At 59.3% G+C, this 42,976-nt stretch carries 32 protein-coding genes and 2 tRNA genes; 13 read left to right on the top strand and 21 right to left on the bottom strand.

The genetic code is table 11. The features are described from left to right. The first annotated feature begins 1 nt into the window (after position 1). The 4 genes from D8U71_RS17750 to D8U71_RS17735 all read left to right on the top strand — a co-directional run bounded on the left by D8U71_RS17750 (position 2) and on the right by D8U71_RS17735 (position 3,108). Positions 2 to 80 (top strand) — tRNA-Leu (locus tag D8U71_RS17750). A 180-nt stretch (positions 81 to 260) separates the two neighbouring features. After that, positions 261 to 347, top strand: a tRNA-Leu gene (locus D8U71_RS17745). Between the two features lie 185 nt (positions 348 to 532). Beyond that, positions 533 to 1,543: an extracellular solute-binding protein gene (locus D8U71_RS17740; RefSeq protein WP_016771941.1), complete on the top strand. Its 1,011-nt coding sequence runs from the start codon at positions 533 to 535 to the stop codon at positions 1,541 to 1,543. Then, a complete protein-coding gene (locus D8U71_RS17735) occupies positions 1,543 to 3,108 on the top strand; it encodes an iron ABC transporter permease (protein ID WP_130888319.1) in 1,566 nt (521 codons plus the stop codon). Before D8U71_RS17740 ends, D8U71_RS17735 begins: the two co-directional genes overlap by 1 nt. Before the next feature lie 90 nt (positions 3,109 to 3,198). On the opposite strand, the gene D8U71_RS17730 is transcribed toward D8U71_RS17735, so the two are convergent. The 12 genes from D8U71_RS17730 to D8U71_RS17675 form a co-directional block, all read right to left on the bottom strand. Further along, a complete protein-coding gene (locus tag D8U71_RS17730) occupies positions 3,199 to 5,133 on the bottom strand; it encodes a methyl-accepting chemotaxis protein (RefSeq protein WP_110602740.1) in 1,935 nt (644 codons plus the stop codon). A 139-nt stretch (positions 5,134 to 5,272) separates the two neighbouring features. Beyond that, on the bottom strand, positions 5,273 to 6,562 hold the full coding sequence (locus D8U71_RS17725; protein ID WP_016771943.1) for an adenylosuccinate synthase: 1,290 nt from the start codon (positions 6,560 to 6,562) through the stop codon (positions 5,273 to 5,275). Positions 6,563 to 6,616: 54 nt separating this feature from the next. Continuing rightward, on the bottom strand, positions 6,617 to 7,804 hold the full coding sequence (locus tag D8U71_RS17720) for an ATP phosphoribosyltransferase regulatory subunit (protein WP_016771944.1): 1,188 nt from the start codon (positions 7,802 to 7,804) through the stop codon (positions 6,617 to 6,619). Between the two features lie 313 nt (positions 7,805 to 8,117). Then, positions 8,118 to 8,987, bottom strand: a complete 870-nt coding sequence (gene hflC, locus D8U71_RS17715; RefSeq protein ID WP_016771945.1) for a protease modulator HflC — start codon at positions 8,985 to 8,987, stop codon at positions 8,118 to 8,120. Further along, the gene (gene hflK / locus D8U71_RS17710; protein ID WP_024011368.1) at positions 8,987 to 10,153 is read right to left on the bottom strand and encodes an FtsH protease activity modulator HflK; all 1,167 of its coding nucleotides are present in this window, start codon (positions 10,151 to 10,153) and stop codon (positions 8,987 to 8,989) included. Before hflK ends, hflC begins: the two co-directional genes overlap by 1 nt. Positions 10,154 to 10,249: 96 nt before the next feature. Further along, on the bottom strand, positions 10,250 to 11,551 hold the full coding sequence (gene hflX / locus D8U71_RS17705) for a ribosome rescue GTPase HflX (protein WP_016771946.1): 1,302 nt from the start codon (positions 11,549 to 11,551) through the stop codon (positions 10,250 to 10,252). Positions 11,552 to 11,563: 12 nt separating this feature from the next. After that, a complete protein-coding gene (gene hfq, locus D8U71_RS17700) occupies positions 11,564 to 11,830 on the bottom strand; it encodes an RNA chaperone Hfq (RefSeq protein WP_016771947.1) in 267 nt (88 codons plus the stop codon). A 95-nt stretch (positions 11,831 to 11,925) separates the two neighbouring features. Next, entirely contained in the window at positions 11,926 to 12,897 is a 972-nt protein-coding gene (gene miaA, locus D8U71_RS17695) for a tRNA (adenosine(37)-N6)-dimethylallyltransferase MiaA (protein ID WP_122601477.1), read from the bottom strand. Beyond that, positions 12,897 to 14,804, bottom strand: coding sequence for a DNA mismatch repair endonuclease MutL (gene mutL / locus D8U71_RS17690; RefSeq protein WP_130888318.1), 1,908 nt, complete (start codon positions 14,802 to 14,804; stop codon positions 12,897 to 12,899). Before mutL ends, miaA begins: the two co-directional genes overlap by 1 nt. Next, the gene (locus D8U71_RS17685) at positions 14,801 to 16,231 is read right to left on the bottom strand and encodes an N-acetylmuramoyl-L-alanine amidase (RefSeq protein ID WP_024011366.1); all 1,431 of its coding nucleotides are present in this window, start codon (positions 16,229 to 16,231) and stop codon (positions 14,801 to 14,803) included. The genes mutL and D8U71_RS17685 overlap by 4 nt, the downstream gene beginning before the upstream one ends. Beyond that, complete coding sequence (gene tsaE, locus D8U71_RS17680) at positions 16,232 to 16,702, bottom strand: tRNA (adenosine(37)-N6)-threonylcarbamoyltransferase complex ATPase subunit type 1 TsaE (protein ID WP_130888317.1); 471 nt, start codon at positions 16,700 to 16,702, stop codon at positions 16,232 to 16,234. It abuts the gene before it with no gap. After that, positions 16,690 to 18,189, bottom strand: coding sequence for an NAD(P)H-hydrate dehydratase (locus tag D8U71_RS17675; RefSeq protein ID WP_130888316.1), 1,500 nt, complete (start codon positions 18,187 to 18,189; stop codon positions 16,690 to 16,692). The genes tsaE and D8U71_RS17675 overlap by 13 nt, the downstream gene beginning before the upstream one ends. Before the next feature lie 63 nt (positions 18,190 to 18,252). Here D8U71_RS17675 and queG point away from each other — a divergent pair, with 63 nt between their 5' ends. Continuing rightward, the gene (queG, locus tag D8U71_RS17670) at positions 18,253 to 19,347 is read left to right on the top strand and encodes a tRNA epoxyqueuosine(34) reductase QueG (protein WP_130888315.1); all 1,095 of its coding nucleotides are present in this window, start codon (positions 18,253 to 18,255) and stop codon (positions 19,345 to 19,347) included. A 76-nt stretch (positions 19,348 to 19,423) separates the two neighbouring features. On the opposite strand, the gene D8U71_RS17665 is transcribed toward queG, so the two are convergent. The 6 genes from D8U71_RS17665 to orn all read right to left on the bottom strand — a co-directional run bounded on the left by D8U71_RS17665 (position 19,424) and on the right by orn (position 30,729). Then, positions 19,424 to 24,154, bottom strand: a complete 4,731-nt coding sequence (locus tag D8U71_RS17665; protein ID WP_130888314.1) for an RHS repeat-associated core domain-containing protein — start codon at positions 24,152 to 24,154, stop codon at positions 19,424 to 19,426. Positions 24,155 to 24,234: 80 nt separating this feature from the next. Continuing rightward, positions 24,235 to 25,221 (bottom strand): hypothetical protein, encoded by a 987-nt coding sequence (locus D8U71_RS17660; protein ID WP_024011363.1) that lies wholly within the window; start codon positions 25,219 to 25,221, stop codon positions 24,235 to 24,237. A 339-nt stretch (positions 25,222 to 25,560) separates the two neighbouring features. Beyond that, the gene (locus D8U71_RS17655) at positions 25,561 to 28,083 is read right to left on the bottom strand and encodes a hypothetical protein (RefSeq protein ID WP_130888313.1); all 2,523 of its coding nucleotides are present in this window, start codon (positions 28,081 to 28,083) and stop codon (positions 25,561 to 25,563) included. Positions 28,084 to 28,259: 176 nt separating this feature from the next. After that, on the bottom strand, positions 28,260 to 29,294 hold the full coding sequence (locus tag D8U71_RS17650) for a hypothetical protein (protein ID WP_125917498.1): 1,035 nt from the start codon (positions 29,292 to 29,294) through the stop codon (positions 28,260 to 28,262). A 175-nt stretch (positions 29,295 to 29,469) separates the two neighbouring features. After that, positions 29,470 to 30,084 (bottom strand): trimeric intracellular cation channel family protein, encoded by a 615-nt coding sequence (locus D8U71_RS17645; protein WP_177421648.1) that lies wholly within the window; start codon positions 30,082 to 30,084, stop codon positions 29,470 to 29,472. Positions 30,085 to 30,186: 102 nt separating this feature from the next. Then, entirely contained in the window at positions 30,187 to 30,729 is a 543-nt protein-coding gene (orn, locus tag D8U71_RS17640) for an oligoribonuclease (protein ID WP_110644898.1), read from the bottom strand. A 107-nt stretch (positions 30,730 to 30,836) separates the two neighbouring features. On the opposite strand from orn, the gene rsgA reads away from it, so the two are divergent. The 3 genes from rsgA to D8U71_RS17625 all read left to right on the top strand — a co-directional run bounded on the left by rsgA (position 30,837) and on the right by D8U71_RS17625 (position 33,626). Continuing rightward, positions 30,837 to 31,868 carry a small ribosomal subunit biogenesis GTPase RsgA gene (rsgA, locus tag D8U71_RS17635; protein ID WP_024011360.1) on the top strand — a complete coding sequence of 344 codons (1,032 nt, stop codon included), beginning with the start codon at positions 30,837 to 30,839 and terminating at the stop codon, positions 31,866 to 31,868. 313 nt (positions 31,869 to 32,181) lie between these two features. Beyond that, on the top strand, positions 32,182 to 33,141 hold the full coding sequence (locus D8U71_RS17630) for a caspase family protein (protein WP_130888312.1): 960 nt from the start codon (positions 32,182 to 32,184) through the stop codon (positions 33,139 to 33,141). Further along, on the top strand, positions 33,141 to 33,626 hold the full coding sequence (locus D8U71_RS17625; protein ID WP_130888311.1) for a toll/interleukin-1 receptor domain-containing protein: 486 nt from the start codon (positions 33,141 to 33,143) through the stop codon (positions 33,624 to 33,626). The genes D8U71_RS17630 and D8U71_RS17625 overlap by 1 nt, the downstream gene beginning before the upstream one ends. Positions 33,627 to 33,891: 265 nt before the next feature. Here D8U71_RS17625 and motB read toward each other — a convergent pair whose 3' ends face one another. Both motB and motA read right to left on the bottom strand, forming a co-directional pair. After that, positions 33,892 to 34,932: a flagellar motor protein MotB gene (gene motB / locus D8U71_RS17620; protein WP_130888310.1), complete on the bottom strand. Its 1,041-nt coding sequence runs from the start codon at positions 34,930 to 34,932 to the stop codon at positions 33,892 to 33,894. Positions 34,933 to 34,935: 3 nt separating this feature from the next. Continuing rightward, positions 34,936 to 35,787 carry a flagellar motor stator protein MotA gene (motA, locus tag D8U71_RS17615; protein ID WP_016771962.1) on the bottom strand — a complete coding sequence of 284 codons (852 nt, stop codon included), beginning with the start codon at positions 35,785 to 35,787 and terminating at the stop codon, positions 34,936 to 34,938. A gap of 166 nt (positions 35,788 to 35,953) precedes the next feature. Between motA and D8U71_RS17610 the strand changes: the two genes are divergently transcribed. The 4 genes from D8U71_RS17610 to D8U71_RS17595 all read left to right on the top strand — a co-directional run bounded on the left by D8U71_RS17610 (position 35,954) and on the right by D8U71_RS17595 (position 41,044). Next, the gene (locus tag D8U71_RS17610; RefSeq protein WP_130888309.1) at positions 35,954 to 37,492 is read left to right on the top strand and encodes an HDOD domain-containing protein; all 1,539 of its coding nucleotides are present in this window, start codon (positions 35,954 to 35,956) and stop codon (positions 37,490 to 37,492) included. Between the two features lie 42 nt (positions 37,493 to 37,534). Beyond that, positions 37,535 to 38,350, top strand: a complete 816-nt coding sequence (rhdA, locus tag D8U71_RS17605; RefSeq protein ID WP_076565369.1) for a thiosulfate sulfurtransferase — start codon at positions 37,535 to 37,537, stop codon at positions 38,348 to 38,350. A gap of 18 nt (positions 38,351 to 38,368) precedes the next feature. Continuing rightward, entirely contained in the window at positions 38,369 to 39,229 is an 861-nt protein-coding gene (gene asd / locus D8U71_RS17600) for an archaetidylserine decarboxylase (protein WP_130888308.1), read from the top strand. A gap of 66 nt (positions 39,230 to 39,295) precedes the next feature. Further along, entirely contained in the window at positions 39,296 to 41,044 is a 1,749-nt protein-coding gene (locus D8U71_RS17595; protein WP_130888307.1) for a molecular chaperone, read from the top strand. A gap of 104 nt (positions 41,045 to 41,148) precedes the next feature. Here D8U71_RS17595 and serB read toward each other — a convergent pair whose 3' ends face one another. Then, on the bottom strand, positions 41,149 to 42,363 hold the full coding sequence (gene serB, locus D8U71_RS17585; protein ID WP_125926283.1) for a phosphoserine phosphatase SerB: 1,215 nt from the start codon (positions 42,361 to 42,363) through the stop codon (positions 41,149 to 41,151). 134 nt (positions 42,364 to 42,497) lie between these two features. On the opposite strand from serB, the gene D8U71_RS17580 reads away from it, so the two are divergent. Next, positions 42,498 to 42,976 (top strand): AhpA/YtjB family protein (locus D8U71_RS17580; protein ID WP_241664238.1); only part of this gene is annotated, 479 nt, incomplete at its 3' end.

The following is a 42,976-nucleotide window of genomic DNA, read 5'->3' as shown; positions in this document are numbered from 1 at the left end:
TGGTGAAATTGGTAGACACGCCAGCTTCAGGTGCTGGTGACCTTACGGTCGTGGAAGTTCGAGTCTTCTCCTGGGCACCAATTTCGAGTTTGAGACTAGATCAGTTTCAACACTCACACAAAACCCGCGAAAGCGGGTTTTTTTCATTTGCGGGAAAGCTTTTGCTCACACTGATTTATTAAAACCAAATCAGGGGTTTACAGATCAAAAAGGCCTCCGTATAGTGCGCCACATCAACAGCGGCAACGCTTGCGATGATTGCCCAGATGGTGAAATTGGTAGACACGCCAGCTTCAGGTGCTGGTGACCTTACGGTCGTGGAAGTTCGAGTCTTCTTCTGGGCACCAATTCAAATTCAAGGTTCAGGCCTTGGATTTCACAAAAACCCGCGAAAGCGGGTTTTTGCGTTTCTGCCTTCCTGAATTTCGCCATCCCTACAGGATCGCCAGTCGCCCCACAAGGCGCACTTGAGAAACAATATCGTTTATCATTGTTGCAAGTTTTTGCAATGCGACAGTGAGGAACCCTGCGAATGACGTTTCGAAATACCCTGCGCCGAGGCCTGACCTTCACCCTCCTCGGCCTGGCGCTCGCCACTCCCCTCACCCAGGCTGCCGATGCGGTTTCCCTGACTCTCTACAACGGCCAGCACAAGGAAGTCGGCGACGCGATTGCCAAGGCTTTCGAAGCCAAGACCGGCATCCACGTCAACGTGCGCAAAGGCAGCAGCAACCAGCTCGCGAGCCAGATCATCGAAGAAGGCGACCGCTCGCCCGCCGATGTGATCTACACCGAAGAGTCGCCGCCGCTGAACAACCTCGGCGAACAGGGTCTGCTGGCCAAGGCCGATGACGCCACCCTAGCGGTTTTGCCGGAAAAATACGTCGCCGCCAACGGTACCTGGATCGGCGTTACCGCGCGCGTGCGCGTGGTCGCGTTCAATCCGAAACTGATCGATGAAAAAGACCTGCCGAAATCGGTGATGGAATTCTCCGAGCCGCAGTGGCAGGGCAAGGTCGGCTTCGTGCCGACCAGCGGCGCCTTCCAGGAGCAGGCCGTAGCGATCATCAAGCTGCACGGTCGTGACGCCGCCGAAGAATGGCTGACCGGCCTGCGCGCGTTCGGCAAGACCTACAGCAACAACATGGTCGCACTCAAAGCTGTGGAAAACGGCGAAGTCGCTACCGTACTGGTGAACAACTACTACTGGTTCGCCCTGCAACGCGAGAAAGGCAAGCTCGACTCCAAGCTGCATTATTTCACCGGCGGCGACGCTGGCGGCTTGATCACCGTGTCCAGCGCTGCCGTGCTGAAATCCAGCAAACATCCAAAAGAAGCCCAGCAATTCCTCGCCTTCATGGCCAGCGAAGAAGGTCAGCGCGTGATCACTCAGACCACCGCCGAATACCCGCTGCACAAAGGCATGGAGTCGGATCGCGGCCTCAAGCCGTTCAGCGAACTGGAAGCGCCGAACGTCACTCCGGCGGATCTGGGCAATGCTGAAGAAGCGCTGGAGCTGGAACGCGAAGTTGGCCTGAACTGATGGCAGCATCGTTATCGGCCCCCGCCGCGCGCGGGGGTTACGTGCCACGACGCAAACGGCCGTCAATCTGGCTGGTGCTGCCGGTATTGCTACTGGTGGTCATGAGCCTGCTGCCACTGGCCTATGTCGGACTGAAAGCCTGGCAGGCCGGCTGGGCCGAGGCGCTGCATTTGCTGTGGCGCCCGTATGTGTTCGGCCTGTTGCGCAACACCTTGGCACTGATGGTCGGCGTGACGGTTACCTGCGCCGTGATAGGTCTGTCGCTGGCGTGGCTGCTGGAGCGCAGCAATCTGCCGGGGCGGCGCCTGTGGGGCGTGATCCTGTGCCTGCCGTTTGCGGTGCCGGCGTTTGTCAGCAGCTTCACCTGGGTCTCGCTCAGCGCGCAATTCGAAGGCCTCGGCGGGGCGATTCTGGTGATGAGCCTGTCGAAGTATCCGCTGATCTTCCTGCCAGTTGCGGCGACCCTGCGCAATCTCGATCCCTCCCTCGAAGAATCCGCCCGCACGCTGGGACAGAATCGCTGGGGCGTGTTTTTCCGCGTCACCCTGCCGCTGCTGTGGCCATCGCTGCTGGCCGGTTCGCTGTTGATCGCCCTGCACATGCTGGTGGAATTCGGCGCGCTGTCGATCATCGGCCTGCAAACCTTCACCACGGCGATCTACCAGCAATTCGAACTGGAATTCAGTAACGCTAACGCAGCGATGCTTTCGGCGGTGTTGCTGGCGCTGTGCCTGCTGCTGTTGTGGCTGGAGCTGCGCGTGCGTGGCAAGGGCCGGCATGTGCGCACCGGCCAGGGCGCGGCGCGGCAAGCTGAACAGGTAAAGCTTGGACCGTGGGCGGCGCTTGGTCAGTTGTATTGCCTGTTGCTGGCGATTATCGGCAGCGGCATTCCGTTGGGGATGTTGGCGTATTGGCTGGCGGTCGGCTCATCGGCGGCGTTCCCGGTAGCGGCGATCACCGAGGCGCTGTTGTCATCGCTGGCATTGTCATTGGGCGGCGCGGCGCTGTGCCTGTTATTGGCAGTACCGGTCGGACTGCTGGTGGTGCGCTATAAAGGCCAATTGGCAATCTGGGCCGAACGCCTGCCTTATCTGCTGCACGCGCTGCCGGGGCTGGTGATTGCGTTGACGCTGGTGTATTTCGCCCTGCATTACGTGCCAGTGCTGTATCAAACGTCGGGCTTGCTGCTGATCGCCTATGCGCTGCTCTTCCTGCCATTGGCGCAGGCGCCGATCCGTACTGCGCTGAACAAGGCTGCACCGCAGCTGGAAGAAGCGGCGCGGACATTAGGCGCATCGTCGTTCACCGCGTTTTGCCGGGTGACCTTGCCGATCATTTTCCCGGCACTGGGCGCAGCGTTTGCGCTGGTGTTTCTTGATGCGATGAAGGAATTGACGGCAACGTTGCTGCTCAGCCCTACCGGACTCAATACATTGGCGACCGAAGTCTGGGCGCATACAGCGAATGTCGAGTTTGCCGCGGCGGCGCCTTATGCGGCGTTGTTGATTGTGGTCTCGGGGTTGCCGGTTTATCTGCTGACAACACGGATGTATCTGAGCCGCTGATACCGTATTCGCGAGCAGGCTCGCTCTCACAATGGGTTGAGTTTCCCTGTGGGAGCGAGCCTGCTCGCGAAGAGGCCAGCCCGGATACCACTAAGCGCGGAACTGCCCCAGGCTGGCTTTCAATTGCGCCGCCAGACCATCCAGCACCTTGCCACTGGCCGTGGTTTCCACCACTGCCTGCGCCGCTTTCTCGGCCTGCGCATGAATCGTTTCGACGCGCCCACGCACTGCCTGTGCACCCTGCGCCTGATGCGCTGCTGCTTGCGTCGCCAGACCGATCGCCGCGTGCACCTGCTCAACCGAAGCCTGCACCGACTGCTGCAACCGCGCACTGTCGCGCAAGACCAGCAAACCTTCGCTGGCCTGCCGTCCGGCCTGACCAATCGCCTCGACTGCCTCACGTGCGCCCTGTTGCAGAGCAACGATGTGCGCTTGAATATCACCCGTCGAGCTCTGCGTTTTGCTCGCCAGTGCACGCACTTCATCCGCGACCACGGCAAACCCACGCCCGGTTTCACCGGCGCGCGCCGCCTCGATCGCAGCGTTCAATGCCAGCAGGTTGGTCTGTTCGGCGATGCCGTGAATCACCGTCAACACCACCTCGATCTGCTCGCTCTGCTGCGCCAGTCGCTCGATAACCTTCGCCCCGGTATCGACCTGCCCGGCCAGCGCTTCGATCAGGCTGCCAACTTTCGCCGAAGTCCGGGTGTTCTCATCGGTGGCCTGACGAATATCGACAACCTGCTTCAGCGCCGCCTGCATTGCCTGACTTTCCGACTGCGCCTCGTCTGCCATTTGCGACAGCGCGCGAAGGCTTTCTGCAACTTCATCGCGCTGCATTCCGGCAGCCGCATCGGCGCCAGCGTTGCGCAAAGTCATCGCGCCGATTTCCACGCCAGTGCGCTGAGCGACATCGCCCGCCTCGCGTACGATCGGCTGCAATTTATCCACAAAGCGATTGACCGCCGAAGCCATGTCGCCGATTTCATCCTTGCTGTTGATCTGCACACGCTTGGTCAGATCGCCCTCGCCCGCTGCCAGATCGTCCATCGCCGCATTGAGCATTTTCAGACGATTGACCACACGATGACCGAGCACCACGGCCAGCAACAGCAGGACGCCGCAACCGACCAGTGCCAGGCCAAGGCCGATACGCCAGCGCAGTGTCGCGGCAGCGTCTTGAACGGTTTGCGCAGTGTTGGCTTTCATTTCGCCAGCGGTGCCCTGCGCCGATTGCAGGCGCGCCTGCATCGCTTTGGCACTGTCCGCCGCCGCGCCTTTGAGGCTGTCGCCGACCAATTGATCGCTGCTGGCAATCAGCGCCAGGAAGCGCTTGTCGAGCTCGGCCAGATCGGTTTCCACCGAGGCCGTGGACACGCCCATCAGCACTTTGCCGATTTCCACGCCATTGGGATTGATCGAGGCTTCGAGGTAGTAAACCGAAGGATCGTTTTTCGCCGCATCCAGCACCTTATCCAGCGCACGCTCGCCCTGACCTTTTTCGAGCAAGGCCTTGTTGATCGGGTTTTCACGGTTGAGATAACGGGTCAGATGCTGGCCAGTGGCGTCGTCATACACCACGAACAGCACGTTGGGATTGCGCTGGGCGCGACGAGCGAACTCCGACAGCGTCGGCACGTCGCTGTCCCACATCGCACGCGGCGCTACGGATGCAAGCAACTGCGCCATGTCGTTGGCCGAATCCTTCAGATCCTTTTCCAGCGTCGCCCGCAGTTGCGCCTGCTCTTCCTTTAAGCGCGCGGACAGGCCAGCCGTGAGGCGCTGACGAGTACTGGCTGACAGCGCATCAAGACTCGAAGTGACTTCACGCCCGGCCTGTTCCAGCTCACCGGAGAGCTTCTGGCTGTCGGCGCCCAGGCGCACGGCCAGATCGGCTTCGAGCGCCGTGACCGTGCTCCGCGTCAGGGCAACCGCCACCAACACCTGCACCAAAAGGGCGATACCAAGGGTAACGAACACCGGCCGCAACAAACGGCTTTGTAACAGTGAGAGAACGGCTGACACTTTAAATCCCTCTACTTCTGACGCCATTAATTTGATGGCACTCTTGTAGACAGATTCACAGCAAAGGTCATGCCGTCCAACAGGCATAAACGACAAAGGCCCCGATTAAGGGGCCTTTGTTTTTTACATCAACGACTTATCAAGCGAACGGATGACGCAGAACGATGGTTTCGTTGCGGTCCGGGCCCGTCGAAATAATGTCGATCGGCGCGCCGATCAACTCTTCAACGCGTTTGATGTAGGCACGAGCATTGGCCGGCAGCTCTTCCAGGGTCTTGGCACCCACGGTCGATTCGCTCCAGCCCGGCACTTCTTCGTACACCGGCTGCAGGCCGACGTAGCTGTCAGCATCGGTCGGCGCAACGGCATTGCCCTGCGCGTCTTTGTAGCCGACGCAGATGTTGATGGTTTCCAGGCCGTCGAGTACGTCCAGCTTGGTCAGGCAGATGCCCGAGATGCTGTTCACATCGATAGCGCGACGCAGGATGACGGCGTCGAACCAGCCGCAACGACGGGCGCGGCCAGTGGTGGCGCCGAACTCGTGACCTTGCTTGGCCAGGTGCGCACCAACTTCGTCGAACAGCTCGGTCGGGAACGGGCCGGAACCGACGCGAGTGGTGTAAGCCTTGGTGATGCCCAGGATGTAGTCGAGGAACATCGGACCCACGCCCGAACCAGTCGCCACGCCGCCAGCGGTGGTGTTGGAGCTGGTCACGTACGGGTAGGTGCCGTGGTCGATGTCGAGCAAAGAACCTTGCGCGCCTTCAAACATGATGTCCTTGCCGGCACGACGCAGGTCGTGCAGCTCAGCGGTCACGTCGAGCATCAGCGGCTTGAGCAGCTCAGCGTATTCCTTGCACTCGGCCAGGGTCTTTTCGAACTCGATGGCTGGCTCTTTGTAGTAACCGACCAGCATGAAGTTGTGGTAGTCCACCAGTTCACGCAGCTTGTCTTCGAAGCGCGGCATGTTCAGCAGGTCGCCGACACGCAGGCCACGACGGGCAACCTTGTCTTCGTAAGCCGGGCCGATGCCGCGACCGGTAGTACCGATCTTCAGCTCGCCACGGGCCTTTTCACGGGCCTGGTCCAGCGCGACGTGGAAGGACAGGATCAGCGGGCAGGACGGGCTGATACGCAGGCGCTCGCGCACCGGTACGCCTTTCTCTTCCAGCTTGGTGATCTCGCGCAGCAGAGCGTCAGGTGCAACCACCACGCCGTTGCCGATCAGGCATTGCACGCCTTCGCGCAGCACGCCCGACGGAATCAGGTGCAAGACGGTTTTCTCGCCGTCGATCACCAGCGTGTGACCCGCGTTGTGGCCACCCTGGTAGCGCACTACGGCGGCAGCATGTTCGGTCAGCAGATCAACGATCTTGCCTTTGCCCTCATCACCCCACTGGGTGCCCAGGACTACGACATTCTTACCCATAACACTTGTCCTCATTCGCGCAAACTTGGTGCCGGCGATGGCCGGCAGGAAAACTCAAGAAGCCAGTGGCGATACTTGCCAAAGCCCGTTCTGCTGAATCAATTGCCGGTCGCAGTCCGCATCACGGGCGGCGGCCAAAGGTTGTCCAGGCAAGGCCTGAACGACACGCTGACCCTCACTGCGCAACTGGCAAACCTGCTGCCAGAGTGCCGCATCCGTACTGTCAGGCATCCAGATACCGCCAGACGGTAGCTCGATCTCAGCACGCCCCAGGGTCACCAGGGTTTTCAAATCGGTAGAGAAACCAGTCGCCGGACGGGCGCGACCGAAGTCGGCACCGATGTCATCGTAACGACCGCCCTGAGCGATGGACTGGCCAACGCCCGGCACGAACACCGCGAACACCACACCGGTGTGGTAGTGGTAGCCGCGCAACTCGCCGAGGTCGAAATACAGCGGCAGCTGCGGGAAGCGCACGGAAAGACGCTCGGCGATCGCCAGCAGATCTTCCAGCGCCGCCAGCACCGGCGCCGGCGCATTGGCCAGACGCTCGCGGGCAGCGCTCAACACTTCACGGCCGCCACACAGATCAACCAGTGCGCGCAGCATGCCCGACAGATCAGCCGGCAGGCCTTCGGTCAGGGTAATCACTTCATCGATGGCCTTGCGCTGCAGGGCATCGAACAACTGCTGCTCGACTTCACCGGACAGACCAGCGGCACGCGCCAGACCACGGTAGATGCCGACATGGCCGAGGTCCATGTGCACGTCCGGCACATCGGCCAGTTGCAGCATGGCCAGCATCAGGCTGATGACTTCGACGTCGCTGCTCGGGCTGGCGTCGCCGTACAGCTCGGCGCCCAGCTGGATCGGGCTGCGCGAGGACGACAATGCACGCGGCTGGGCATGCAGGACGCTGCCGGCGTAGCACAGACGGCTCGGGCCTTCGCGACGCAGGGTGTGCGCATCGATGCGCGCCACTTGCGGCGTGATGTCGGCACGGAAACCCATCTGCCGGCCCGATTGCGGGTCGATGACCTTGAAGGTACGCAGATCCAGGTCCTGGCCCGCGCCGGTCAGCAGGGATTCCAGGTACTCGATATGGGGAGTCACGACGAACTCGTAACCCCAGCTCTGGAACAGATCCAACACCTGACGACGCGCAACTTCAATGCGCGCCGCCTCCGGTGGCAGTACTTCTTCGATGCCATCTGGCAGCAGCCAGCGGTCTACCGTTGCCATTACGCCATTCCCCTTTGATCCGGGCGGCCAGCACGAGGGCGAGCCTTGAGTGAAGCAGAAAATGATCGGGGCGTTCAAAACGCACGCGCATGAACGACGCAGCGAAAGGCCGGCTGGCGGCTTCGCCCATCACTTTCCTCGAAAAACGCTCGGGCTATTCAAACCCGACGTCTGCAACAAAAATAGCAATCAAACGTGCAGACGCAAAAAAGCCGGGAATTTCCCGGCTGCCGCATCATACACACGTTTTCCGAAAGGATCACCCCGCCCGAGGTTTTAGCCGCCGGGCGGACTGATTCAGGTCAACGTCGTATCAAGGTTTGGCTTTTTCCAGATAACGGAAGAAGTCGCTGCTTGGGTCGAGGACCAGGACGTCGGATTTGTTCGCGAAGCTTTCACGGTAGGCACGCAGGCTACGGTAGAAACCGTAGAACTCCTGATCCTGGCCGTAGGCCTTGGAGTAGATCGCAGCAGCCTGGGCGTCACCGTCACCGCGAACCTCTTCGGATTCACGATAGGCTTCGGCCAGCAGCACGCGGCGTTGACGATCAGCGTCGGCACGGATGCCTTCGGCCAGCTCGTTACCCTTGGCGCGGTGCTCGCGAGCTTCACGCTCACGCTCGGTGCTCATACGTTCGAACACACTGCGGTTCACTTCCTTCGGCAGATCGATGGCCTTGACCCGGACATCGACGACTTCGATACCCAGCTCTTTTTCCGCCATCTTGTTCAGCGACGCAGTGATGTCAGCCATCAGCGCATCACGCTCACCCGACACCACTTCGTGCAGGGTGCGCTTGCCGAACTGGTCACGCAGGCCCGATTCGAGACGACGGGACAAACGCTCGTCGGCGATCTGCTTCAGACCCGAAGTCGCGGTGTAGAAGCGCTCGGCATCTTTCACCCGCCACTTGGCGTAGGCATCGACCATCACGGCTTTCTTTTCCAGAGTCAGGAAGCGCTGCGTCGGTGCATCCAGCGTCAGCAGACGCGCGTCGAATTTGCGCACCTGGTTGACGTAAGGCACCTTCACATGCAGACCCGGCTGGACATCGGCCTGAACCACACGACCGAATTGCAGCAGCACCGCGCGCTCGGTCTGAGCGACGATGTAGAAGCAATTCCAGCCCACCAGTACCACAACGACGCCAACGATCAGGGCGATCAGCGATTTATTGCTCATCAGCGGGTCTCCCTTGTACGCGTCTGCGGCACGTCGGTGACATGCGGCGTGACGTCCGTGTTGTTGCTGGCGGCCGAACCGGTCACCGGTGCATTACCCGAACTGTTCTGGATCATCTTGTCCAACGGCAGGTAGAGCAGATTGCTCTGGCCGTTCTTGTTGCCGGTCACAAGGACCTTGCTGGTGTTGCTGAAGACTTCCTGCATGGTGTCCAGGTACAGACGCTCGCGGGTGACTTCAGGTGCCTTGCGATACTCGGCGACCAGTTTGGTGAAGCGATCGGCCTCACCCTTGGCGCGCGAGATGGTCTCGTCGCGATAACCGTTGGCATCTTCGATGATGCGCTGGGCCTGACCACGGGCTTCCGGCACCACGCCGTTGGCGTAGGTTTCGGCCTGGTTGCGCGAACGCTGCTCGTCTTCACGGGCGCGGATCACGTCATCGAAGGCTTCCTGCACTTCACGCGGTGCCGCTGCGCTCTGTACGTTCACCTGGGTGACGGTGATACCGGTGCGATAGGTATCGAGGAAGCGTTGCAGACGCTCCTTGATTTCGCTGGCCATCAATTCACGACCTTCGGTCAGCACCTGATCCATGGCGGTGGAACCGACCACGTGACGCAGCGCACTTTCAGTCGCGTGCTGCAGGCTGATTTCCGGCTGATCGACGTTCAGCACGAAATCCTGCAGGTTGCTGATCTTGTACTGCACGGTCAGCGGCACTTCGACGATGTTCTCGTCTTCAGTCAACATCTGGCCCTGCTTGGTGTACGCACGCTCACGCGTCACGTTCTCCATGTACTTCTTGTCGATCGGCGGGAAGTAGATGTTCAGGCCCGGGCCGACAGTCTCGTAGTACTTGCCGAAGCGCAGCACCACGGCTTGCTCCTGCTCGTCCACCACGTAGACCGCGCTGTACAGCCAGACAGCCGCGAGCACGACCAGGCCGATGCCGAGCAGACCGCCGAAGCCGCCACTGCTGCGCCCCGACCCGCCGCCGTCATCACCGCGTTTCTTACCACCACCGAACAACCCGTTCAGGCTTTCCTGCAGCTTTCGGAAGGCCTCGTCGAGATCCGGTGGCCCCTTGCGGTCGCCGTTATTGCGGCGCTTGCCACCCCAGGGATCCTGATTATTCGAGTTGCCACCCGGCTCATTCCAAGCCATAGCGCTCTCCATCTGATAAAGCAAAGACGCACCCACGGCGCGCCGACCAATGCTACAGAATGCCTGCCGTTGCGGCACAACCGCTTTGTCAGGCTTTTATTGCAAAGTGTGTTGCTCGATGAATTCCATCGGCTGCAATCCTTCGCGGCTTACCAATCGATTCAACTCGATCCGGGGCAAACGAACGGCCAGCAGGCTGACACCTTCTTCATCGTATTCTTCTTTCTGCACCGCCCCGAGTTCGAAGAACTGCGCACGCAGCCGAGCGAAGCGTTGCGGCAAGCGCAAGGTACCGACGAACAGATCACTGCCGAGCAGCTCGGCGATGGCCTGTTCAAGCAATTCCAGACCGCTGCCATCGCGCGCCGAGAGCCAGACCCGTTGCGGCTTGCCATCGGCATCACGCTGGATCTGCGGCTCGACGCCTTCAAGCAAATCGAGTTTGTTATAGACCTCGAGGATCGGCAAGTCCTGTGCACCAATCTCGCCCAGCACCACCATCACCTGCTCGATCTGCAACATGCGATCCGGTTCGGCCGCATCGATCACGTGCAACAGCAGGTCGGAATTGCTCGACTCTTCGAGCGTAGACCGAAATGCCTCGACCAGCTTGTGTGGCAGGTGACGAATGAAGCCCACGGTATCGGCGAGGACGATCGGACCGAGGTCGTCAAGCTCCAGCCGGCGCAGGGTCGGGTCGAGCGTGGCGAACAGTTGATCGGCCGCATACACCTCGGACTTCGTCACGTTGTTGAAGAGTGTCGATTTGCCCGCGTTGGTGTAGCCCACCAGCGAAACGGTAGGAATGTCCGCACGGGAACGGCCACGGCGCGACTGCTCGCGCTGACTGCGCACCTTCTCCAGCCGCCCCTTGATCTGACGCAGGCGAACCCGCAGCAGACGGCGGTCGGTTTCCAGCTGGGTTTCGCCCGGACCGCGCATACCGATACCGCCACCCTGACGTTCAAGGTGAGTCCAGCCGCGAACCAGCCGCGTGCTCATGTGGTCAAGCTGGGCCAGTTCGACCTGCAGCTTGCCCTCATGGGTGCGTGCGCGTTGGGCAAAAATATCGAGAATCAGCCCGGTGCGGTCGATCACGCGACACTCGAAAACACGTTCGAGGTTGCGTTCCTGACTGGGCGTGAGGATGTGATTGAAAATCACCAGATCGGCTTCTTCAGCCTTGACCAGGTCGCGCAGTTCCTCGACCTTGCCGCTGCCGATCAGATATTTGGCGGTTGGCCGATGACGCGGCACGTTAAAAAACGCGACGGTCTCGGCGCCAGCCGAATTTGCCAACTCCTGAAACTCCTGCGGATCTTCGCGCGCCTCAGGGTCCTGTCCATCCAAGTGAACGAGGATGACTCGTTCACCACCACCGTGGCGCTCAAAGAACAAAGGAGACTCCTATCAGGCGTTACCCGGCGCTGCATCGGCATCGCCCTGTTCGTTTTCGGTTGCGCTAGGCAGACGAATTGGACGAACCGGCACGACGGTCGAGATAGCGTGTTTGTAGACCATCTGGCTTACGGTGTTTTTCAGCAGGATCACGAACTGGTCGAACGACTCGATCGTCCCCTGCAGCTTGATACCGTTGACCAGGTAAATGGAAACCCCGACTTTCTCTTTACGTAAAGTGTTCAGGTAAGGGTCTTGTAGCGAATGCCCTTTTGACATGTGCCGCACTCCTTTAAGGATTCAATAATAAAAACAGGTAAATTCAGATGGCTTCGGCCGTCACACCCCCAAGGATAGACGGCAATTGCAAGGACTCAGCTCAATATGGAGATGGTCCCAAGGTATTTCAAGGCGCGTGGCAGATTGTCGCAATCAAGACTGTCCAGCCAGTGCAAATCGTCCCAGCTGCGCAGCCAGGTAAACTGGCGTTTGGCCAATTGGCGCGTGGCGATGATGCCCCGCTCCTGCATCTGGGCCAATGTCAGCTTGCCGTCCAGGTAATCCCAGACTTGGCGGTAGCCTACCGCACGTATAGACGGCAACCCCGAATGCAGGTCACTTCTTTTACGCAGGGCTACGACCTCGTCGATGAATCCCTGTTCCAACATATTTGTGAATCTTTGTTCAATTCGCTGGTGCAGAACCTGACGATTCGCCGGAGCAATGGCCAGGTTCGCGACAGTATAGGGCAATTGTTGGCGTCCCGAAGCGGCTGCTTCAGTACTTTGCGCAGATTGTTGCTCGCGCAGGGCGGTCATGCTCTGCCCGCTGACTCGATACACTTCCAGTGCCCGACTCAAGCGCTGCGGATCATTGGGATGAATGCGCGCCGCCGACACCGGATCGATTTGCGCCAGTTGATCGTGCAGGGCTTGCCAGCCGAGGCGTGCAGCTTCTTCCTCGATCTGCGCACGGACCTCGGGATCGGCCGCCGGCATGTCCGCCAGACCTTCGACCAGAGCCTTGTAATAGAGCATGGTGCCGCCGACCAGCAGCGGGATCTTTCCTCGCCCAGTGATCTCGGCCATGGCCTGCAACGCGTCGCGACGAAAATCGGCAGCGGAATACGCTTCAGCAGGATCGAGAATGTCGATCAGCCGGTGCGGATATTCGGCGAGCAGTTCTTTCGAAGGTTTGGCCGTGCCGATGTCCATGCCGCGGTAGACCAGCGCCGAATCGACACTGATCAATTCGCACGGCAGCACCTTGGTCAGCTCGATGGCCAGATCGGTCTTGCCCGCAGCGGTCGGGCCCATCAGGAAAATCGCTGGAGGAAGCTGGCTCATCAACGACCGCGCAGGAACAGTTTGTCCAGATCGTCCAGACCCAGCTGGGTCCAGGTCGGTCGGCCATGGTTGCATTGACCGCTGCGCTCAGTGTTTTCCATATCACGCAGCAGGCCGTTCATTTCCGGCAGGGCCAGACGCCGGTTGGCGCGGATCGCGCCGTGGCAGGCCATGGTGCCGAGCAATTCGTTGAGGTGCGCCTGGATACGGTCGCTGGTGCCGTACTCCATCAAATCCGAAAGCACGTCGCCGACCAGTCGATTGGCTTCGGCCTGCTTGAGCAATGCGGGAATCTGCCGGATCGCCAGGGTTTCCGGCCCCAGGCGCTGCAATTCAAAACCAAGGCGCTGAAACCAAGCGGCGTGTTCTTCAGCACAATCGGCCTCGCGCTGACTCACGGCCAGCGACTCCGGCACCAGCAACGGCTGGCTACTGAGACCTTCGCTGGCCATGGCGATCTTCAGGCGCTCGTACATGATTCGCTCGTGGGCGGCATGCATGTCCACCAGCACCAGGCCATGGGCGTTCTCGGACAAAATATAGATGCCCTTGAGCTGCGCCAGTGCATAGCCGAGCGGCGGGATATCTTCCTGACCGGTTGGCAGCGCGCTGGCATTGGCTTCAGGCAGCGGCGCGAAAAACTCTTTGTAAGCGGCTTGAGCCTCGGCAGCGGGCAGCGCCGATTGCGGACGCGGCGTGTATTGATACTGATAAGCGCCGCCAGCGCTGGCCCCGGATGACGTGTTGAACGCCGGTTGCGCCTGCGGCTGCTCCAGCAGCGCATTGGCGGCCAGACGCATCTCGCCCTGTGGGCCGAATTCGCCCGCCTCGATCCCGCTCGGCCGAACGATCGCCGTGGTCACCGAACCGGCAAGCTGATCTTCCGGCCGTACATCGCCCAATGCACGATGCAAGGTGCCATAAAGGAAGTCATGCACCATGCGCCCGTCACGGAAGCGCACTTCGTGTTTGGTCGGGTGCACGTTGACGTCGACCGCCGCTGGATCGACTTCGAAAAACAGCGCAAACGTCGGGTGACGGCCATTGAACAGCACGTCGCGATAAGCCTGACGTACCGCATGGGCCACCAGTTTGTCGCGCACTGCTCGGCCGTTTACGAAGAAATACTGCAAGTCAGCCTGGCTACGGTTGAACGTCGGCAAACCGACCCAGCCCCACAGGTGCAAGCCATTGCGTTCGATCTCGATCGGCAGCGCCTGCTCAAGGAAACCCGAACCGCAAATCGCCGCCACACGCCGGGCGCGGGCTGCATCATCGTGGGCCTCGTGCAGGCTGAGGATGGTCTTCCCGTTGTGGCGCAGATGAAAAGCCACGTCGAAGCGCGCCAGCGCCAGACGCTTGATCACTTCTTGCAAGTGATCGAATTCGGTTTTTTCGGTCTTGAGAAATTTGCGCCGGGCCGGGGTGTTGAAGAACAGGTCGCGGACTTCCACCGAAGTGCCGACCGGATGCGCCGCCGGCTGCACGCGCGGCGCCATGTCCCGGCCTTCGGTCTCGACCTGCCAGGCCTGATCGGCATCGCGGGTGCGCGAGGTCAGGGTCAGACGCGCCACGGAGCTGATCGACGCCAGCGCCTCGCCACGGAAACCCAGGCTCATCACCTGCTCGAGGTCTTCGAGGTTGCGAATCTTGCTGGTGGCGTGACGGGCCAAGGCCAGCGGCAGGTCATCGGCAGAAATACCGCTGCCGTCATCGCGCACGCGCAGCAGCTTGACGCCGCCCTGCTCGACATCGACATCGATACGCTTGGCGCCGGAGTCGAGGCTGTTTTCCAGCAACTCCTTGATCACCGAAGCCGGGCGCTCAACCACCTCACCGGCGGCAATCTGGTTCGCCAGCCGCGGGCTGAGCAGCTCGATGCGCGCCGTGTTCATTACCTGGTTCATTCTTTGGACGCCAGTTCGGTGCCTGGAATGGTCAGGTGCTGACCGACTTTCAACTCGTCACTTTTCAGGTTGTTTGCAGCACGCAAGGTGGCCGGCGAGACCTGATAGCGCACGCCGATCATCGCCAGGGTTTCCCCCGGGCCGACACGGTGGTCGCGCGGGCCTTGGGCGATCTTGCCGGAATCACGCAGCCAGGCAATGTAAGTGCCCGGTGGCGGATTCTGCTGGAAGAACTGGCGCACGCCGCTGCTGATCGAACGGGCCAGCGCTTGCTGGTGGCTCGATGCGGACAGTTTGTTCGCTTCGTTGGCATTGGAGATGAAGCCGGTTTCGACTAGGATCGACGGGATGTCCGGCGATTTCAGCACCATGAACCCGGCTTGTTCCACACGTTGTTTGTGCAGCGGCGTAACGCGACCGATGTTGGTCAGCACCTTTTGCCCGACGTTGAGGCTGGAAGTCAGCGACGCAGTCATCGACAGGTCGAGCAACACGCCCGCCAGCATACGATCCTTGTCGTCGAGGCTGACGTTGCCGGCACCGCCAATCAGGTCGGAACGGTTTTCACTGTCGGCCAGCCAACGGGCAGTCTCGGACGTAGCGCCACGATCAGAGAGGGCGAACACCGACGCACCGAACGCGGCTGCGGACGGCGCGGCGTCGGCGTGGATCGAGACGAACAGGTCGGCGCCCTTCTTGCGGGCGATTTCGGTACGCCCGCGCAATGGAATGAAGTAGTCGCCGGTACGGGTCAGCTCGGCGCGGAAGCCTTTCATGCCGTTGACCTGACGCTGCAACTCGCGAGCGATCTGCAGTACCACGTCTTTCTCACGCTGGCCGCGCGAACCGGACGCGCCCGGGTCTTCGCCACCGTGACCGGCGTCGATCACCACGATAATGTCGCGCTTGCCGGCCGGGGCTGGCGGCAGCTTGATCGCCGGTTCGGTCGGGGTCACCGGCACTGCCGGCACGGTCGCCACCGATGGCGTCGGCGCCGGCGGCGGCGCGGCATCGGCCGGGTTGTCGAACAGATCGACCACCAGACGGTTGCCATACTGCGCGTTCGGCGCCAGCGAGAAGCTTTTCGGGGTGACGGCTTTTTTCAGGTCGATGACCACGCGCAGGTCGGTCGGGGTGCGCTGGGCCGAGCGCATCGCAGTGATCGGCGTGTTCGCGGTCTGCACGTTCAACGGCGCGCCGAGGGTGGCGCCGTTTATGTCGATTACCAGCCGGTCCGGGGCTGTCAGGGTGAAAACGCTGTGCTGCACCGGGCCGCTGAGGTCAAAGACCAGTCGCGTGTTGTCCGGCGCCCGCCACAGGCGCACGCTGTTGACCTTTGAATCGGCCACAGCGTTGACGGTTACTGCCATCAACATCAGTCCAGCGGCAGCCACCAACGCGCGAAAGCGCATACCAAACCCCATCATTTAATTGGATTCCAATGCCAAAGCGGCACACCAGGCCTCGCCACGCGAGCCCTGGGCTAAAATTTTCAGCGAACGCCCGCTGTCTTGCGGGCTAATGGTAATGGTCAGGTCGGGCTTTGGCAAAAAGCCTGCACCTTTATCGGGCCACTCGATCAGGCACAGGGCATCGTCTTCGAAGTAGTCACGGATGCCGAGAAACTCCAGCTCCTCGGGATCGACCAGGCGATAGAGGTCGAAGTGGAAGGCACGAATGTCACCGATCTCGTAGGGCTCGACCAAAGTGAAGGTCGGACTTTTTACCGAGCCAACATGCCCCAAACCGCGAATGATGCCCCGCGACAGGGTGGTTTTGCCCATACCCAGATTGCCTTCGAGAAAAATCAGGCCATGGCCCTGGGTGACGCGGGCGATCCGTGCGCCAAAGTCGCTCATCGCCTGTTCATCGGCCAGGTACAGGGTTACTTCAGACACGGTGCTTGCTCCTCCAACAACTGACGAATGGCTGGAATCAGATCACTGGCCGCCAGCCCACGGCCGAATTTGCCTTGTTGCATACCCGCGTTGGCGTGCAGCCAGACGGCCAGGCATGCCGCATCGAACGCGTCCATGCCTTGGGCCAGCAATGCGCCGGTGAGACCGGCCAGCACATCACCCAACCCGCCCGTGGCCATCGCCGGATGGCCCTGATGACAGAGGGCCAGACGTCCGTCTGGATGGGCGATCAGACTGCCGGCACCTTTCAGAACCACTACCGCTGAATACTTTTTGCTCAACGCCAGAGCAGCGGCCGGGCGATCGGCCTGCACCTCGGCGGTACTGATGTCAAGCAAGCGCGCCGCTTCACCCGGATGCGGGGTGATCACGCAATCCTTGGGCAACTGGACAAAATCGCTGGCCAGCAGGTTCAACGCGTCAGCGTCCCACACCTGCGGCGATGGTGCATTGGCGGCAGCCGACAGCAGGGCACGGCCCCAACTGGCCTGACCGAGTCCCGGCCCGATCACCAATACCGAAACCTTTTCCAGCAGACCCATCAGTTGATTGGCTGACGAGGTGCCGAGCGCCATCGCCTCCGGCACCCGAGTCAGCGCCGCCGGCACATGCTCTGGGCGAGTCGCCAGCGAAACCATGCCCGCGCCGCCGCGCAAGGCCATTTCCGTGCTGAGCAGAATCGCTCCGCCGAACCCGTGATCGCCGCCGATCAGCAACACATGACCAAAGCGCCCCTTGTGCGAGGTCGGCGCACGCGGCGCAAGTGCTGGGAGATTAGCGGCGCTCAGGCGATGAGCGCAGACGGGAATGTCACTGAAAATTTCGTCGGTGGCTTGCAAGTCGTTGAAGACCAGTTCGCCGATTTGATCCGCCGCGTCGCCAGTCAACAGCCCGATCTTCATAGCAATGAATGTCACCGTTAGATCGGCGTGGACCGCGACGCCCAGTTCACGTCCGGTATCGGCACATAGCCCTGACGGAATATCGACCGCCGCTACCGGCAAACCGCAGGCGTTGATCGCCTTGATCGCCGATGCATACGGCTCGCGCACTTCGCCGCTCAGACCTGTGCCGAGCAAGGCATCGAGGACGACACCGCGCAGCTCGCTCTGCGCCTGCCAGCATTGCACCACAACACCGTCAGCTACGGATTCGGCATGGGCCAGTGCGGCATCGCCCTGCAAACGCTGCGGATCGCCGACGGCGAGAACGCGCACCGTCCAACCGGCCCGCAGCGCCAGCCCGGCCACCAGATAACCGTCGCCAGCGTTGTTGCCGTGCCCGGCAAGCACCGTCAGTTCGTTCGCTGCCGGCCACTTGCGCACCAGTGCGCGCCACGTCGCGCGGGCGGCGCGCTGCATCAATTCGAAGCCCGGCGTGCCGGCGGCGATCAGCCGCGCGTCGAGTTCGCGCACCTGCGCGGCGCGGTACAGCGCGTCGGGGAATTCATCTTTCGTCTGCGGCATGCGTCTTCGGGCTCCGATGTCTGGCAGAATTATACGCACCTCAGCTCCGGTTTCTCTCGCCTCATGTCCGCCATCACCACAGACCTGCCCGCCCTCGCCCAATCGATCAAGGATTGGGGCCGCGAGCTGGGCTTCCAGCAAGTCGGCATCAGCGGTCTGGACCTGGCCGAGCACGAGCAGCATCTACAGCGCTGGCTTGAGGCCGGCTATCACGGCGAAATGGACTACATGGGCGCCCATGGCAGCAAACGCTCGCACCCCGACGAGCTGGTGCCGGGCACGTTGCGCGTGGTTTCCCTGCGCATGGACTACCTGCCAGGCGATACCGAAATGGCCAAACGCCTGGCTGAACCGGAAAAGGCTTACGTGTCGCGTTATGCCTTGGGCCGCGATTACCACAAATTGATCCGTAAACGTGTTCAACAATTGGCCGACAGGATCCAGGCAGAGATCGGCCCGTTCGGTTTTCGTGCCTTTGTCGACAGTGCGCCAGTGCTGGAAAAAGCCATCGCCGAACAGGCCGGGCTGGGCTGGATCGGCAAAAACACCCTTGTACTGAATCGCAAGGCCGGCAGTTATTTCTTCCTCAGTGAGTTGTTCGTCGACCTGCCGTTGCCGGTGGATGAACCGCATAGCAGCGAACATTGCGGCCGTTGCACTGCGTGTCTGGATATCTGCCCGACCAACGCCTTCGTCGGCCCCTATGTGCTGGACGCGCGGCGCTGCATTTCCTATCTGACCATCGAGCTGAAAACCGCAATTCCCGAAGAGTTGCGGCCGTTGATTGGCAATCGCGTGTTTGGCTGCGACGATTGCCAGATCGTCTGCCCGTGGAACCGTTTCGCCCGGCCGACCGGGGAAAACGATTTCAAGCCACGGCACAATCTGGATAACGCACAGTTGGCCGAGTTGTTTTTGTGGGATGAAGAGAAGTTTCTAAGCAGCACCGAAGGTTCGCCATTGCGGCGCGCCGGGTATGAGCGCTGGTTGCGCAATCTGGCGGTTGGACTGGGAAATGCGCCTTCAACGATTCCGGTGCTGGAAGCGTTGAAGGCGCGACGGGATTATCCGTCAGAGTTGGTCAGGGAACATGTCGAGTGGGCACTGGAACGGCACGCCCGTCGCGCGTTCGCAAAACCGGCAAGCGCAATGTTCTAATCGTAGCCGGACCTTGAGTGCTCCTGCTTTCGCTATGTATCGTTTCATTGCGTGCTCCAAGCTTATTGTTTGTCCTTTACCTATGACCACCCAGCTGGTCGATGACCGCGATCCGCTCCTTAGCGTTTTCGGTCATATATATTCGGTCTCCTTTCGACAGATAGAGATGCATCGACTTTGATGCTGATCCGGATGGGCCATACATGGGCGTGTATTCGGCATGAATCAGCGCTGCAGAAGACGTTGGGGAGTTACCCGCCTCAATGTGCTGCATGAAGGTTTCGGCCTTTTCAAGCAAGCCCGTAAGCCCCCTTTTCTCAAGCATGTTATTTTTGGGATTGACCCTGACGAGTGACCATGGTTTTTCGGCCTCTTCCTGAACGGCCGCGCTGGCCTTCGCCTTAGCCTTGGCCGCCGCCTTGTTTCCCTTGCCCTTGATCATACCTCGGGCCATCTCTCGACCGGCTGCTTTGGAGCCTTTACTACTCAGGCCTTGCTTGAAGGCGCCAGCCAGTTTCCTGCCAGCATTGATGCCCGCTTTGGCACCAGCTGCCAGCCCTGCCCCCACCGAAGCCAGCCCGAGACCAAAACTGATCCAGCCCAATATCTCGCCCGCCTGAGAACCCGGTGCGAGTTCATTGACCACCTCGCTGGCAATACCCGCCAGGCCTGAAGCAACCGCCAGCCCCAGTGCCGTCACTGCCCATGGCGTCGCCGCACCCATCGTTACCACGCTGGCAACAATGCCGAGAATACTGAGGCCGATGCCCAGGATCGATTGCCAGGAGACATGCCCGGTAGGGTCAACCCGATTGACCGGGTCGCCCAGGCAATAACTGTAGGCATTTAGTCCGCCCGCACCGAACGGACTCATGCTATCGGGGCAAAGAAAGCGCATCAGTGTCGGGCTATAGGCCCTATAACCATTGCCCAGCAGATACAACCCGGTAACCGGATCCAGTTGCTCGCCGTTGAACCCCGCCAGGCTGAACAATCCGCCGTCGGCAGGACGGTGCCCATAAGGACTGTAGGCGCAATCGGTGAGGTGCTCCTTACCCAGTGTTGCCAGCACGCTTTGCTGTTGATCGGTGCCAAACAGTTGCGAGCCGGCGTTCAAACCGAGTTGCTGTTGCCCCACAAGCGCGCCACCGTGACGCACGATACTGGATGAGTTTTCACCACTCACCTCATTGGCGACCCGGCCTGCGTAGTAGTAACGCTGCGTAGTAACCTCGTCGGGTTGCGACAGCTCAACCAGATCGTCGAAACCGTCGTAATGGTAGCCACGAATGACTGAACCGCCTGCGCCGGACAGTTGTTCGAGACGTCCGAACGCGTCATAGGCCAGCGTTCGCGCCTGGTCGTCCTTGATCATCCTGCCGTTGGCGTCGTATTCCAGCGTCACTGCCGGTGGGTAGTCGACATGGGAATGTTTGACTGCGCTGAGCTGTACCGGATCGGGATTGTCATAACTGAAGGTGGTCAGATTCACGCCCAGCGGGAACTTCGTCTGCACGGTCAGAATGTTGTCCAGCGCATCGAAGGTGAACGTCTGCTGGATAATTTCCTTGCCATACGGGTCACGGGGCTTTTGGGTGCCAGCACAGTCGTACTGGATCAAGCGCCCGCGCACGTCGTAGGTGAACTGTTCATCACGTAAGAGTTGAGTGCCACGTCTGGACACTTTCTGCGCCAGTTTGCCAGCCAGCGTGTAAGTCGATTCGAGGGTCTGGTCAGGCTGACCCTGAATCTCGAATGTACGCCGGGCTTCACGACCGATATCGTCATAGGCGAACCGGGTGATCATCTGACGCTTGATCGAGGTGTCTTCGGTTTTCGTCCACTCCAGCATCCCCGTCTGGGCGTTGTAGTGGAACGCGGTTGTCAGCAAGCCTTGCGAGGCGGATAGAAGGCGGCCGAACTCATCGTATTCAGATCTGTTGTCGGTACCGAGCACATCAACGTGGCTGATCGGTCGCCCCTGCAGGGACCAGGTACTGGACGTTGCTTTCGTGACAGCGCCGAAGCTCGTCGTTTCGGATTTCAGGCGCCCGGAAGGGTGATAGGCAAAGCTGCGGCTCCTGCCGCTTTCGGTACAGGTCAAGGGTTTGCCACTGACGGGGTCATAGGTCATGGTTGTGACCAGGTCCTCTGCCTTGCGCTCGGTCAGCAAACCGCCCAGTTCCCGCAAATAAGTGAATTCGGTTTTTTTGCCATCAGCGCTCTTGTACCACTGTGGCTGAGTGAAGCCCGCTTCATAACCAGCCTCGGACTTTCGCCCGCCCACAGTACTCTGGATCAACCGCCCCAAACCGTCATACGTTTGCTGGCCCAGCACTTTGTCACCGACCCTGATGTCGATCGCCAGCCCTTCATCACTATGCTCGGCGTACTCGGTCACGACCTTACTGCCGTCGGGCAGGACATTGCGGGTCATTCGGTCAAAAACGTCGTACTCATATCGGCTGGTGTTGCCGACAGGGTCTGTCTGGCTGGCTGTGCGCCCATAACCGTCATAGGTGTAAACGGTTTTGCCCAGACTCTTGTTCTTCACATTGAAGCTTTCGACACTCAGCGGTTTTCCGAAATCATTGACGACGGTGATCGTCTTGCCCATGCCCTGGAGCCAATTGGTTTGCCGGCGAAGCACCGGATCCGCCTCGCTGTGTTCGATACGCCCATCATCGTGCAGCGTCTTGCTGACCTGGCCCCAGGAATCGAATTCGTAGCGGGTACTGAACGGATAAGGCTTGCCATCACGCCAATCAGTCAGCGTCACTTTCACCTTGTGACCGACCGAATCATGCAGGGCAGAATAAAGCGTGCGTGTCTGAATGAGACCGTCCTTGTCGGGATGGTCGCAGTCCTTTTCCTGAACGGTGATCACCCGTTCCAGTCCGTCATAGGCGACTTTTTGCTCGCCGCCAGCAGGATCCGTGGTCACCATCGTCGCCGGCTGCTGTTTGCTGGCGGCCAGATAGGCCCACCGGGTAGCGGCCGCATAGGGGGTGCCGGCAGCAACCGTTTTGCCCACGGCCCGGCCGATTGCATCGTATTCATATTCGATGTGCTCGCCATCGACACCGACTTCAGAGACCTGTAATCCGGTCAGCGTCGAAAGCACCTTCTCACTGGTCTGCAGCACGCCGTCGAATCCGCGCGTGCTGGACCTGACTCGCAGCCTGTCACCCTCAAGCTCATAGGAAAATTCGATAGCAGTTTTTTTTTCATTCAGGGTGACACTTTGCTCTTTTGTGGCTCCATGCTTGAGTGGATCCTCGGGCGTATTCAGATAGCTGCGTGCGGTTTTCGAACGCAACACCTCTACACCCTCCACCACTTCGAAAAAACGCTCCTCGACCGGTAACACAGAGGCCAGTTCAGCACCCTCAAGCGCCGGATGCAAAGCGTAGTCGTAATACGTGACTGTCGAAGCACCATCCGATGCGGCAGCAGTCACCGTCCTCTTTTTCGGGAACCTGGAAAAGCCCAGCGGATCCTCCGGGCAGTTATCCCCGCCAATGGCCGGATAGTATTCCGTCGTAGTCGTCACCCCAGTGGGCTCAACCTGCTTGAGCAAGTTACCTTCGCCATCGAACTCGGTGATCGTGGTTTCCACACGCTGCTGTTGGGTGCGCCGATCGAGGTACGTCACCGTATGGACTTTAGGCATGCGGAACTGGGCCACCTGCTCACTGAACGGCTTGGTAACGGAACAATGATACTCCGTGGCGGTGGCGATCTGCGCGTCGCCACAGGTTGTAACCTCAGCCATCAACAGATGGAATTTGTTGTAGGTGCGTTTAATGCGGGTATGTACTTTGCCGCTGACCAGCAAGTGCTCGTCCGAGGTGTAGACGTAGTTGCTGGGCGCCAGATAGAGCGGATCCAGTTCACTATCCTTGGCTGGAAGGAGGCCCTGTCCAAGGAAGTTATGGTCGGAGTACGTGTATGTCTTGCACACTCTGGGCTGGCCGCGCCCTGGGTAGACATCGTGAGCGATAACAAACGGCAGTGTCTGTTCCACACCGCTGATGAAGCGGTGGCCGTGCCGCTTGTAGCGAACGATTTCGACCCCGCGCAGCGGGTTGACGATGCGATGCACATAGCTGGCCCCAGCGATTACTTCATACTCAAGTTCCCAACCTTTACCCACCGGAAGCTCGATGGCCGTTACCCGACTGTTTCTCAAGATCAGCCTGAAGTTGGAGCTCGAAGTGGTGTCGGGATATCGCGACAACGTCACCTGACCTGCCGTACGAGAAATTTTCAAAAGGCAGCGCGTGGCATCACGGACTTCGGCCAAACGGGGAAACTGGTTGAACAACTCATGTTTCAGCGTAATGCTCACGCCGTTCGCCGCGATTATTTTTTCCGCGACGGCGACCTGAGTACCGGCCAACACTTTGAGCAGTTCCCGCCGACCATCCTTGTATCGAACTTCATAGCGCCCTGCTCCAGTGACTGACACCTTTGCTGTTTGCAGTTTCATTTCCTTGAACTTCAGGCCGCTAGACGTCTCGACAGCCTTGTAGCGTTCACCGTTGGCCAAGGTCATGACTTTGCTGCGCAAGTCATAATTGGTCAGGGTCAAAGACCAGCCAACGCCGAAACCACTATCCGCCTGATTGAGCGGATTGAAACCCACTGAAAGTGCAAGCTCCGGACCATTGAGATCTGCCGAGTGCAACTTGCCAAGCGAAAACGCACACGTATACATGCCCGTACGGGGATCAACGCCTCCGGAAACAAATTCACCGAAATTGAAAGCGTTCGAATGCACAGAGGGAGAGAAATTACTTTCCATTAATGAATCGTCCTTTTATTTCCAGACTCAGAATTTGGCAGTCAACACCGGCCAGCGAAGTACGCTGACCAGACAAGAAGTCAGACAAGTCGCTTCATTGACCGCTTGGATTGATCCAGAATAAAAGTGAGCTGATTTTTATCACCATCGATACTAAGCCGGTGTTCCGAGCCGAATTCGTCGATCACGGCAAATTCGAAGGCGCTATCACTTTCCCGCGCCGCTTGCGGGTCAGCGGAAACATACTGAACGAGCGTCAACTGTCCAGGCACTTTGTTGATAGGTACGGTGACGTAGCCATGGGGACTGCGAAATGTTGCCTGCGGGCCATATACAGGCGCCATATATCCATAAAAGGTTTTGCGACTACCTTGCTCACCGGGAATATTCCCGGACACATAAACCTGCACCGCATCTTCGGAATCATAAGGATCAAGTTTCACTTCACTGCTATACCAATCAAGGAGGTGAACCTGCCTGCCATCCGCCCGCAGGCCAATATGATAGTGCTGAACCCACTCATACAGGCCCCGATTCTGTTTCTTGTCATACTTGCTCAACGAAAAGCTGCTCGACGAGTACTCTTTCGGCGGAATCGCCTCCAGCGTGACACTGCTGTCGAAACCAACCCCATTACTTCGCAATACCGCGCCGTTCAAGGAAATCTCGGCGGCCACTTCCATGATTCCAGGTCGGGAAGCCGAAACCCAGAATTGTAAAATCTGTACCGGATCTGCGGCGTTGCTGATCCGGTTGTCAATGACCCGCGGGACTTCTGTCAGTCGCGTTGCGCCGCCCGACATTTCGTGAGCGTAACGATTTTCCTGAATCGATACATTCCATTCTCCCTCCAATGGGCGAGCACCGTTATAGGCAATCAGCCGCAGAGACTGCAACGCGGGATGTCCGTGCAGCGATACGCCGTCGCCATTGTTATCGATCCCGTGTAGAAGCACCAACACACGCACCTGCATGCGACCGTTGGCATAAAGCACTTTGTGCTGACCATGATTCGTGGTGTCGAGTTTTACCTCTATACGGGATATACCTACTTCCTCGCTAAACATTTGATAACACCTCAGCTGATTAATATATTTCACCCCTTAAGGGCTCAGCAGAGTATTAACATCGAACCTGAATATAAGAAGTCGCGACATTTGACATTTTGTGAAGTAGTAATCTTTCAACATCATCATGAATAATTCACACAGATGCTAACAACTTCAAAAAATGCGATCTGAATGTTACGTACTTCAACACTAACCTTCGACCCCTTTGATTCTGCCCAAGATGGCCTGTTACCCCTTCCGAATTCACTCAAACCGAATCAGAAGGGGAGTTAGCGAGTAGTTTATGTTTGCCAAATCATGTTAGCAGCGTGATCGACCCGTTACTTTCGAAAACACCTAGTTGCTATCTGAACCTGTTGAAAATCCGCTTTCCGATGAATCACTTTCGGAATCAACGTCTGAAACTGCCTCGGCCGTTTGGATTTCTACCTTCCGGTCCATACTGGAATTCGCAAGATACTGATTAATCCGCCGCATTGACTCGTTACTCAGCGGATTATTCAATAAACCAACGTATAGGTCTTGCGTATCCGGAATATCGAACAGATCGTCTCCTATGTGCGAAATATTATTACCCTGTAACGCCATGACACGAAGGTCTCCAAGCCTGTCTATACCGGAGGGCAGGCTGTAAAGATTTGCATTATATAGCATCAACTCGGTTAAACCTGTCATGAAACCTACATGCGGAGCAACTGTGAGAGGGTTGTTGGCAAGATTCAACAAAGTGAGCGTCTCGATCCTGGACAAACCTTCAGCCGTGGCTTCAGATAATTCAAGCGAGCAATCGTTCAGCACAAGCTGACGCAGCTGGCGCATCTGGAATATCCCTGACGGAAAGTCCTCCATTTTTATGCCAGTGACCACCAAATATTGCACATTGGGAAAACTGTCAAAAAAAGCGCCGATGCGTGCGCCTGGCTTTTCCACAGTCAGTATCAACTCTGTTACGTAGTCGAACCTGGCGGATAGCTTTGGTAACTCTGCGGAAAAATCGACATGATGGGAAAAATGATAGTCACCGAACCCCCACCTCGAAACCGACTTGCGCTGCCAGATATCCTGCAGCTTTGCGCTGAACCGCTCGCGAGCGAGCCGTTGCTCTGCGGTTTGCGGTGCGCCCTGCGATGAATCCGTGCGGGTCGACAATCCTTGCGCACTCCAGATCGCCAACTCATTGCGCAGTGTTGCCAACTCTCTCTCCAGGCGAGCCAAGACCCTGGCTGGGTCCGACTTCAGACGCTCGGAAATGAACACGGCCAGTTCTTGTTCGGCAAGCTGCGGATAAAGATCACGGACACGCTCTTCAACGGATTTTGTCGACGTCGGGTTGACATCGCCGCCCCCTCGCAGCCCCGCTTGCACGTATTGGGCGCTGGCCGGAACAGCCGTTACCTGCACCGGTGCCAGTCCCAACAATTCGCTCACGCGTTGGCGCGACGGCAATGGCTGTGCACGTACCAGCTGCCGCAGAGCCGCACCACCGCCCTGCGCTACGCCGAGCAACTGGCGCTGCCCGGGCAGTAAAAGGAGCCAGACGGCGGCATACAGATCCGTCCGACCTTGGGGTGACGGGACGCCGCTGAGCTGGATAACGTAGCCTTCATGCTGACGAATAAACGTGTGACGCACTGGCGACCGAGCATCGCCAATAGCACTCAATAACTCACCCTCTGACGCTTGCCGACGAATCTCGATACGAATCTGTCGCGGCCAAAGATCAAGCTGCCCGATCATCTGCAATGCCAGCAGATCACTGTCCAGACTGGCTACCGAATCCAGATAGATTCCTGCGCACGCCCTGGCGAGACGCACCTCGCGCAGCGCCACCAGCGTCTTTTCTGCCATGTGCCTCGGCATTCCCGGCCGCAGGCGCAAATGCATATGGTCGGCGGCACTGGCCTCTCGCCACAACGCCTGAGCGATGGTCTTGGGCAGGTCGGGAAAAATCCGTCGCATCAGCAATGTGTTGGCATCGCAATCAAGTTCGAACGCCCGCTCACTCTGCTCAAAGAGCAAGGCGCTGGATTGTTCGGTAACGCGCTCGCTCAGATCTTCTGCCCGTGGCGGCAACAAAGCCTGCAGTTGTGAATCGGCCTGCGCCCGCACGGTGGGATCGGAATGTTGCACCTGGGTGATGAACAGCTGGATCTTTTGATCGAGGGCAAAACGCCTCGCTGTGTCCTGCAGCAATGCCAGCGAGGTGGGATGAATCTCGGACCTGTGCACCATCATCGTGTCTATGCCGCTCACAGCAAGCATGCGTTTGATCATCAATGGAGAAAAATCTTCTATTGAATATTCCTCGCCGGTAAGCAGCTCTGCCGTGCGTTTTTGTTCGGAATAGACAGTTGCAAGCGGGTTGGTCGACTCAGGTTCGTCCAGCGGGTGCCACAACCGGCCCTCGCTGTCCGGCCTCAACAGCGGACCGGAAGGATGCAGTTCTCTGGCATGCGTGGCGCGAAGCAGACCGCTCTCAGCGTCTCGGACCACTTGCACGATGTGGTTATCAGCCACGGCAACATACTGGCGATGCTTCAAGGTTTTGATACCCAGTGCAACGGACTCATCGAGACCCTCTTGTGAGGGTATCCAGTAGCTCTCCAGGGAATCTTGTGCGGAAAACCTTGGGAATTCGTCAAATGTGGAATACGTCGTGGTCGTGCTCACATTGACGCCAGGCGTTATCGAAAGCGGATCTGATGAAGATGGCGAACGCATCGGTTCCTGATGATGTGCAACAGTCAAATGTGCCACTGTCGAAGACGGGGACAACGGTCGGTGGGAGACATCGATGCTGGAATCGGAGGGTTTGGTTGGGACAGATACAGGTTTGATCTTCGGCGGTTTGCCAGTCATGATCGCTCATCCTTGAGAGGGGGTGCGCTGGCCACACAGAGTGCAGGGCCAACGCGAGTCATCAGAAAAGCACTTTCGTGCATATGCTGATCATCGACATGGCAGCTTATCTGCAGTCGAAATGCCAAACGCATATACATCTACTACATTCACCGACATTGCATCAGTGAACGAACTCAGCCTCGTTGAAGATATAAATTACGCTCGTGAAAATTCACGCGGATTGCCAATTTATGCTCAGTACCATATTCATCGATCGCGATGAAGTGGAGGACGCCGCCATATTTTTGTGGCCCGGTGCTTTTCGAGTATTCAGATAGAGCCTGGACGATGGTCAACTCCCCGTCGCTTTGAGTATTTACGTGATAATGCTTCGAGTTCCATGTTTGCGCATCACTGGTAAAAGTGTATGCAAACGGATCACCCCTGTCAGGCAAAGAGACGACGACACTGGATGTTTCGGGACGCACGAAAATGCATTCCATGTAATTTGTTTTTATTTCGTTAAGCCGGTTACCACCCGCAAAATCGTAATCCTTGCCCTCTTCTGCCCCCTCTGCAATCCAATCGACCAGCCGGATCTGCTTCCCACCCGGGTACAGTCCCAAATGGTACTTCCAGATACGGTTACCGGGCGACTCATTACCAATCCTGGTCTGGTACAACCGAAATACTCCGTCTACACCATATGTCGAAGGCGTTTCCGCTTCTACAGTCACGCTGCTGTAATGAACACTGGCAGGCGTGGCTCCGTTACTGAGGATCGTCTCGCCATTCACGGACAGGCGCGCACCGATCTCAGTCGTTCCGGCGCTCGATGAGGAAACCCAGAACGTACGAACCTGTGGATGAACGCTGTCATTCTCAAGATCATCGTCGTGCCTGTCTTCGGCGTCAGGTGCAGGACGTGCCTCACGCGTAAACCGCCCTTGGACTGCGCTCGCGACCCAGCCATCGCGCAAGGTCTTGCCGGTCGCGTAATGAATAAGCTGGATGCTTTCCATTACATCTGCGGGTACATGCATTGCGTTGCCGTCGGCGTCCACTCCGGCAACGAGTACTTGAACTTTGACCTGCATCCGGCCATTAGCGACAAGTGCCCTGCTTTGAGTATTATTACCAGCATCAAACTTGACTTTTAAACTGGACAGCCCCGCCAGAGTGGGCGGATTGTCATTTTGATTATCTGTAACATCCATGCTTTCACTCAAAATGCAGCTCCTTTGTAAGAATATAGTTTGGTACTGACATCGAAAATATGTCAGCGAAAAAACTACATACCCATCAAGCAAAGATCAAAGTGAAAAGTGTAAGAAATATGCGCGCGCCAGTCACAAACAACATATTTGCCATTAATCAACTTCAATGACAAGGACGCACGATCAATCATTGTTCGTCGTTATAAACGAACTTCGGCATTTCCCAATGAAAACGAATGGCTAGCAGACGCAACAAGAATCCGCCAAACAAAGTGATCAGAATGGCTTGTTCACCCGGCACATTGAGATAAAGACACAACATGTAGCACCACGCCGCAGCAAAGGAGACGCTGGCGTAAAGTTCGCGGCGAAAGATCAAGGGAATATCGTTGCAGAAGATATCGCGAAGAATACCGCCAAAAACGCCGGTGATGACTCCGCTGACGGAAGCCACCAACATGCCGTGGCCCATTTCCAGCGCGGTCATGCAACCGATCAAGGTAAATGCCACCAGTCCAACTGCATCGAGCACCAGAAACAGCGAGCGCAGGTGGCGCATCCAGCGCGCAGCGAATACGGTGAACATCGCCGCCACCGAGGTCAGCACCAGATATTCCGGATGTTTGACCCAGGTCAGCGGGTAATGCCCGAGCAACACGTCGCGCACCGAACCGCCACCGAGCGCGGTGATGCAGGCGATCAGCACCACGCCGAACCAGTCCATGCCTCGTCGTCCGGCGGACAGCGCGCCAGTCATGGCTTCGGCGGTAATGGCGATCAGATAGAGCATCAGCAACATGATGGCAGTCCAGGCAGGAAGGCGCGCAGTCTAGCCATTTCAGCGCCGCACCAGAAGAGGGCGCGCCTTTCGCGAGCAGGCTCGCGAAGGCGGAAAGCCGCTCCCTCAGAACTTGATGAAGTGCTTGCGGTAATGCTGCAACTCGGCGATCGATTCGCGAATGTCGTCCAGCGCCAGGTGCGTGCTGCCCTTCTTGAAGCTGTCGCGCACATCCGGAGCCCAGCGCGCGGCCAGCTCCTTGAGCGTGGAGACGTCGAGGTTGCGGTAGTGGAAGTAGCTTTCCAGCGCCTTCATGTGGGTATAAAGGAAGCGACGGTCCTGGCAGATGCTGTTGCCGCAGATCGGCGATTTGCCCTTCGGCACCCACTTTTCCAGGAAGGCAATGGTCTCAGCTTCTGCCTCAGCCATGCTGATGCGGCTTTCACGTACACGCTGGGTCAGGCCGGAATTGCCGTGAGTGCGGGTGTTCCATTCGTCCATGCGCGCGAGCACTTCGTCGCTGTGATGGATGGCGATCACCGGGCCTTCGGCCAATGTATTCAGCTCACTGTCGGTGACGATGGTGGCCATTTCGATGATGACATCGTTGTCCGGGTCCAGACCGGTCATTTCCAGGTCGATCCAGATCAGGTTCTGCGGGTTTTGCATATTCGGGCTCCTAGGCAATGCTGCGCAGTTTAGCCTAGGCCGGTGGCCGGGCGTGCTAAACTCGCGGCCGTTTTACCTAATCGCTGCATTCTTCAGACGGAACACCCATGGCCAAACGCCAACTCAATCGTCGTCAAAACTGGCGCATCGAAAAGATTCAGGGCGAGCGCGCCGCACGCGCCGCCAAACGCGAGTCCTCGGCGGTCGAGGCCCTCGAGGGCGGCGACCTTGGCCCTGAGCAGCACGGCCTGGTGATCGCCCACTTCGGCGTGCAGGTCGAAGTCGAAGCCGTTGACGGCGAACTCGCCGGCCAAGTGTTCCGCTGCCACTTGCGCGCCAACCTGCCAGCGCTGGTCACCGGCGACAAAGTCGTCTGGCGCGCCGGCAACCAAGGCATTGGCGTGATCGTCGCGCAACTGCCGCGCAGCACCGAGCTGTGCCGCCCCGACAGCCGTGGCCAGCTCAAACCGGTTGCTGCCAACGTCGACATGATCGTCATCGTGTTCGCGCCGCTGCCCGAGCCCCACGCCAACCTGATCGACCGCTATCTGGTCGCCGCCGAACATGCCGGCATCCGCCCGCTTTTGCTGCTGAACAAATTCGACCTGATCGACGAGCAGAACGCCCCGGCGCTGAACGCGTTGCTGGCGGTGTATCGCACGCTGGGTTATCCGGTGCTGGAAGTCTCGGCGCACCACGGCGATGGCATGGAGCAGCTGCAAAAGCAGCTCGACGGGCGCATCAGCGTGTTCGTCGGCCAGTCCGGCGTCGGCAAGTCGTCGCTGGTCAACAGCCTGCTGCCTGAGGTCGAAACCCGCGTCGGACCGTTGTCCGAGCTATCCGGTCAGGGCACGCACACCACCACCACTGCGCGGCTGTTCCACTTCCCCGGTGGCGGTGAACTGATCGACTCCCCAGGCATTCGCGAATTCGGTCTGGGCCACGTCAGCCGCGCCGACGTCGAAGCCGGTTTCATCGAGTTCGACGACCTGCTTGGCACTTGCCGCTTCCGCGACTGCAAGCACGATCGCGAACCGGGTTGTGCACTGCTCAAGGCCCTGGAAGATGGCCGCATCCAGCAGCAACGGATGAACAGCTATCGCTCGATCATCGCCAGCCTGCCTGAAAACGGCTATTAAACAGCCACGCCGGCAGCCCTACGCGATGGGCTGCCGGTTGTCGGACTGCGTCTGACTCACCTCTCCTCCTCTTAAACGTCAGCTTCTTCTGTAGGCACTTGCACGACTGCTTGCAGGACCTTTCTGTTTTGCCGCGCAGACCTTGTAGGCCTGAGCCAGCGGCCTACATTTCTTTCCTCCTTCGCTCACAGCGACCATCGAGGAAAGCCATGCCAACCTGTCTTTTGTTCATCATCCATTCGTCTCGCGACGCCCGCCCGTGCAATACCCACAGAATCCCCGGCGCGATCCGCCTGCACAAGGCGGTGTGACCATGCGCAAGGGATTGTTCATTGGCATCAACGATTACACGCATATCGGCGGGCTCAGCGGTTGCTGCAACGACGCCATGGCCATGGCTTCGGTATTGAAAAGCAACGCCAACGGCGACCCCAACTTCAAAAATGTCGTACTGACGTCTGCCGAGGATTACCTGAGCCGGGAAAAACTCGAAGACCAGATCCGCGAGTTGTTTTCCGGTGACTGCAACGTCGCCCTGCTGTATTTCGCCGGTCATGGCGGTTTCGATGCCGACACAGACGAAGGCATGTTGATCCCGCAGGACTACCGCAACGCCCAGAACGGCATTCGCATCAGCGACGTTATCAACTGGGCGGACAAAGCCACGCGGATCAAAAACAAAATGATCATCCTCGACTGCTGCGAAAGCGGTTCAGCCGGAGAAGTGCGCGCCCTGCGCAGCGAGAGCAGCATGGTCAGCGAGGGTATGACGATCCTCACCGCCTGCAAAAAAGCCGAGCCGGCGCTGGAGGGCGCGCAGCACGGCGTATTCACCGGCCTGCTCCTGCAAGCGCTGCATGGCGGCGCGGCGAATATCCTCGGCAAAATCACCCCCGGCAGTCTGTATTCCTTCGTCGACAACGCCCTCGGTGCCTGGGAACAGCGTCCGGTGTTCAAGACCAATGTGTCGCAGTTCATTTCCCTGCGCGAAGTCTCGCCGCTGATTCCCAAGGAGATCCTGCGCAAATTGCCCGACTGGTTTGCCGAAGCCGAATCGGTCTTGCCGCTCGACCCCAGCTACGAACCCACCGAGAAGGCGTTCGTGCCTGAGCACGGCGAGATCTTCGCCCAGTTGCAGAAGTGCAACCGCCACAGCCTGATCGAACCGGTCGACGCCGAGCACATGTACTACGCCGCCATTCACTCGACCGGCTGCCGCCTGACGGCACTCGGCGCCTATTACCGCGAACTCGCCCTCAAAGGACATTTCTGATGCCAGTCTTTATCAGCTATCGCCACATGGATCGCGCCCATGCGATCGCCATCAACACCCGCCTGACCCAGGCGAAGATCAGGACTTACCTCGACGTGCTGGATCCGGAATCGCAGACCACCGATGACATTACCGGGGTCATTACCCGCAACATCACCGAGTGCACGCATCTGCTGGCGGTGGTATCGGAGAAGACTGCGCTGTCGTGGTGGGTGCCGTTCGAAATTGGCGAGGCGACGATCAGCAATCGGCGGATCTGTACGTTCAAGACCGGACCTGCGCAACTGCCGATCTATCTGGACAAATGGCCGAAGCTGAGCACGGCCAGCGATCTGGATTTCTTTATCGATGCGTATCGTGATGAGGTGTCGAACAAGCGGTCGATGGCGCTGGATTCGATCAGCGAATCGGTCAAGGGGGCTTACAAGCGCGATGCGGAGATGTTTCATGAACAGTTGAAGAACCGGATTCGTCGCGGGTTTTAGAATTTTGTCACTTTCGAAAAGCCCCTCACCCTAACCCTCTCCCAGAGGGAGAGGGGACTGACCGAGGTGTCCTGCGCTGTTCGTCGACCTGAAAGATCGCAGCGATTATGGATTCGGTAAGACAATTTCACCTCGATACATTTATCAGCCATCACCAAATCGGCTCCCTCTCCCCGGGGAGAGGGCTGGGGTGAGGGGATTGTTGACAACGCAATAAACGTCGCGCCGCGAACAAAAAACCGACATTACTGTCGGTTTTTATCGATCACTGCTTCGGCGCTGGCGCCGCCCCACCCGGCTCGGCCGGTTTCGGCGCCGCATCGTCAAACAGATTCAACCGCTCGCGCAACTCGTGAGCCGGCACTGGCTGTTTGTCCGCCGGCAGCGCATTCGGATCAACCGGGGCTGCCGGAGCAGCACCGCTCTGACCTTGATCCGCCGGTTTCGCCGCCTCAGGCCCCTGCGCACCTTCGATGGCGGCCTGGGCTTTTTTGGTCAGCACGACAATATCGATGCGGCGGTTGACCGGGTTGAACGGATTTTCCCGATCAAACAACGCCGACGAGGCATAACCGACCACCCGCGCCACCTGTGCATCCGGATAGCTGCCCGCGACCAATGCGCGACGCGCGGCGTTGGCGCGGTTGGCCGAGAGTTCCCAGTTGCCGTAATCGCCAGTGCCAATGTACGGCTTGGCGTCTGTGTGGCCGCTGATGCTGATCTTGTTCGGCACCGCTTTGATGGTGTCGGCCATGGCCAGCAGGATGTCTTCGAAGTACGGCTTCAGGCGTGCGGATCCGGAGTCGAACATCGGCCGGTTCTCGGCGTCCATGATCTGGATGCGCAAGCCGTTCGGGGTGATTTCGAAAAGGATCTGATCCTTGAACTTCTGCAGTTGCGGGTTCTCGTCGACCTTGTTCTGCAGTTCTTGCAGGAGCAGTTCGAGACGCTCCTTCTCGACCTGCTCGGCCATGCCTTCAACCTGATCGGTGTCGACCGTGACCTTGTCCGGTTGCGGCTGCGACTTCACTTCCGGGTTGAGGGTGTTTTCCGGCGCCAGGGTCGGTGTACCGCCGAGGTCGATGATGTACGGCGTGCCGCTTTCGGAGAAGCCGACCGGGTCCTTGAAATAACCGGCGATGGCGATCTTCTGTTCCGGCGTAGCGGTGGACAGCAGCCACAGCACCAGGAAGAACGCCATCATCGCCGTGGCAAAGTCGGCAAAAGCGATTTTCCATGCCCCGCCGTGGTGCCCGGCAGCAATGCGCTTGACGCGCTTGACGATGATCGGCTGATTATTTTCCATGACTTAGCGACCGCGAACCGCTTGTTCCAGCTCGGCGAAGCTTGGACGGTGCGCCGGGTACAGAACCTTGCGCCCGAACTCGACCGCCAGCGACGGCGGCATGCCGGACGCCGAAGCCACCAGCGAAGCCTTGATGGCTTCGTAGACGTTGAGCTCTTCCTTGGCATCGTGGGCCAGGGAATGTGCCAGCGGACCAAAGAAACCGTACGCCGCGAGAATACCGAAGAAGGTACCGACCAGTGCCGCACCCACGTGCAGACCGATCGACGCCTGGTCGCCCTCGCCCAACGAAGCCATGGTCACCACGATACCGAGTACCGCCGCAACGATACCGAAACCGGGCATGCCGTCGGCGATGCCGTTGACTGCGTGCGATGGGTGCTCGAGGTCTTCCTTGAGGCTGTACAGTTCCATGTCGAACAGGCCTTCCAGTTCGTGCGGAGCCATGTTGCCGGAGGACATGATGCGCAGGTAATCGCAGACGAACGCGGTCATGCGTTCATCCTTGAGCACCGCCGGGTACTTGGCGAAGATCGGGCTCGCGGCGGCATCTTCGATGTCGCCTTCGATCGCCATCATGCCTTCGCGGCGGCTCTTGTTGAGGATCTCGTAGATCAGCCCGAGCACTTCCAGATAGAAGGTGTGGGTGAAACGCGAACCGAACATGCTCAGGGATTTCTTGAGGACGTGCATCGTCATGTAACCGGGGTTGGCCTGGAGGAACGCGCCAAGGGCCGCACCACCGATGATCAACACCTCGAAGGGCTGGATCAGGGCGGCAATCTTGCCGTGGGAGAGCACGTATCCGCCGAGCACGCTCGCGAATACGACGATGATGCCGATAATTTTAGCCATAGGTAGAAGGTACTTGTTTAAGTCGGGTTCAAGGTCATATTCGGAAGTTAAAAAATCTCTTCTTCTACTTATCGGCAAAACTGCGCCAGACTATAGCCAGTTCAGGCGAAAAGCCAATTTAGCCCATGCCGGGCGCGTCTACAGTCAGTGAAGATCTCGTCCAGACATGGCTAATGAAACGAACATTCCATCGGTAAAACCCACCACGCTCCAGGCTTGGGTCAAGCTGCTCGACAGCGTCCGCCTGCCCGTACCACAAGAGGCTCACGACAAAGTCTGCCGGGCGATCCGCGACAATCGCAGCTCGCTGCGCGACATCGCCGAGTTGATGCAGGACAGCCCGGCGCTGGCCTTGAGCATCATCCGTGAGGCGAATCGTCACACCCACGGCACCATGGCCGCGCCGGCGGAAAATCTCGAGGTGGCAATCAATCGCCTGGGCCTTGCGCGCACCGAAGAATTGCTCGCGCACCTGCCCGCCGAACCGCACCGGCAGATCCCCAAGGCTTTGCGCCAATTGCAGTTGATCAGCCAACACGCAACACAGCAGGCCAACGGCTTTTTTGCCAGTCGCCTGGCGCGGCTGTGGCAGGACATCCACTGGGGCAGTCTGCTGTTTTTGTCGCCGCTGTGGCCATTGGCACTGACCTATCCGCAGTTGCTCGAAGAGTGGGAACTGCGGGTGATCCACAAGGGCGAGTCGGCGCGTGTGGTCGAAAAGCAATTGTTCGGCGTGCGCCTGTTGAAGATTGCCGAGGCACTGGTCCAGGCCTGGCATCTGCCGATCTGGGTCGAGCAAGGCTACAAATTGCTGCTCAGCGAACAACGCGAACTGGTCAAAGTGCTGCGCATCGCCCGCGACAGCGAGCACCCGCTGCGCCAGCAGAATCGCCTCGACGAAGACCCGACGCTACGCCGCTGGCTCAATCAACCCGCCAATACCGTGCTGCTGGCCAACGGCCTGGCGCTGTCGGCGCAACAGGCCTGGGACAGTCCGCACAGCAAGCGCTGGCAGTACCTGACCAGCCTGTATCTGCAGATTTCCATGGACGAAGTGCAGCAACAGCTGCACCAGCAAGCGGCGAACAGCGCGCGTCAGCATGCGATGCCTGATTTGTGGCACCCGGCGGTTTCGCTGATCTGGCCGTGGGGCACTCGTCGCTTGCCGGCCGGCATGCTCCCGGCAGCAGCGCCGAACGCGGATGATCTGGGCCAGTGGCGTCGGCAATGCGCCGAACTGCTCGCCGAGCCCAGCCGCTTCACCAATGCCATGAGCCTGACCGTCGCCGCCCGCGATGCACTGGTGGCCAGCGGCATGCGCCGGGTGATGATTCTGATGGCCGACCGCACGCACTCGACCCTGCGCGTGCACCAGACCGCCGGTTTGCCGAAGGATGCGGCGGCGCTGAGTTTTGTCGTCAGCCAGAGCAAAGTCCTGCAACGCCTGCTCGCTCAGCAGGCGCAGGTGCGGATCACGCCGGAGAACAACGGGCAATTCTCTGCCTTATTGCCAGCGAGCCTGCGCACGCTGTTTCGCGGCGAGCACTTATTCTTGCGCTCACTGGTGAATAACGGCCGGGTGATCATGATCGTCGTTGCCGATCAGGGTGGCGGGCCGTTCGCCGACATCACCGTACAAGCCTTCGGCAAAACCGCGCAGTGCATCGAAAAAGCCCTGCACAGCTTTAGCAGCCGCGGCCAATGAGCCTGCGCTACAATCCTCCCCTTTGTGCTCTGGAGACCTCACATGTCTGACTTCTCTGGCTTGCCGCTTGTCATCGAGCCGAGCGACCTGCTGCCGCGTCTGGAGTCCCCGGAACTGATTCTGGTGGACCTGACCAGCCCTGCGCGGTATGCCGAAGGTCACTTGCCCGGCGCACGTTTTGTCGACCCGAAACGCACCCAGCTCGGCCAGCCACCGGCGCCCGGGCTGATGCCGGCGAAGGCCGATCTGGAAGCGTTGTTTGGTGAGCTCGGCCATCGTAAAGACGCGGTATACGTGGTGTATGACGATGAGGGCGGCGGCTGGGCCGGGCGTTTCATCTGGCTGCTCGATGTCATTGGCCACGACAAGTACCACTATATAGACGGTGGTCTGCCGGCCTGGCTGGCGGACGGTATGCCGATGTCAATTCAGGTGCCGGCCGCCGTCGGTGGCCCGGTCTCGCTGACCCTGCACGATGAACCGACCGCCACCCGCGAATACCTGCAAAGCCGTCTCGGCGCCGCCGATCTGGCGATCTGGGATGCGCGTGGGCCGCTGGAGTATTCCGGCGAGAAAGTCCTCGCTGCCAAGGGTGGACACATCCCCGGCGCGGTCAATTTCGAATGGACCGCCGGCATGGACCAGACGCGTCAGCTGCGTATCCGCAGCGACATGCCGCAGATCCTCGAAAACCTCGGGATTACCAAGGACAAGGAAATCATTACCCACTGCCAGACCCATCACCGGTCGGGCTTCACTTATCTGGTGGCCAAAGCCCTCGGTTATCCGCGGGTCAAGGGCTACGCCGGTTCCTGGGGCGAATGGGGCAACCACCCTGACACGCCAGTCGAGATTTAAGGTTTTTAAGGACAACTAATGAAAGAGCGTCTGTTTATCCTCAGCCAGTACCTGCTGCCGCATCACCTGCTGTCGCGCCTGGCCGGCTGCATCGCCGAATGCCGTGTGCGCTGGTTCAAGAATGCCTTCACCCAATGGTTCGCCAAGCGTTATCAAGTGGACATGTCGCAAGCACTGGTCGAAGACCTGACCGCTTACGAGCACTTCAACGCATTCTTCACGCGTGCGTTGAAAGACGGCGCGCGTCCACTGGACGAAACTCCGGGTGCGATCCTCAGCCCGGCCGACGGTGCGGTGAGTCAGCTCGGTCCGATCGAGCACGGTCGCGTGTTCCAGGCCAAGGGCCACAGTTTCAGCGTGCTCGAATTGCTCGGCGGTGATGCGGCCAACGCAGCGCCGTTCATGGGCGGCGATTTCGCCACGATCTACCTGTCGCCGAAGGACTACCACCGCGTGCACATGCCGCTGGCCGGCACCCTGCGCGAAATGGTCTACATCCCGGGCCGCATTTTTTCGGTGAACCAGACCACTGCCGAAAACGTCCCGGAGCTGTTCGCCCGCAACGAGCGCGTGGCGTGCATTTTCGACACCGAACGCGGGCCGATGGCCGTGGTGCTGGTTGGCGCGATGATTGTCGCTTCGATTGAAACCGTGTGGGCCGGTCTGGTCACCCCACAGAAGCGCGAGCTGAAAACCTTCCGCTACGACGAAGCCGCACGCGCACCGATTCATCTGGAAAAAGGCGCGGAACTGGGGCGCTTCAAGCTCGGTTCAACGGCGATCGTGCTGTTTGGCCCGGATCAGGTGAAGTGGGCCGAAGAGCTGGTGGCCGGCTCGCCAGTGCAGATGGGCCAAGGTCTGGCGCTGCCAAAAGCGTGACCCTGTTCGCGGAAGCAGCCGAGGCTGCTTCCGCAAACCGCGGCATTTGCTGCTATGGTTTTGCTCATGAGCCAGACCAACTTTTCTCCCAAGCTGCGTGCTCCGACTCCCACGCAAACGCGCCTGTCGTTCTGCGACGCCAGCCCGCGTGATCTCAAGCGCTGGATCGCCGGCCTGCCCAAGGCCAACATCGGCGAAACCGCCCGCCTGCTCTATCAAGGCCTCGGCGAACTGAACCTGTTGCTCACTCCCAGCGACAATCGCCTGCAACTCTTGGAACTGCTGCGGCCCGAGGTGTATTTCGTCTGCCAGCATCTGGAACGGCACTTTCTGCATCAGGCGATCATGCTCGACGAGCGCTCGCGCAAGGTCAGCAACCTGTGTCAGGCGCTACAAGGTCAGCTGGCCATCGGCTATAAACAGATCGTTCTGCGCATCCTGCCCAAATACAGCAAGGACCGCGCGACGTTGGTCAGCACCGCCTTGCAACGCGCGGCGCATGCCCTCAAGGCGCAACTGGTGCGCGCCACGCAGTTGTACAGTTCACCGCCGGAACATGTGTGGTTCGAATTGCACCAGCTGTATCGCAGCGCGGCGCAATTGCAGCTGCAACAACGGCGGCTGCGCGATGATCTGGCCTTTTTGACCAGCGAACTGAGCGTCGAACAGACCTACATCGCCGCGCTGCTATTGGGCAGTGCCCGTTGCAATCAATTGCGCCAGAGCCAGATTGCCCGGCTGGCCGAGGTGATCGAGCCGTGGAGCGCCCTGCTCAAGCTGCATCCCGGCAGCGCCGACGACGGCTTGTTTGCGGTCAGTCCGGAACTCGATGTCGGCCCGCGCTACCGCAAGATGTTTCGCAGCGAACAACAGAACGGGCTGCTGGGCTTCGATCCGCAACCGCTGGTCAAACAGCTCGAAACGCACCTGCTGCACCAGTCCACCTCGACCCCACTGCCCGTTTCCGCCGGCCTCAGCGTCGACACCCTGCAACATCTGCACGCTACTTGGGGCCAAGCGGCGGAACGCAGCTTTCAACGCATCGCCGGCCAGGGCACGCTGACCGTGTGCGTTGGCATGAGCGCCCTGCACTTCTACCTCGGCGGCGAGCGCACCTTCAGCGAGTTGCTCAAACATCCCGGTGCCCGCGCGGCAAACTTCAGCAGCGTGGTGGCCAACGGCGAAAAGGACAGCTGGAGTCAGGCGTTCGACGCTGCCCCGCAAAGTAACGATGAGCTGTTGCCGTACGAGGAAATCCAGTACGACCAGTTGAGCGAAGAAGAAGGCCCGGGCAACGCGCCGAATTATCCGACTTACGCCTTGCCGGTGATCAACCATAGTCCTGGCGGTTATTGCCTGGCCTGGCCCAGCGAAGTACCGGCGGAGTTGCAGGCCGGGGAAATGCTCGGCATTCAGGACAGCGAGGGCAAAGGCTGGAGCATTGCGGTGATTCGCTGGATCCGCCAGGTGCGCGGCAGCGGCACGCAGATGGGCATTGAACTGGTAGCGCCACACGCGCAGCCGTGCGGCTTGCAACTGGTGCGAACGAAAGATGATCACAGCCAGTATTTGCGCGGTTTGCTGTTGCCGGAAATCAGTGCGATCGATGTGCCGGCCACCGTGCTTGCGCCGCGCCTGCCGTTTCAGGAAGGCAACAAGGTGTTGATCAACACCCAGGGCGAAGAACACCGCGCCGGGCTGGATCGGCGGGTGGCGAGTACGCACAGCTTCAACCAGTTCGCCTATCGCTCGCTGGATCCTGCGCAGAATGGCGGAGGTGAGGAGGATTTTGATTCGTTATGGAATTCGCTCTAGATCGAGGCGCGGCCTTCGCGAGCAGGCTCGCTCCCACATTCAAATGCATTTCAAATGTGGGAGCGAGCTTGCTCGCGAAGAGGCCAGATCAGCTTATGGAGATCTCAGAGCTGCCCGTCGCGATCGCGGAAACCCAGCAGATACAACACACCATCCAGCCCAAGCGTTGAGATCGCCTGCTTCGCCGACTGCTTGACCAGTGGTTTGGCGCGGAACGCCACGCCCAGCCCGGCAATCGCCAGCATCGGCAAGTCGTTGGCGCCGTCGCCGACCGCAATGGTCTGCTCCAGACGCAGACCTTCCTTTTGCGCCAATTCCTTGAGCAAGTCAGCCTTGCGCTGCGCATCGACAATCGGCTCGATCGCCACGCCGGTGCACTTGCCGTCGACCACTTCCAGCTCGTTGGCAAACACGTAATCGATGCCAAGCTTGGCTTGCAACTGCTTGGCGAAATAAGTGAAGCCGCCGGACAGGATGGCGGTTTTGTAGCCGAGGCGCTTGAGTTCGGCGAACAGGGTTTCGGCGCCTTCGGTCAGGCGCAGCGAGGCGCCGATCGAGTCGAGCACGCTGACGTCGAGGCCCTTGAGCAGCGCCAGACGCTCCTTGAAGCTGGCGCGGAAATCCAGTTCGCCGGCCATGGCGCGCTCGGTGATTTCCGAGACCCGGTCACCCACGCCGGCCGCCTTGGCCAGCTCATCGATGACTTCCGCTTCGATCAGCGTCGAGTCCATGTCGAACACGGCCAGACGTCGGTTGCGACGGAACAGCGAGTCTTCCTGAAAGGCGATATCGACGTTCAATTCCTGGGCAACGCTGAGGAATTCGGCGCGCAAGGCCTGCGGATCGGCCGCTTCACCGCGCACGGAAAACTCGATGCAACCCTTGCCCTTGTCGGCCGGTGTGTCCAGCGGCATGCGCCCCGACAGACGGTCGATATGGTCGATGTTCAGGCCATATTTGGCGGTGATCGCGCTGACCGCCTGCAACTGGCCGGCAGTGACCTTGCGCGTCAGCAGGGTAACGATATGGCGCTTCTTGCCCTGATTGCCCACCCACTGCTGGTAATCCTCTTCGGATACCGGGGTGAAGCGCACTTGCTGATCCAGTTCGTAGCCCTTGAACAGGATGTCCTTGAGCACCGATTTGCCTTGCTCGGAATCGGGAATTTCAACCAGGATGCCGAACGACAGGGTGTCGTGGATCACCGCCTGACCGATGTCGAGAATGTTCACACCACCTTGTGCCAGAACACCGGTGATGGCCGCCGTCAGACCCGGACGGTCGACTCCCGTGATGTTAATCAGGACGATTTCGCGCAACGCGCACCCCCGCAACTGGAAAAAAACCGCATTCTACCCACTTTCAGTGACCATCGGGCACCGCGAGCGCTTTGCCGGTCTGGGGCCTGTCGCTATACTGCGCGTCAACTTCACGGACAAAGAGCCGAGCTCAAGTGAACCGGCCCACGCCAGTCAAAACCGATAACTTCTTCCTGCTGATCTTCCGTGCACTGCGCCATCGCCGTGTACCGATTGCATTGCGCATTGCCAGCCACAACGTGATCCTGGTCGCTCTGGCCCTGGTGATCTATGCCGGGGTGATGGGTCTGCAATTCAAGCAGGCCATGCACGAGCAGGCCGATGCGCTGGGCGAAAGCCTGACGACGCAGACCGCCACCTCCGCCACCGAGCTGCTGGTGTCCAACGACATCCTCAGCCTCAACGTGCTGCTCAACAACCTGACCAAGAACAAACTGGTCGCCCACGCGGCGATCTACAGCGTGGACAACCGCATCCTCGCCGAGTCCGGTCAGCGTCCCAAGCACAGCCTGCTGGGCGAAGCCGAGGGCATGTACGAGAGCAAGATCACTTTCCAGGACGTGACGGCCGGGCAACTGCGCATCAGCCTGGACATGGATCAGTTCCAGCAGCC

It is taken from the genome of Pseudomonas sp. Sample_21, assembly GCF_004307525.1.
In the GTDB taxonomy this organism is placed as follows: Bacteria; Pseudomonadota; Gammaproteobacteria; order Pseudomonadales; family Pseudomonadaceae; genus Aquipseudomonas; species Aquipseudomonas atacamensis.
Note: the sequence above shows the minus strand (reverse complement) of the source record. Positions and strands in the feature narration are given on the sequence as shown.

Excerpts from the sequence above, each read along its gene's own strand:
- D8U71_RS17675 (WP_130888316.1), bottom strand. The coding sequence starts at position 18,189 with ATGCCGCAGACGAAAGATGAATTCCCCGACGCGCTGTACCGCGCCGCG.
- mutL (WP_130888318.1), bottom strand. The coding sequence starts at position 14,804 with ATGAACCAGGTAATGAACACGGCGCGCATCGAGCTGCTCAGCCCGCGG.
- D8U71_RS17655 (WP_130888313.1), bottom strand. The coding sequence starts at position 28,083 with ATGACTGGCAAACCGCCGAAGATCAAACCTGTATCTGTCCCAACCAAA.
- orn (WP_110644898.1), bottom strand. The coding sequence starts at position 30,729 with ATGCAAAACCCGCAGAACCTGATCTGGATCGACCTGGAAATGACCGGT.
- hflK (WP_024011368.1), bottom strand. The coding sequence starts at position 10,153 with ATGGCTTGGAATGAGCCGGGTGGCAACTCGAATAATCAGGATCCCTGG.
- D8U71_RS17735 (WP_130888319.1), top strand. The coding sequence starts at position 1,543 with ATGGCAGCATCGTTATCGGCCCCCGCCGCGCGCGGGGGTTACGTGCCA.
- D8U71_RS17610 (WP_130888309.1), top strand. The coding sequence starts at position 35,954 with ATGGCTAATGAAACGAACATTCCATCGGTAAAACCCACCACGCTCCAG.
- D8U71_RS17740 (WP_016771941.1), top strand. The coding sequence starts at position 533 with ATGACGTTTCGAAATACCCTGCGCCGAGGCCTGACCTTCACCCTCCTC.
- rhdA (WP_076565369.1), top strand. The coding sequence starts at position 37,535 with ATGTCTGACTTCTCTGGCTTGCCGCTTGTCATCGAGCCGAGCGACCTG.
- asd (WP_130888308.1), top strand. The coding sequence starts at position 38,369 with ATGAAAGAGCGTCTGTTTATCCTCAGCCAGTACCTGCTGCCGCATCAC.
- miaA (WP_122601477.1), bottom strand. The coding sequence starts at position 12,897 with ATGAGCCAGCTTCCTCCAGCGATTTTCCTGATGGGCCCGACCGCTGCG.
- D8U71_RS17630 (WP_130888312.1), top strand. The coding sequence starts at position 32,182 with ATGCGCAAGGGATTGTTCATTGGCATCAACGATTACACGCATATCGGC.
- queG (WP_130888315.1), top strand. The coding sequence starts at position 18,253 with ATGTCCGCCATCACCACAGACCTGCCCGCCCTCGCCCAATCGATCAAG.
- D8U71_RS17625 (WP_130888311.1), top strand. The coding sequence starts at position 33,141 with ATGCCAGTCTTTATCAGCTATCGCCACATGGATCGCGCCCATGCGATC.
- D8U71_RS17595 (WP_130888307.1), top strand. The coding sequence starts at position 39,296 with ATGAGCCAGACCAACTTTTCTCCCAAGCTGCGTGCTCCGACTCCCACG.
- D8U71_RS17665 (WP_130888314.1), bottom strand. The coding sequence starts at position 24,154 with ATGGAAAGTAATTTCTCTCCCTCTGTGCATTCGAACGCTTTCAATTTC.
- motA (WP_016771962.1), bottom strand. The coding sequence starts at position 35,787 with ATGGCTAAAATTATCGGCATCATCGTCGTATTCGCGAGCGTGCTCGGC.
- rsgA (WP_024011360.1), top strand. The coding sequence starts at position 30,837 with ATGGCCAAACGCCAACTCAATCGTCGTCAAAACTGGCGCATCGAAAAG.
- D8U71_RS17685 (WP_024011366.1), bottom strand. The coding sequence starts at position 16,231 with ATGATGGGGTTTGGTATGCGCTTTCGCGCGTTGGTGGCTGCCGCTGGA.
- hfq (WP_016771947.1), bottom strand. The coding sequence starts at position 11,830 with ATGTCAAAAGGGCATTCGCTACAAGACCCTTACCTGAACACTTTACGT.
- motB (WP_130888310.1), bottom strand. The coding sequence starts at position 34,932 with ATGGAAAATAATCAGCCGATCATCGTCAAGCGCGTCAAGCGCATTGCT.
- D8U71_RS17725 (WP_016771943.1), bottom strand. The coding sequence starts at position 6,562 with ATGGGTAAGAATGTCGTAGTCCTGGGCACCCAGTGGGGTGATGAGGGC.
- hflC (WP_016771945.1), bottom strand. The coding sequence starts at position 8,987 with ATGAGCAATAAATCGCTGATCGCCCTGATCGTTGGCGTCGTTGTGGTA.
- D8U71_RS17660 (WP_024011363.1), bottom strand. The coding sequence starts at position 25,221 with ATGTTTAGCGAGGAAGTAGGTATATCCCGTATAGAGGTAAAACTCGAC.
- D8U71_RS17720 (WP_016771944.1), bottom strand. The coding sequence starts at position 7,804 with ATGGCAACGGTAGACCGCTGGCTGCTGCCAGATGGCATCGAAGAAGTA.